Genomic DNA, 56,869 nt, shown 5'->3' with positions numbered 1-56,869 from the left:
CAGCGCCCGCCCGATGTCGCGCGTCCAGACCGAGGCGGCCAGGCCGTACGGCGTGCCGTTGGCCAGCCTGATCGCCTCATCCTCCGCGCCGAAGCGCTGGACCGTGATGACCGGGCCGAAGATCTCCCGCTGGACCAGCTCGTCGTCCTGCCGCAGCCCGGCCACGACCGTCGGCTCGAAGAAGAAGCCGGACCGCTCGGCCGCCCGGCCCCCGGTGACGACCTCCGCGTGGCCGGGCCGCCGCTCCAGGAAGCCGGCCACCCGCTCGCGCTGGCGCAGACTGTTGAGCGGGCCGAGGGTCGTCTCGGGCGCGCTCATGTCGCCCATCACCCGTTGCTTGGCCTTCTCGGCCAGGCCGGCGACGAGGTCGTCGTACAGGCGGGGGGCGGCCAGCACCCGGGTGGCCGCCGTGCAGTCCTGGCCCGCGTTGTAGAAGCCGGCGCCGGAGATGATCTCCAGTGCCGTCTCCAGGTCGGCGTCGTCGAACACCACGACCGGTGCCTTGCCGCCGAGTTCGAGATGGGTGCGCTTGAGGGTGCGGGCCGCGTGCTCGGCCACCCACCTGCCGGTCTCGACCGACCCGGTGAGGGAGACGAGTTCGACGTCGGGATGCTCGACCAGCGCCGCGCCCGGTTCGTTCCCGCCGGCGACGACGTTGAGCACGCCGGGCGGGAAGATGCCGGCGGCCAGCTCGGCGAGCCTGAGGGTGGTCAGTGGGGTCGTGGGCGCGGGCTTGAGCACGCTCGTGCAGCCGGCGGCCAGGGCGGGGCCGATCTTCCACACGGCCATCATCATCGGGTAGTTCCACGGCGTGATCTGGCCGACCACGCCCACGGGCTCGCGGCGGATCATCGAGGTGTAGCCGGCCACGTACTCGCCGGCCGCCTTGCCCTCCAGGCAGCGGGCGGCGCCGGCGAAGAAGCGCAGGTTGTCGGCCATGGCGCCGATCTCGTCGCTGGTGACCACGTGCAGGGGTTTGCCGGCGTTCGCCGACTCCAGTCCGGCCAGTTCCGCGCCGTGCTCCTCGATCGCGTCGGCCAGTTTGAGCAGCGCGAGCGCGCGTTGTCCCGGGGTGGTCTCGGCCCAGCCGGGAAAGGCCGCCTTGGCCGCGGCCACCGCCCGGTCGACGTCCTCGGGGCCGGATCGGGGGGCCTGCGCGATCGTCTCGCCCGTCGCCGGATCCAGCACGGGCATCAACCCGTCGGCGAGCGGATCGGTGAACTCGCCGTCGATGAAGTTACGCAGAATAGTCATGTCTCGCTCTCCAAACCGGCGCGCCGGCGCAGCTCCACTTTGTCGATCTTGCCGATCGGCAGCTTCGGCAGCTCGGCCTCCAGCCGGAACACCTTCGGCACCTTGTAGTTGGCCAGCCGCGCCCGCGCGTACTGCCGCAGCTCACCCGCCGTGACCGGCCCGGCCGCCACGACGAAGGCGTGCCCGACCTCTCCCCAGCGCTCGTCGGGCACGCCGACCACGGCGGCGAGCGCGACGGCCGGATGCTCCTCCAGCGCGGCCTCGATCTCGCGCGGGTAGACGTTGTAGCCGCCCGACTTGAACATCTCCTTGAGCCGTCCGACCAGCCGGATGTGGCCGCCCGGTTCCTGTACGGCCAGGTCGCCGGTGTGCAGCCAGCCCTCATCGTCGATCGCCGTCCGGGTGGCCTGCGGGGCGCGCCAGTAGCCGCGGGTGATGAAGTCGCCCCGGATGAGCAACTCGCCCGCCGAGCCGTCGCCGTCGCCGCCGGGAGGGCGCAGGGTGACCTCGTAGTGCGGATCCACCCGGCCCACGCTCCAGGCCAGCACCTCCAGCGGGTCACCCGGGTCGGTGTAGGTCACCGAACCGGTCGACTCGGTGAGGCTGTAGCTGGTGGCCAGCCGCGCGCCCGTCTTGGCCAGCGTCCGCAGCAGGCTGTGGGGTGCGGCGGCCCCGCCCCACAGGATGTACTCCAGCGAGCCGAGGTCGCGCTCAGACCACTCCGGCGTCGCCACCATGGCCAGCAGCTGGGTCGGAATGCAGTACAGGTGCGTCAGGCGCTCGCGCTCCACCAGGCGCAGGGCGCCGGCCGGATCGAAGCGCGGCATGTACACCACCGTGCCGCCGGCGGTGAGGATGGAGGTGCTGATGTCGCCGAGCCCGCCGATGTGGTTGAGCGGCAGGTCGCACAGCTTGCGGGGCGCCTGGCCGTACCACCGGCCGGCCTGCACCACGCCGCAGTGGGCCAGGCCCCGGTGCGGGACGAGCGCGCCCTTGGGCCTGCCGGTGCTGCCCGAGGTGTAGATCATCGCCGCCGGGTCCAGCGGCCGGACCTGCTCGCGTGCGCCGGCCAGGCGCTCTGCCGGCTCCGCGGCCTCGAGGAAGTCCTCGTAGGAGAGCGACAGCCCGTCCACCGCGCGGCCGCGGGTCACCACGCGCATCGGCCCCAGGGAGCGCAGGGCGTGTAGTGTCGCGGGCTGCGTGGCGTCCTCGAGCATGCCGAACAGCAGCGACGGCTCGCTGTCGGCGACCACGTGGGACAGCTCGGCGAGGGTGTACTTGGGGTTCAGCCCCACCCAGATGCCGCCGATGCTCGCCGTGGCCAGGAAGACCACGAAGCATTCCGGCTGCGGATCGCCGAGTAGCGCCACCCGGTCGCCGCGCCGCACGCCGGCGGCCAGCAGCGCGGCCGCGCAGCGGTCGACGTCGGCACGCAGCCGCTCGTAGGTCCAGCGGCCGCTCTGGCCGACGAGCGCCTCCCGGGCCGGACGGTGGGTGGCCCAATGGCCGACGTAGTCGGTGATGCGCGCCAGCCGCGGCAGGCTCATACCGGCACCGTCTCATGGGCCGGCGACAGCAGCCGCCTGGCGTTGTCGTGCAGCAGCGCGTCCAGCGTCTCGGCCCGCAGGCCGAGGCCGTGCCACTCGCGCAGCGCCCGCAGGTGCGGGAAGACCGGCCAGTCCGTGGCGAACAGCACCTGCTCGCGCAGGACCCGGTCCATGAAGCGCAGCATCGTCTCCCAGCCCGATCCCGGCACGCCGAGATACTTGGGGGCCAGGCCGCCGAAGTCGACGAGCACGTTGGGGTGACGCCGTGCCACGGCCACGATCTCCGGCACCCAGGGCCACGCGCCGTGGCAGGCGATGAGCGTCGCCTCGGGGAAGTCGCAGGCGACCTGGTCCAGGCGGATGGGGCGTTCGGCCTCGATGGGGTGGCGGCGCGAGTAGTTGACGCCCGTGTGGATGGCGATCGCCAGGCCCAGCTCGGTGGCCTTGGCGTAGAGCGGGTACAGCTGCCGGTCGTCGATCGCGTGGCCGAAGAACGACGGCTGCACGTTGATCCCGGAAAGTCCCAGGGCGGCCACCCGGTCGACCTGGCGTACGGCGCGCATGACCGACAGCGGCTCCAGCGTCACCGTCCCGAAGCCGGAGAAGCGGTCGGGCCGCAGCCGCACCTGCTCGGCCACCTCCTCGTTGAGCGCGTCGGCGTAGTCGCCGTGCTCGTACTCCGCGTGCAGCACGGCGTGCCCGACCCCGGCCTCATCCAGCTCGGTTAGCAGGTCGTCCATGCCCTTGTGCCAGCCGTCGCCGATGTCGAGGACCGCCTCGTACTGGGTGTAGACGTCGCCGCCGGCCGACAGCGGGGGGCGGGCGGCGCTGGGCACCCGTACGCGGAAGTCGATGATCGTCGAAGTCGGCGGGCCGGTCAGATCCATGAGGTGTTCCTCCTGAGGGATGCGGGGGGTGTCGTTCACCGGGACAGGCCGGCGGGTGTGCGGTGCCGCCACGGGTGGGCGCGTTCGAGCTGGCCGGCCAGGGCCAGGACGGTGCCGTCACGCCATCGGCCGCCGATGAGCTGGACGCCGAGCGGCAGGCCGTCCGGCTGCTCCACCAGCGGGATGGAGATCGCGGGCAGGCCCAGCATGTTCGCCAGGGCCGTGAGCGAGGCGGTCTCCTCCGCGCGCCGCAGCGGCAGCCACGGGTCGGCCTCCTGCCCCTGCCACAGAGCGCCCTCGCTCGGCGCCAGGACGGGGTTGGTCGGGGTCAGGACGACGTCGACGGCCTCCCATGCCCGGTACATCTCGGCCGAGCGCAGCTGCAGTTCGAGCATGGTCGTCACGTACGTCAGCGAGTCGGTCTCGCGGGCGGCCCGGCGAAGGGTCCGGTTGAGCGGCTCGACAGCGGACTCGTCCACGACCGCGCAGTCGGCCGACCCGGTGGCGTAGAGGATCTCGAAGCGGGGCTGGAACCAGCCGGGGTCGAGTCCGGGAATGGTCTGCTCGACCACCTCGTGTCCGAGGTCGGCCAGCAGGTCGGCGGCCCGGCGGGCCAGGGCGGCGGCCGCGGGGTGGACCTCGGCGGGGAAGGCGGGCTGCAGGTTGAGCCCGACGCGCAGCCGCCGCGGATCACGCCCGGCCTGGTGCCGGTAGGGCTCCTCGGCAGGGGGAGCGCTGTACCAGGTGGACTGGGGGGCCGCGGCGAAGACGTCCAGGATCGCCGCGGTGTCCAGCACGGTGCGGGTGAGCACTCCCTCGGTCGCGAAGCCCTCCATGTAGTGCGCGTCGGAGGGGACGCGGCCGCGGCTCGGCTTGAGCCCGACGAGCCCGCAGAAGCTGGCCGGCTCGCGGATGGAGCCCGCGCCGTCGGATCCGTGCGCCACCGGCAGCAGGCCGGCCGCCACGGCCGCGGCCGCGCCGCCGCTGGAACCGCCCGGGCTGCGCGTCAGATCCCAGGGGCTTCGGGTGACGCCGTGACGCGCCGACTCGGTGACCGACACGGTGCCGAACTCGGGCGAGGTCGTCGCGCCGACGAACACGAAACCCGCCTGCCGCAACGCCTTGACCGCCGGCGCGTCGGCGGCCATGACGCGGTGCTCGACGGCGTTGGAGGCGCTGCACAGCGGCCAGCCGCGGACCGGATGCAGGTCCTTGATCGCGATGGGGACGCCCAGGAACGGCGGCAGCGGCCCGCCGGCCGCCACCCGCGCGTCGGCCGCGTCGGCGGCCTGGCGAGCCCGCTCGTGGTCGAGGTGGCAGAAGGCGTTCAGCGCGGGATCGAGCGCGTCGATGCGCGCCAGGTAGCCCTCCAGCACCTGCCGCGCGCCGATCTCGCCGGCCGCGACGCGTTCGGCCAGTTCGGTGGCGCTCGGCCAGCCGTCGGGTCCGGTGCCGACCGGTTCCCCGAGCGCTGGGGTGGTTTCGGTCATCGTGTCTCCTTCGCTTGCTTGGCTTGCTGAGTGATGCGGCGGGTGGGGCGCCAGCCGGGGCCGGGGACGCTCGCGCGCAGCAGACGCGTGTACGGGTGCTCGGGCGCGTCGAGCACCTGGCCGGTCGGTCCGCGTTCGACGACCGAGCCGTGCCGCATGACGATGACATCGTCGGTGACCTGGCGGACCACGGCGAGGTCGTGGCTGATGAACAGGTAGGCCACGCCGGTGCGTTCGCGTACCTCCGACAGCACGTTGAGAACCTGGGCCTGGATGGACACATCCAGCGCGGCGACGCACTCGTCGAGGATGAGGATCCGCGGTTCGGCCGCCAGCGCCCTGGCGATGGCCACCCGCTGGCGCTGCCCGCCCGACAGCCTGGCCGGCCGCGCCGCCATCTGGCGTTCGTCGAGTCCGACGAGGTCGGCCAGCTCCGCCACCCTGGCGCGCCGCCGTCCGCGATCCAGCCGGGTGTGCAGCCGCAGGACCTCCTCCACCGCGGCGGCGGGACTCTGGCGCGGATCGAGGCTGGCGTAGGGGTCCTGGAAGACGATCTGGACCTCGCCGCCGCGTCGGCGGCGTTCGCGCGCCGAGCGGGCCGGCTGGGACCGGTCGCGGCCGCAGGCGGTGACGCGCCCGGCCGTCGGCCGATCCAGGCCCACGATCATGCGGGCCACGGTGGTCTTGCCGGATCCCGACTCGCCGACGACGGCCAGGGCGCCGGCGCGCGGCAGCGAGAAGCTCACCTCCTCGACGGCGACGGCCTGTCCGAACACCTTGCGCAGTCCTTCGACCCGCAAGATCGCCTCACTCATGCGGCACCGCCCGCTCCTGGTGGAGTTCCTCGGCCCGGACGCAGGCCACCTGCCCGCCCGCCAGAGGCCGCAGGCCGGGCCGGGTGTCGTGGCAGCGTTGACGTACGTGCGCGCACCGGGTGGCGAACGGGCAGCCGTCCGGCGCCTCGAACGCCGACAGCGGTCGGCCGGCGGTGGTCACCAGGCGCTCGGCCCGCCGATCCAGGCAGGGGCGGGCGGCGGTCAGCGCCGCGGTGTAGGGGTGCAGCGGGTGCTGGTGCAGCAGGTCCGACGCGCGTACCTCCATGACGCGGCCCGCGTACATCACCGCGGTCCGGTCGCAGACGGCCGCGGCGAGTTCGAGGTCGTGGGTGATGAACAGCATGGCCAGGCCGCGTTCGCGGCGCAGCTCGTCGAGGATGGCCATCACCTCGGCCTGCGTGGTGACGTCGAGGGCGGTGGTGGGCTCGTCGGCCAGCAGCAGGTGCGGCTCGGTCAGCAGCGCCGCGGCGATCATGACGCGCTGCAGCAGTCCGCCCGATAGTTCGTGCGGGTACTGCCGCAGCCGTCGCCGGCCGTCGGCCACGCCCACCTCCTCCAGCATGCGCACGGCGCGTTCCTGGCCCGCCCGCCGAGGGGTACGCGAATGGGCGCGCAGGGCCTCGGTGAGGAAGTCGCCGATCGTGCGCACCGGGTTGATGTGCGCGCGCGGATCCTGGAAGACCATGGGCACGCGGCGGCGCAGGTCGCGCAGCGCGGGCCCGCGCAGTGCCGCGACGTCGGCCCCGCCGAGGCGGATGCTGCCCTCGGTGTGCGCGCCCGCGGGCAGCAGCCGCACGATCGAGCGGGCCGTCATGGACTTGCCCGAGCCTGATTCGCCGACCAGGCCGACCGCCTCGCCCGCGCCGACGCGCAGCGACACGTCGCTGAGGACGGTCCTGTGCCGGCCGCCCAGCGGCAGCGCCACCGTCAGGCCGCTGATGTCGAGCAGGTCGCTCGTGCGGTTGCCGAACGGGTTGCTCATGCGGTGCCTCCTCGCCCGGGACGCCACCAGCGCGACGGGCCGGATGTCCCGCTCTGCCCGGAGTCGTCGGACAGCCGTTCGCCGAGCACGTTGAACGCCACGACCAGGACGACGATGCAGCCGCCCGCCAGCAACGACTCGGCGGGATAGCCCTGAAGGACACCCGACTGCCCGCCGGCGACCATGACGCCCCAGTCCGCGGCGGGCGGCCGCACTCCGAGGCCGAAGTAGGACACGATGGCCAGATCGACCATGGCGTACCCGAAGAAGAGCGTGGCCTGGGCGGCGATGAGCGGCATGAGGTTGGGCACGAGGTGGCGCAGGCAGATCGCCACCGACCCGGCCCCCTGCACCTCCAGCGCCTGGACGTAGGGTTTGCGCCGCTCGGCCAAGGCCGCGCTGCGCAGCAGCCGGGCGATGTAGGGGACGTAGGCCACCGAAAGGGCGAGTACCGCCGCGCTCAGGCCGGGACCGAAGACGGCCGCGACGAGCATCGCGAGCAGGACCCCCGGGAAGGCGAACACCACGTCCAGGGCCGCCGACACCACGGAGTCCAGCCACCCGCCGCGCCAGGCCGCCACGATGGCGATGACGGTGCCCGCCGTCATGCTCAGCGCCACGACCCACAGGGGGCCCAGCAGCGAGGTCCGCGCGCCGGTCAGCAGCCGCGCCAGCAGATCGCGTCCCTGGCCGTCGAAGCCGAGCGGGTGTGCGGGTCCGGGTGGCGCGTAGGCGTTGGCGAAGTCACTGGCGTCCGGGTCGGCCGGCGACAGCGCCGGGCCGAGCACGGCCAGGACGACCGCCGCGACGATCACGGCCGCGGCGGTCGTGCCGAGCGCCCCCAGGGCGCTGCGGCGGCCTCTTCCCAGCAGCGCCGCGACCGCCGTCATGCTCGCCCGCCCAGCTTGATCCGGGGGTCCAGGAGCGCCGCCCCGACGTCGACCAGGGTGTTGACCAGGACGAAGGCGGTGACGAGAACGAGGGAGATGCCCTGCACGACGGCGAAGTCCTTGGACAGGGCCGCGCTGACGAGGTAGGCGCCCAGCCCGTTGAGGCTGAAGGCGCGTTCCACCACGGCCGCCAGCGCGATCATCGAGGCGACCGTCATGCCGGCCAGCGTGCTGATCGGGACGGCGGCGTTGCGCAGGGCGTGGCGGCGCACGACCGCCGGGTAGGGCAGCCCCCGGCTGATCGCCGTCTGGACGTGTTCGCGGCCCATCTCCTGGCGCACGGTGGTGCGGGTGACCCTGGCGACGGCCGCGGTGGCGGCCGCCGCCAGGGCGAGGGCCGGAAGGGTGAGATGCCGCATCCCCTCCCACAGCCCGGTGCCGTTGCCGAGGGCCGGCAGCCACCGCAGCCGCACCGCGAAGACGCCGATGAGGACGATCGCCGCCACGAAGGGCGGGACGGCCACCACCAGCGCGGTCGACATCACCACGATCGCGTCCACGATTCCCGGCCGAAGGGCCGCCAGCAGCCCGAGCGCCACCCCGCCGACCAGCACGATCAGGGCCGCGTAAAGGATCAGGGCGATGGTCGTACCGGAACGGGAGGAGATGAGGTCCGACACGTCCTGGCGCAAGATGATCGACACGCCGAGGTCGCCGCGCACGGCGTTGCCCAGCCAGGTGACGTACTGCACAAGGAACGGCTCGTTCAGGTGGTAGCGCTGGACGAGGACGGCGACGCTCTCCGGCGGTAGCGACCGGCCGCCCGAGAGGGTGGCCAGCGGGTTGCCCGGCGCGAGCGACAGCCCGGCGAACACCACGAAGCTCGACACGAGCAGGGTCGCGGCCAGCATGAGCGCCCGTCGCATGAGGTAGGCGGCCATGTGCCTAGCCCACCGCCCCGAGCTTGCTCGCCCACGGGGCGAACAGATGCTGGGAGGAGACCGTGGCGCCGGTGAGCTTGGCGTTCAGGACGAGGACCGTGTCCGGGGCGGCGATCGGGATCCAGGGCAGGTCCTTGGTCACGATCGCCTGCGCCGCCACGGTGGCCTCGGCCCGCTGCCGCGCGCCGGCGCTGCCACGGGCCCGTTGCAGCAGGCTCGCCGCCTCGGGGTTGCGGTAGCGGCCGTAGTCCTGCGGGCCGCCCGGCACGGACAGCGTCGCGTAGAGGGCTCCTGGATCGGCCCAGTTGGGATAGTTGGTGGTGAAGAAGCCGTCGACGTCGGCGCGGGCCTTCGGATCGAGGAAGAACCCGCTGTAGGCGTCGGTGGACACCGCCTTCAGCTCGGCTTTGAGGCCGATCTTCTCGGCCGCCGACTTGACCAGGTTGGCCTCGGTGGCCAGCTTGTTGAGCTCGTTGCTCATGCCGAACCGCACGGTCTTGCCGCTCGCGCCGGCCTCCTGGACGAGCTTGCGGGCGCTGTCGAGGTCCACGCGGGGAGCGGGCAGCGCGTCCCAGGCGGCCTGGAAGACCTGGCGCTCGGCTCCCCAGGTGCCCGGGGTGCCGAGGGCGCGAGCCGGCTGGGCGCTGCCCTTGTACAGGGTGGCGATGTAGGACTCGCGGTCGATGGCCAGCGACAGGGCGCGGCGCACGCGCGGGTCGGCGAGCGGGCCGCGGCCCATGTCGGCGACGATCAGCGCGTCGATGAGGTACGACGGGCCGTGGTAGACCTTGACGGTGCCGCTGGCGCGGATCTGCTCCATCGTCGACAGCGGCAGTTCGAGGTAGGCGCCGTCCACTTCCCCGGTGAGCAGCGCCGCCGTGAGCGTGGCCTCGTCGGGGATGCCCTTGAAGTCGATGCGCCGCACCAGCGGCGACTCGGCGCGGTTCCAGTAGCCGTCGTTGCGCACCACGGACAGGACGTCGCCGGTGCGCCACTGGCCGAGCTTGAAGGAGCCGGTGCACATGGCGCCGCCCTTGACCGTGCCGTAGTCCTTGCCCTTGGCCTGGACATAGCGCTTGGACACCACCATGCCCGGCATGTACGACAGGACGTCGCGCAGCCAGTAGTCCGGCTGCTTCAGCCTCAAGGTGACCTGCCGCGGGCCGGTCGGCTCGACCGAGGTCACCCGGTCCAGGACGGGCACCCAGTAGCCGCCGCCCTTGGGGTCGCGGTTGCGCTCGATGCTGAAGGCGACGTCCTCGGCGGTCATGGGGGAGCCGTCCCAGAACTTCACGCCGTCGCGCAGGGTCAGGACGGCGGTCTTCGGGTCGGGGAAGTCCAGCCGCGTGGCCAGGCCCGGCTCCACCGAGCCGTCAGGGCTCTGGCGGAACAGCGACTCGCACATGAGGCTCGTCACGGTGATCTCGGGATAGTCGCCCGCGGTGATCGGGTCGATCGAGGTGGTGCCGCGGTACAGCGCCCAGGTGACGCTGTCGACCTCGCCGGCCCCGGCCGGGGTGAGCGTGACAAGGTCGTGCCGCGGTGCGCCGCCCGGGGCCGGCGTCGAGGCGGCACCGTTGTCGCGATAGCAGCCGGCCGCCAGCATCGCCAGCGCCACCGCAGTGGCCGCGACGGTCTTTGTCCGCACGCGTTGCATCTGAACCACCCATCGTCAAGCTAAGTAGTCGAACGATCGCTCAAATAAATGTCGACGTCAAGGGCATGACGTCCTCAAAGGGATGCTTCGACCTCGCCCAGCGCCTCGCCGAGGACGTCGAGGAACATCTCGCAGTCCGCCCCGCTCAGCACCAGGGGCGGCTTGATCTTGAGCACGTTGTCGTCCGGCCCGTCCGTCGACACCAGCACCCCGCGCGCCTTCACCGCCTCCTTGACCGCGCTCGCCTGCGCGCCGGCCGGCCGCCGCTCATCCAGGCTCAGCTCCACGCCGAGGAACAATCCCTCGCCCCGGACGTCCCCGATCAGCGGATGCCGCTCCTGGAGCCGGCGCAACCCGCGCAGCAGCTGCTCGCCGCGCCGGCGCGCGTGGGCCTGCAGACCTTCCTCACGTACGACGTCGAGCACGGCCAGCCCGATCTCGGCCGAGACCGGGTTGCCGCCGAAGGTGTTGAAGTACTCCATCCCCGTCTCGAACGAGCGCGCGATCTCCGGCGTCGTCACCACCGCGGCGAGCGGATGACCGTTGCCCAGGGGTTTGCCCAGCGTGACGATGTCGGGCACGACACCCTGTAACTCGAACCCCCAGAAGTTCCGGCCCACCCGGCCCAGCCCCACCTGCACCTCGTCGGCCACGCACACCCCGCCGGCCCGCCGCACATGCTCGAACGCGCCGCGCAGGTAGCCGTCGGGGTAGACGATCTGACCGCCGCAACTCTGCAGCGACTCGGCGAAGAACGCGGCAGGGCGGCGCCCGGCCGCCGCCGCCTCGGCGAGCCGGTCGGCGACCGAGCGGGCGTAGCGCCGGCCGAGATCGTCGTCGCGTCCGGCGCGCAGCCGCCCCCGGTAGGGATCGGGCAGCTCGCAGACGTGGGTGGTGCCCGGCCGGCCGCGCCCGCCACGCCGGTTGAACTTGTACGGGCTCAGGGCGATCTGCGAGCTGAGATGGCCGTGGTAGGCGTGGTCGAGGACCAGGACGTCCTCGGCGCCCGTATGCGCCGTGGCCAGCCGCAGCGCCAGGTCGTTGGCCTCGGAGCCGGAATTGACGAAGAAGCAGACCCGCAACGGGTCGGGCAGCAGCTCCACCAGGCGGCGGGCGTACTCCACGACGGACTCGTGCAGATACCGGGTGTTGGTGTTGAGCCGGGCCGCCTGCCGATGGCCCGCGGCCACCACCCGTGGATGGCAGTGCCCCACATGGCAGACGTTGTTGACCAGGTCCAGCCATGGCCGGCCGGAGGCGTCGAAGAGATAGGCGCCCTCACCCCGCACGATGTGCAGCGGCTCGCGATAGGCCAGGCTCATCGCCCGGCTGAGGTTCGTCCGCCGGCGGGCGGCGATGCCGGCCGTCTCCCTCCGTGGCCGCGCCGCGCCGCCCGCCCGGCCGCGCAGCAGGCCGGGGTCGATGCTGACGGCGCTCCACAGGTCCGCCTCGTCGGCGGGCGCGGTGTCCGGGATGTCGGCTCCCATGCCGAGCAGGTGGGTCAGCAACTGCACGCGCGGCGGCGCCGCCCCGCCGGCGCTCCCCAGGCGCATGCCCGGTGTCGCCTCCTCGCCGGGAGTCAGGTGCGTGATCGAGTCCGGGTCCAGGCGCCGGTAGAGGGACCAGAACGGCACCCCGTCGCCGGTGCGGTGTTCGAGCACGACGACCCCGCCGTCGCTCTTCACGCTGTGCACCAGCGAGGGGAGGGGGCACCGCACCGTGACGCCCTGGCCGGCAGGCAGGTCGCAGCCCAGATCGATCTCCGGCCGCCGTCCGGGCGGCGGCGTGAGCTCTTCGCCGTAGCAGGCCGATGCGCCGGCGTCTTCTTCGTCCAGCAGGGGTAGCGGCCGGGCGGCGCCGGACTCGAAGTGCTGACGTACGGCCCGGGCCAGCGGGTTGGGCGCGAACCCGACCGCCTCGCGCAGCCGGAAGTGGGCCAGGTCCGGACTGGTCCCAGCCAGCCGTCGCAGCACCTGCGTCACACCGCGCCGGCTGACCAGCAAGTACGCGTTGGCCGGGTCTCTGGCGTGCTGGTGGGCCGACAGGCACACGCTCATCGCCAGCCGGGTGCGCATCAGGTCGAACAGCACCTCCAGCTCGGCCGGCCGCAGCGGCGACACCTCGTCGTACCCGCTCACCAGGGGCAGCACCGCCCGCAGCGGATCGGCGTGCCCCTGCATCGCGTACGCCCCGGCTACCGCCAGCCCGCAGACCCGCGGGTTCCACGCCACGTCACCGAAGTCGATCAGAGCGGCCACCTCGCCGGCGTTGTCCACCAGGATGTTGAGCTCGTTGGCGTCGTTGTGGATCACCTGGTGGGGCAGCGCCGCGACGCGCGGCGCGACATGCGCGCGGTAGCGGTCGAACACCTCGCTCACCAGCGGCCGCAGCTCGCCGTCCAGCAGCGGCGTGAGGCCGGCGACCGCGGGGGCGCCGGTCAGGTTCCACACCAGCTCGCGCCGCATCCCGGGGTGGGTGAAGCCGGCCAGCGCCTGGTCGACGGCGGCCACGTGACGGCCCAGGTCGCGCAGCCGCCGCGCCGTCGGCTCGACCTGCGCCCAGGGGCGGCCGTCCAGCCAGGTGAGCACCCTGGCCGTACGCGGGCCGTCGGCCCACGGGGCGGCGGCCGATCGGCGTCCGTCCAGGCTCGCCACCACGCGCGGGGCCGGCGGCGCGCCCGCCTGCCCGGCCAGGTGCAGCAGCACGGCGTCCTGCAGGGCGAGCTCGGCGGGGTCGGTGTCCGGCGCGTGCAGCTTGAGGACGTAGCGCTCGCCACCGGCGGTGCTCACCCGGAAGTTGCGGTCCTTCTCCCCCGACAGGGGGGTCAGCCGGCCCTCCAGGCCGTAGAGGTCGCGGGCGAGCGCGGCGGCCTGCGTCAGCTCTTCGGCCGTACTCGGGTCCAGTTCGCCGGCCGTGTTCGGGTCCAGGTCTTCGGCCGGGCTCGGGTCCGGCGCGCCGGCCGAACTCGGGGACGACGCGGCCCGCCGCCCGTCCTGATGGTCCGTGCGCGTCACGTCGCTCTCCTCCTCAAGGCCGGTATGTTGTCGAACGATCGCTCAAATTTGTGGCGATGTCAAGACGCCGGCGGGCCCGCGTGCTCGCGGGCCCGCGGCTCATACTCCGCTCGGCTTGCGGCGCGGCTCGATCGCCAGCTCGACCCGCTCCAGCAGCAGCTCGGAGTCGGGGATGGCCAGGTCGCGCACTTCCAGCGGCCGCCCGTCGCGGCAGGCGCCCATCAGCGCGAGCCCCATGTCGGCGAACCGCTCGCACAGCTGCGCGATGCCCAGCTCCCCGCCGGGGCGGTACCAGTGCGCGATCCCGGTCGCCATCTGCAGCAACGCCAGCCGTGCGAGGTTGCCGCGGTCCTTGAAGACGCCGTCACGGACGCCGGCTTCCAAAGTGTCGGCCCACACCTTCTCGTAGGCGTCGCGCAGCCGCAGGATGTCGCGCCGGGCCTGCCCGCTCAGCGCCTGGAACTCGTGGTCGGCCACCTTGGCGGCCCGGGGGTTGCGCGCGTGGAAGGCGGCGTGCACGGCGATGAGCGCGACCAGCCGCTCGGCGGGGTCGTCGATGTCGCGGACCGTCTCCTCGCTGGCGGCCGCCAGGATCTCCATGACCCGGCGCGTGACCGCCTCCAGCAGCTCGTCCTTGGAGGAGGCGTAGTAGTACATCGCCGACACGGCGACCTCCGCGGCCACGGAGATGTCGCGGATGCCCGTGCCGTGGAAGCCTCGCTCGGAAAACAGCCAGCAGGCGGTGCGCAGCAGCCGTAGCTCCGTGCGGGCCGACTGCGCCCGCCGCGAGGACGTCGCCTTCATCCGGCCGCCCTTGGTGTGCCGGCTGCCGCCCGTCTGGTCGCCCGTCTGGTTGGTGGTGGCCATGGCGCCGACTATCCCATAGCCAGGACGGTCGCGGGGTTGGCGACGGTCACCATGATGATCTCGCTCTCGCTCATCCCCATGCGGCGCATCAGCGGGATGGCGCTGTCGAGGATGTGGGTGTAGCCGGGGCCGCCGTAGCGGCGCAGGTAGACCTTCTGGCAGATGTCCTGCGCTATCAGCAGGCGCTCGCTGTAGCCGGCCTCGATCAGCCTCTGCAGCCATTCGACCCGGGTACGGTCGTTGGGCCGGCGCGCGTCGGGGTTGAAGGCGTAGTAGCTGGACTCCTGGCCGAACAGGTCGAGCTCCAGGTAGCAGCCCGTGCCCGCGAGCTCCAGCAGGTCATCGGGCCGCCACAGCGTACGGTCGAGATGGGACATGATCACGCGGGTCGGATCGCCGCCCGCCTCGGCGACCGCGCGTATGGCCCGCTGCGGCGCCTCGGGATGGCGTCCGGGATGGATCTGCAGCGGCGCCCCGGTCGAGACCTGCGCGTGGCAGGCGGCGCGCAGCACCTTGTCCTCGGTGGGATGCACCGGCCAGCTCAGGCCGATCTCGCCGATGAGCCCGGCGCGGACCCCGGTGTCGCCCACGCCGTCGCGCACGTCCGCGACGATCTCGGCGCTGATCGCCTCCACCGAGGCGCCGGCCAGCCCCGCCGGATGGTAGTCGCGGCAGTAGTAGCCGCTGCCCATCACGATGTGCACCCCGCTGGCGCGGGACACGCGGGCCAGCCCGAGCGGGTCGCGGCCGAGCCCCACCGAGGAGGAGTCCACCACGGCGCCGCCACCGGCCGCGCGGTAGAGCATCAGCTCCTCGGTGGCGTCCTGCTCGGAGTGCAGCCGCAGGTTGTCCAGGTTGAGGACCGTACGCCGGATCCAGTCGTAGTTGTCCAGCCGGACGGGCTCGGCGACCCGGGCACGCACCGACGCCGGGAGCTCCCTGCCGATGCCGCCGGTTTCGCCACCGTCGCCGGACACCGGCCGCAGACCCCAGGGCTGGATGATGGCCGACATGTCGCTCAGGACGTGTTCGTGTGGCTGTGTGTGCCCGAGCGCCGAGGGGTCGACATCTCCGAGCACGGTACGCACACGACGAGCCGGTACTGCCGGGAACTCCGCCATGCGCGTTATTCTATCGATCGTTTGTACAAACAATCAACGCGGCGGGCTGCCGCGCTCCGGACCGGACCGCTGGTCTGAGCCTGATCGCTGGTCTGAGTCGCTGAGCCCCTGAGCCGGTCCAGCGATCAGAACCGCTGGTCTGGTCCGCTGGTCTGGTCCGCTGCGTCTGGTCCGCTGGTCCGGGTCGTGGTCCGGGTCGTGGCGAGGCGTCAGAGGAAGCTCACGTTCTGGGCGAGGGTCAGCTGGTCAGAGTAGTTGACGGTGCCGGTCGCGCGCCGCATGTAGGCGCGCCAGGAGTCCGAGCCGGACTCGCGCCCGCCGCCGGTCTCCTTCTCGCCGCCGAAGGCTCCGCCGATCTCCGCGCCGGAGGTGCCGATGTTGACGTTGACGATGCCGCAGTCGGAGCCGTCGGCGGCCAGGAACCGCTCGGCCTCCCGCAGGTCCCGGGTGAAGATGCTGGAGGACAGCCCTTGGGGCACGTCGTTGTTCAGGGCGATGGCCTGGCTCAGCGTCTGGTAGGTCTGCACGTAAAGGATCGGCGCGAAGGTCTCCTGCCGGACGATGCCCGGCTGTCCGTCGATGCCCGGCTGTCCGTCGATGCGGACGATGGCGGGCTCGGCGTAGTAGGCGTCGGGGGCGGCGTCGGCGAGCCGGCGCCCGCCGCCGACCAGGATCTCGCCGCCCTCGCAGCGCGCGGCGCTCAGCGCCTGCCGCATCGCCTCGTGCGCCTGAGCGGAGATGAGCGGCCCGACCAGGGTGGCGTCGTCGAACGGGTCGCCGATGGGCAGCTTCGTGTAGGCGGCGGTGAGCCGGTCGATCAGCGTCTCGGCGATGTCGGTGTGCGCGATGAGCCGGCGCAGGGTGGTGCAGCGCTGCCCTGCGGTGCCGGCCGCGGCGAACACGATGGCGGAGACGGCCAGGTCGAGGTCGGCCGACGAGGTGACCACGGCGGCGTTGTTGCCGCCCAGCTCCAGCAGCGAACGCCCGAAGCGGGCGGCGACCCGCGGACCGACCTGGCCTCCCATGCGGACCGAGCCGGTGGCGCTGACCAGCGCCACCCGCCGGTCGTCGGCCAGCCGCTCCCCGATGGCGCGCTCGCCGAGCAGCAGCCGGTGTACATCGCGGGGTAGGCCGCTGTCGGCCGCCGCCACGGCCAGCAGCCGGTCACAGGCCAGGGAGGTGAGCGGCGTCAGCTCCGACGGCTTCCAGACGACGGTGTCGCCGCAGACCAGCGCCACGGCGGTGTTCCACGCCCACACGGCCGCCGGGAAGTTGAACGCGGAGATCACGCCGACGACGCCCAGCGGGTGCCAGGTCTCCGACAGCCGGTGGCCCGGCCGTTCGGAGGCGATGGTGCGCCCGTAGAGCTGGCGCGACAGGCCGACCGCGAACTCGCAGATGTCGATCATCTCCTGGACCTCGCCGAGCGCCTCCGAGCGGATCTTGCCCACTTCGATGGTGACGAGGTCGGCCAGGTCGTCGCGGTGCTCGCGCAGGAGTTCGGCGAGCCTGCGTACCACCTCGCCGCGGCGGGGGGCGGGCACCGTGCGCCACGTCAGGAACGCCTCGTGCGCGGCCCCGATCGCCTCGTCGGCGTCGGCGGGCGTCGCGGCTCTGAGGCCGAGCAGGCTCTCGCCGGTGATCGGCGTACGGGCGCGCAGGTCGTCGCCCTCGTCCAGGGTGACGTCCAGGCGGGCGAGGATGTCCAGGGCGCGGCGCCGCAGGACGCCGGTGGCGGGCAGGGTGGTCGTGGTCATGAATGGCTCTCCGTCGCGGTAGTCGAGGTAGTCGCGGGACGAGGTCGGGCTCGCGGCTCAGGTGATCTCGGGCAGGCCGAGCGCGTGGGCGGTCTCCTGCAGGGATCGCCGCTGCTGGGTCTCGTACAGGGTGAACGGGTCGAGCACCTCGGCCCCGATGGCGCCGGCGAGCCAGTCGCTGTCGTAGTCGGCGGCGGCGCGGCTGTCGTCCCTGACGCCCTGCCCGGTGAGGTTGGACTGGAAGATCCCGGCCGCCGAGCGGGGCAGGAAGTCCTCGTAGACGATGGGTTCGGCGCGTACCCAGCCGTGGTCGATCAGGTCGGCGAGGCCGGTTCCGGGCCGCCGCCCGTCACGCGGGCGATCCGGCACCGGCCGATAGGTGAAGAACGCCAGCCGCTCGACCGCCAGATCCCGCTCCGTCGCGGGGAACTCCCGCTCCCACAGGGACCGCGCGCGGGCCGCCTGATCACTCTGGGAGCGCTCGGCCCCCGCACGACCCCCGGCGCCGTTGGCGCGACTGCCGACCGAGCGCTCGGCAGCGCGGTCGGCGGGGCGGGCCTCGGGGTGGGCGTCGGCTCTGGCCTGGAGGTCGTCGTAGCGTTCGCGGCCGGTGCGGGTGAGCGCGATCCCGCGCGCCTCCACCTCGCCGAAGCGCACCCGCAGCGATCCCGTGGTGAGGCCGCCGTCGGGCCGGCGCAGGGCGCGCGGCTCGGCCAGGGCGCGAAAGGAGGTCTGGCGCAGCAGCACGTCCGGACCGGACCAGCGTGGCGGCCCCTGGATCTGGTCGATCATGGTGATGCCGCGCTCGGTCATCCGCGCGTACAGGTCGTCGATGTCCAGTACGCGCGGCGTCAGGTGGTTGATGTGGGTGCTGGTCACGCCGCCGATGTCGGCCGCGACCGCCGAGACCCGTTCCAGGGTCTCGTACCAGGCCTGGTCGATCGGCTCCCGGCCCAGCGCGAACGCCTGGACGGCCAGGTGCGCGAAGCGCGCGGCCTGCTCCTGCGGCAGCTCGCCCTCGCCTCCGGCCCGGTCGGCCAGCTCCAGCAGCTCCGGCGGGAACAGCTGCCGCGCCGCCAGGAACCTCTCCAGCCGCCCGCGCAGATCCGGGTCGAAGAAGCGGGGATCGGCCGGTGTGAGCATCGAGGTGAACACCCGGAAGGGATCATCGGCCAGTTCGTCGGCCGCGACGGGACGAAAGGCGGTCGAGACCACCGGCACGGCGCTGGCGGTCGCCTCACGCAGGTCGTAGAACCCGACCGGGCGCATCCCCAGCGCCCCGAAGATCCGCGAGACCTGCCGCAGCTCGGCCGGGGTGCCGACGCGGATGGCGCCGTGCCGTTCGGCGGTGACGCGCTCGATGGAGCCCAGCCGTTCGGCGCCGGCTCCCGCCCGCCGCAGCACGCCGTCGTTGACCTTCTGGGAGACCTCCACCAGCGTCCGGTAGGCGGGCACCTCCTGCCCGTACATCTCCGACAGGCGCCGCGCGAAGGCCGCGCGCAGCCGCCCTTGAGAGACCATGACCATGCGTTATCTCCTCCAGGTCCGGATGGCTTTGTCCACGATGGAGGTGATCCCGGGTGAATCCAAGCCCCAGCAGGCCGATAGATTTCCAGCCAAAGCCCAAGCATTGCTGAGGGTGCTCTACTGGCGGCGCGGAGTCGGCATGATCAAACCCCTGCATCTGGTCACCCTGCGAGAGGTGTGCCGGACCGGATCGTTCGCGCTGGCGGCGCGCGAGCTGGGCTACACGGCCTCGGCGGTGTCGCAGCAGATCGCGGCGCTGGAGAAGGACACCGGGCTGGAGCTGTTCGAGCGCGAGGCGCGCGGCGTGCGCACCACCGCCGCGGCGCACCGGCTGGTCGAGCTGAGCCAGCGGGTGCTGGCCACGCTGGAGGACTTCGGCTACGAGGTGCGCGAACTGGCCGCCGGCACCACCGGCCGGCTGCGGCTGGGCAGCTTCCCCACGGCCAGCGTACGGCTGGTGCCGCCCACCCTGTCGGCCTTCACCCGCCGCTACCCTCGCGCGGAGATCCTCCTGGAGGAGGGTGAGCCCGAGGAGCTGATCCCGCGGGTGATCGACGGCGCCCTGGACCTGGCGCTGGTCTACGAGTACGGCCCCACCCCGCAGCAGTGGCCGGCCGGCCTGGCCGCGCACCACCTGCTGCGCGAGGACCTGCTCCTGCTGCGGCCCCGCGATCACGCCCCGGGCGCCGAGCTGTCCGAGCTGGCCGGGGAGCGCTGGATCACCAGCCGCGAAGGCACCGGCGGCGCGCTGTCCCTGGCGCGGCTGTGCGCGGCGGCCGGGTTCGTGCCCGCGGTCACCTTCCGCAGCAACAACTACGACGTGGTCCGCCACCTGGTGGCCGCCCGGCTGGGTGTGGCGGTGGTGCCCGCCCTGGGCCATGTGCCCGACGACCGCGTCGTGGCCACGCGCCTGGACCTGCCCGCCGCCCACCGCACGGTGGTCGCCCTGCACCGGGAGGCCAACGGCAACCCCCTGCTCACCGACGCCCTGGAGACCCTGCGGCAGGCGGCCGGACCGCGCTCGAACCAAGGGTGAGGCGCGCGCGGTTCAGCAGTCGCGCCTTCGAGGGTGCGGTCGCGGATGTACTCGCGCTCCATGCCGGACATCGCGGCGAGCACCGTGAACACGATCCCGGAGGGATCGTGCGAGCCCTTCAGTTCTCCGGTGAGGAACCAGACCGAGCCCGGCTTGCGTACGGCGGGGGTCGGCACGCTCAGGGCCCTGGCGAGTTGGGCTACGAGGCGGAAGCGGGCGGTGTGGTACTGGATGGCCACCTTGTTCTTGCCGGTCCGGCATGGGGGACTGTCCATATCTGCGACAGAGCACCTCCCAGGCCAACGGCGCGCAGGGCATAGATCAAGACAGCAACAGGCAGCCCAACCAGCAGTGGACCACCGTCACTTGACGGCGCCTCCGGTGATGCCGGAGATGATCCGTCTTTGGGCGACGACGAAGACGACGACCAGCGGCAGGCTCATGAGCACGACGTAGGCGAAAACGAGGTTCCAGTTGTTCTGATACAGGTTGCTGCTCGCCACCGAGTACAGGTTCAGGGGAAGTGTCGAGTATGTCCCTCCACCGAGCACGAAGAAGGCGTAGAAGACGTCATTCCAGATGTAGAGGCAGATCAGGATCGTGGCGGTCGCGATGACCGGGCGCAGCAGCGGCAGGACGACCTTGATGAAGATGCCGAGCGGCCGTGCGCCGTCCATGCGGGCCGCTTCCTCCACCTCGACCGGTATGGTCCGCACGAAACCGGTGACGAAGAAGATGACCAGGGACATGTACATGCCCATGTAGACCAGCATCATGCCGATCGGCGTGCTGGCCAGGTGGAGTTGCCGGAGCAGCAGCACGATCGTGACGACGGCCGGGGGCAGGATGATCCCGCTGATCGCAGCCGAGTAGAGCACAGCCATGACGCGCCCTGCGCGCCGAGCCAGCACCCATGAAGCCAGTGAGCCGAAGATCAGCACTCCGGCGACGGACGGCACCATGACCAGCAGGCTGCCGAACAGCGCCCACAGCATGCGGCCCTGCGTGAACGCCTGGGAGTAGTTGTCCCACAGGTGCCACACCCGTGGGAGGGACAGGTCGGGCAGGTTCGCCTCGCCTTGCGACTTGGCGGAGGTCACCAGGGCCAGCCACAGCGGGATTCCGATGACGACGGCGGTCAGGATGATGACGACGGCCGGGTGAACGAGGCGGGACCAGGTCCGGGTGGAGATCCTCACAGGACGCGCTCCCTCTTGCGTAGGTAGCCGATGACAGGGAAGGCCAGCAGCGCGACCAGGAGAAGGAGGGCGAGGCTCATGGTGGTGGCCTGGGCGAACAGGCCGTTGCCGTAGACGCGGAAGATGTAGATGTTGAGCACCTCGGTCTGCTGTGCGGGCCCTCCGCCCGTGGTCGCCAGGATCGTGTCGAACCCGTTGAAGGAGCCCAGCAGCGCGGTCGCGACGTTGAAGGTCACCGCGGGGGCGATCAGCGGGAACCGGATGGATCGGAAGGTCCTCCACCTGCTGGCGCCGTCGATCCTGGCCGCCTCGAGCACGTCGGCCGGGATCGTTTTGAGACCGGCGAGGAAGATCACCATCGCCAGCCCCATCCACTTCCAGGAGTTCACGAAGGCCACCGTCACCACCGTCCACGTGGTGCTGCCGAGCCAGGGGATCGTCACGTGCTGGCCGGTGAGAGCGCCGAGGAGCCCGTTGAGCGGACCGTCGGGCTTGAGGAGCGCCTGGAAGGTGTACCCCACCGCCAGGGCAGACATCAGCACCGGGATGAAGAAGACGACCCTGGCGAACCGGTTGATCCGGGTGTCGCGCTCCAGGAGCAGGGCGAGCCCCAGCCCGAACCCCGTTTGCATGATCGCCACCAGGACCGCGTAGACGATGGTGATCCGCAGTGACGACAGCAGGGAGCCGTTGGACAGCACCGCCTTGACGTTAGCCAGCCCCACGGGGTGGATGTCGTCATGGAAGGCCGACCAGTCCGTGAAGGCGTAGACGAAGTTGAAGACGGTCGGTAGGAAGAAGAACACGGCTAGCACGGCGAACGCCGGAACGAGGAACGAGTTCGGGTACAACACCGCTCGCCGCGGCCATCATGGCGCAGTCGCCGATGGGCGGCCAGGACCTGTATGTGGCGGTGACCAGGGCCACCCGCCGCCTGACGATCGTCTACGAGAACGACCTGCCGCCGGTCCTATCCGGCATGTCCGAAAAATCTACTTTGTAAAGGCGCTCGGGCGGGGCAAAAACCCAAACACATAATCGAATAAATACCTTCATTTAGAGGCAGGGGCTTACGGAGGGTCACGGGTAGAGCTGGTCGGCGACCTCGCGGACGCGAGTGGTCACCTGCAGCAGGCAGCGCAGGGTCTCGATGTCGAGGTGGTGCATGATGCGCCGGTAGTGGTCGAGGCCGACGTCGTTGATCTCGGCCAGGAGCTCGGCGCCCGCCTCGGTCAGCTCGACCCGGCGCACGCGGCGATCGTGGGGGTCTTCGCGCCGGCTGACCAGCCCATGGCTGACCAGCCGGTCGACGATGCCGGTCACGGTGCCCAGGCCGACGCCGAGGTTGTGGGCGAGCTCCTGGCCGGAGGCCGAGCCGGTGTGCGACAGCAACATGACGACCTTGAGTTGGCGCATGGTGAGGTTGGAGGTGAATAAGGGGGACTGGGTCTGGCTGAGGGCCCGACCGAGGCCGCGCTGGGTCTCGGTGATCCGGCGGATCAGGTCTTCGCGTTCGTCGTCCACACTCACCTCTCGCTTCCTGAGAATGTTATCAGGAAAGCCAAGGCAGCTTAAATATTCGTGCAAGGCGAAGTGTTAGTCTGGGGCGAATTCTGAAGGGACGCTCATGACCGCATTCGCCCGGTTGAGTCTTGCCAACCGCAGTCTCGTGATCTTACTGTCGATCGTGATCACCGCGTTCGGCGCGTTCACGATCCCGCAGCTCAAGCAGCAGTTGCTGCCGTCGCTGTCGTTCCCCGGCGCGTTCGTGATCGCGTCCTATCCCGGGGCTTCGCCCGAGATCGTGGAAGACCAGGTGACCAAGCCGCTGGAGGACTCCTTCCAGGGGATTCCCGGCATGGAGCAGATGACCTCCACCTCCAAAGAGGGCATGACGCAGGTTCAGGTGGCCTTCGCCTTCGGCACCGACATCGAGGCGTCGATCAGCAAGATGCAGCAGGCGGTCAGCCGGGTGCAGCCGCAGTTGCCCTCCGGTGTGGATCCGCAGGTGGTCGCGGGTAACACCGATGACATTCCAGTGCTGGTGCTGGCGGTGGGCGACGGCGGCGATGAGCGGGCGATGGCCGACAAGCTGCGCCGCATCATGGTGCCGGAGCTGCAGGCCGTGGAGGGGGTACGGGAGGCGACGGTCACCGGCACCCGCGACGAGGTCGTGACGATCAAGCCGGACCTGAAGAAGATGGCGCTGGCCGGGGTGTCGGCGGCGCAGATCCCGGACGTGCTGAAGGCCAACGGCACGCCGATCCCGGCGGGCACCCTGAACTCCGGCTCCTCGTCGCTGACGGTGCAGGTGGGCGAGCGGGTCGATTCGATCGACAAGCTGAAGGAGCTCTACCTGACTCCGGCCCAGCCGCAGGCCACCCCGGCCCAGCCGCAGGCGCAGCCGCAGCAGGGCCGGCCGGGCGGGCAGCAGCCGGGCGGACGTCCGGCGCAGACGGCAACGGTCGCCCAGCCCAAGCCGCTCAAGCCGGTGAAGCTGGGTTCGGTGGCCGACATCACCCGTGGCCTGGCCGATCCGACGACGATCACCCGTACCGACGGCCGGACCAGCCTCGGCGTGTCGGTGACGATGATGCCCGACGGCAACGCGGTGTCGATCTCCAACGCGATCCGCGAGAAGCTGCCCGATCTGGGCAGGTCGCTGGGCGATTCGTCGGAGACGGCCGTGGAGGTGGTCTTCGACCAGGCCCCGTACGTGCAGCAGTCGATCGAGAGCTTGACCACCGAGGGCCTGCTCGGCCTGGTGTTCGCGGTGCTGGTCATCTTGGTGTTCCTGCTGTCGGTGCGCTCGACGCTGGTGACGGCGGTGTCGATCCCGCTGTCGGTGGTGATCGCGCTGATCGCGTTGTGGGCGGGCGACTATTCGCTGAACATGCTGACGCTCGGCGCGCTGACGATCGCGGTCGGCCGGGTGGTGGACGACTCGATCGTGGTGCTGGAGAACATCAAGCGTCATCTCGGCTACGGCGAGGCGAAGCTGTCGGCGATCTTGTCGGCGGTTCGCGAGGTGTCGGGCGCGGTGACGGCCTCGACGCTGACGACGGTGGCGGTGTTCGCGCCGATCGCGGTGGTCGGTGGCATGGTGGGTGAGTTGTTCGGCCCGTTCGCGGTCACGGTGGCGGTGGCGTTGCTGGCCTCGCTGGTGGTGTCGCTGACGGTGGTGCCGGTGATGGCGTACTGGTTCTTGAAGGCGCCGGTGCTGACGCCGGAGGAGGCGCGGGCGCAGCGGGAGGCGGCCGAGGCCAAGGAGTTGCGCAGCCCGTTGCAGCGCGCCTATCTGCCGGTGCTGCGCTTCGCGACGCGCTTCAAGCTGGTGACGATCCTGATCGGGCTGGCGGTGTTCGTCGGCACGCTGGGGCTGGCGGGCAGGCTGCAGACCAACTTCCTGGATTCGGCCGGCCAGAACACGATCTCGGTGTCGCAGAAGATGCCGGTGGGCACGGACCTGGCCAGCACGAACGCGGCCGCCAAGAAGGTGGAGGGCCTCCTGGCCGGCCTGGACGGCGTGGAGACGTACCAGGTGAACGTGGGCGGCGGCAACGCGATGCGCGGCGGCGCCGGTGGCGGCGCGGATCGGGCGTCCTACTCGCTGACGCTGAAGGAGGGCGCCGACACGCCGGCGGTGGAGCGGGCGCTGCGCGACAAGCTGGCCGGCGTCTCCGGCATCGGTGAGGTGACGGTCGGCGGTTCGGGCGGCGGCGGCTTCTCCTCCGACTCGATCGACGTGGTCGTGCAGGCGGCCGACGCCGAGACGCTGCGGACGGCGGCTGATGCGGTCAAGACGGCGATGGGCCAGGTTGCGGGCCTGCGTGATGTGTCGTCGAACCTGGAGGCCAGCGCGCCGCGGGTCGAGGTACGGGTCGACAAGGAGAAGGCGGCCGCCAAGGGGCTGTCGGAGGCGCAGATCGGCCAGTCGGTGGCGCAGGCGTTCCGCGGCGCGCCGCTGGGCCAGCTGACGCTGGACGGGCGGGCCAGTGACCTGGTGCTGCGCGTGGGTGAGGCGCCCGAGGACGTCAAGGAGATCGAGAAGCTGAAGCTGGTGACGGCGACGGGCCTGGTGAAGCTGTCGTCGGTGGCGGATGTCAAGCGGGTGGCCGGGCCGACGCAGGTGACGCGGGTCGACGGTGAGCGCTCGGCGACGGTGTCGGCCAAGGCGACGGGTTCGGACCTGGGCAGTGTGACGCAGGCGCTGACGACGAAGCTGGACGGGGTGACGCTGGCCTCGGGCGCCTCCTACGAGATCGGTGGCGCCTCGGCGGATCAGCAGGAGGCGTTCGCGGACCTGGGGCTGGCGATGCTGGCGGCGATCGCGATCGTGTTCATGATCATGGTGGCGACGTTCCGTAGTTTCGTGCAGCCGCTGATCTTGCTGGTGTCGATTCCGTTCGCGGCGACGGGCGCGGTCGGGTTGCTGGTGGCCACCAATACGGCGATGGGTGTGCCGGCGCTGATCGGCATGCTGATGCTGATCGGGATCGTGGTGACCAACGCGATCGTGCTGATCGACCTGATCAACCAGTACCGCGCTCAGGGGCTGGGCATCGTGGAGGCGGTGATCGAGGGCGGCCGGCGCAGGCTGCGGCCGATCCTGATGACGGCGGTGGCCACGATCTGCGCGCTGACGCCGATGGCGCTGGGCGTGACGGGGCAGGGCGGGTTCATCTCGCAGCCGCTGGCGGTCGTGGTCATCGGCGGGTTGATCACCTCGACCCTGCTGACGCTCGTGCTGGTCCCGACCCTCTACACGATGGTGGAGCGGGCCAAGGAGCGGCTGCGGCGCAAGCCGGCCGAGCCGAAGCAGCAAGAGGCGAAGGTGCTGGCTCCGACCCCGTAAGCGCAGGGGTGCTCCGCCCGCACGGCCTGGTGCCGTACGGGCGGAGCTGTGTGAATAGACTTGTCCGACGTGACTTCCAAGCCGCGTACCCCTGATGCCCTGCCCCCTACGGTCCGGGTCCCTAATGTCCTGGCCGCCCGTTATGCCTCCCCGGAGCTGGCCCGGTTGTGGTCTCCCGAGTACAAGGTCGTCGCCGAGCGGCGGCTGTGGCTGGCGGTGCTGCGGGCGCAGGCGGAGCTCGGGGTCACGGTCCCGCAGGACGCGGTGGCCGACTACGAGAAAGTGGTCGAGCAGGTCGATCTGGCCTCGATCGCCGCGCGGGAGCGGGTGACGCGCCACGATGTGAAGGCGCGCATCGAGGAGTTCAACGCGCTGGCCGGGCACGAGCAGGTGCACAAGGGCATGACCTCGCGTGACCTGACCGAGAATGTCGAGCAGCTGCAGGTACGCGACAGCCTGCTGCTGGTACGCGATCGGGTGGTGGCGTTGCTGGCGCGCCTGGCGCGGCTGGCCGAGGAGCACGAGGCGACCGTGGTGGCCGGCCGTTCGCACAATGTGGCGGCGCAGGCCACGACGCTGGGCAAGCGGTTCGCGTCGGCGGCCGATGAGCTGCTGGTGGCCTTCGGCCGGCTGCAGGAGCTGATCGCCCGCTACCCGCTGCGCGGCATCAAGGGGCCGGTGGGCACGGCCCAGGACATGCTGGACCTGCTGGACGGCGACCGCGGGAAGCTGGCCGAGCTGGAGGGGCGGGTGGCCGCCCATCTGGGGTTCGAGCGGCGTTTCACCAGCGTGGGGCAGGTCTATCCGCGCTCGCTGGACTTCGAGGTCGTCTCGGCTCTGGTGCAGCTGGCGGCCTCGCCGTCGTCGCTGGCCAAGACGATCCGGCTGATGGCCGGCCATGAGCTGGTGACGGAGGGGTTCCAGGAGGGGCAGGTCGGTTCGTCGGCGATGCCGCACAAGATGAACACCCGCTCCTGTGAGCGGGTGAACGGCCTGACGGTGGTGCTGCGGGGTTACGCCTCGATGGTGGCCGAGCTGGCGGGCGATCAGTGGAACGAGGGCGATGTGTCGTGTTCGGTGGTGCGCCGGGTGGCGCTGCCGGACGCCTTTTTCGCCTTTGACGGGCTGGTGGAGACGATGCTGACGGTCCTGGACGAGTTCGGGGCCTTCCCCGCGGTGATCTCGGCGGAGCTGGACCGCTACCTGCCCTTCCTGGCGACGACGAAGATGCTCATGGCGGCGGTACGCGCCGGGGTGGGCCGCGAGCAGGCGCACGAGCTGATCAAGGAGCACGCGGTGGCGGCGGCGCTGGCGATGCGCTCGCAGGGCGCGGCCAACGAGCTGCTGGACCGGCTGGCGGCCGATGAGCGGTTCCCGCTGGACCGTGCGGGCCTGGCGGCGCTGCTGGCTGACCGGGTCTCCTTCACCGGGGCGGCGGCCGAGCAGGTGGCGGCGGTGTCGCGGTCGGTGGGCGAGGTCGTGGCGGCCTACCCGCAGGCGGCGGCCTACCGGCCGGGCTCGATTCTGTGATCGTCGAGCTGTCGCGGCTGATGGCCTTGTCCTGGCGGCGAATGACCGGCTCGGAGCGGATTCGCGGCTCATCGCAGCGTTCTTGACGGCACCCCGATCATGGGCGGGCGTGGCGAAGCAGCTCGGCGAGCAGGGGACGCAGGGCGGCGGGCACTTCGGACTCGGTCAGCTCGGCGACCTGGTCGCCGGTCGGGCGGTGGACGGTCAGCCGGTAACGGGGCTGGGAGGAGCTGGACGGCTCGGCGGAGCCGAGGTGGCGCAGCAGGTCGTCGAGGCTCTCGTCCAGGTCGGTGTCGAGGGTGGCGGTACGGCGCAGGCCGGTGAAGCCGCCGCTGGTTTCGAGCGTGACACGCATGGGCGTCCCTCCGGTTTCACCCCTACGGTACGGGGCCTGGGGTTCCGCACGGGTCCGGGGCGGCTTGGCCGCGGAACCCTCGCGGCGAAGTCGCCTCGCCGGCCCCGTGCGGAGAGCGTTACCAGAATCCCTGCTGCCTGGCGGCGCCGCGCACGGTCTGGGGGGACTGGCGGGGCACCAGGCCGGCGCGGGCCAGGATGCGGGCCTGGGCGACGGCCACGGTGGCGGCGTCGGCGAACTTGGCGTTGGGCCACAGGTTCTGCAGCGTCTGGTACATGATCACGGTGGCGGCGTCGAGGCCGAGGTCCTGGCTGATGAGGTAGAACCAGCGGTTGGTGATGCCGGACATGATGTGCGGGTCGGCAGGCTCGAAGTAGCCGGACATGTCGCGTGGCTGCGGGTCGCGGCCCATCAGGGGATTTTCGAAGGCGGTGCCGGGTTCGGCCATGTTGCGCAGCGCCTCGCCGTACAGGTCGTCGGCCATGATCTCATCGCCGATGAGCCAGTTGTGGGTGTGGGCGTCCCGGCCGTTGGCGTAGGCGTCGATGGCGGTGCCGAGCATGTCGCTGAAGGATTCGTTCAGGGCGCCGCTCTGGTCGTTGGTGTAGTTGAGGTTGGCGCTGAACTGGGTGACGCCGTGGGTGAGCTCGTGAGCGCACACGTCCACGCCGGCGGTCAGGTCCTTGAACACCTGGCCGCTGCCGTTGCCGAACACCATGCGCAGACCGGCGTCGTCCCAGAAGGCGTTGTCGAAGCCGACGCCGAAATTGACGTTGGCGACGAGGTTGAGCCCGGCGTTGTCGATGGACTCACGGCCGAGCCGGTCCTTGTAGTAGGCGCGTACGGTGCCGAGGTGGTCGTAGGCGTCGTTGGCGTTCTGGGCGCCGACGGCGGGGTCTCCCTCACCGCGGATGAAGGTGACGTCGAAGGTCCACTGGTTGAGGTCGTCGTAGACGAGGCGCCCGGCGGTGCCGGGTTTGGGGACGGTGAGCCCCGGCGGGACGCTTTCGGGCTCGGCGGTCAGCCGCTGCTGGGCCAGGGGGAGGGCGTCGGTGCTGCGCCGCCCGCGCCGGAACTGGGCCGAGACGACGGCTGAGCGCTGGGCGGGTGAAGGTTCGGCGCTCTGCTGTGCCTGGACTTTGGCGATGTGGTCGAGCACGTGGGGCGGGACGAAGGAGCAGCGATATGCCATGGCTGTGCCCTTTTGGCGGGAACGGATTCTGACGTTTCCACGTAAGCGGGGCCGGGCGTGGGGCGCATCGGTGGCGGTCTCAGGGCTATCCCTAGGCGCGATTCGGGAGGGCGTGCGGGGCGGTGTTCAGGACGGCCGGAAAATCGGATGTGGTTCGGCAGACCGTCAGGCACAGTTGCCAGTGTGATGTCCGATTTTGTTCCTGGTATCGAGTTGTCCCGAGCCTTCTATGCCGAGGTGGTGGCGCCCCTGGTGGAGCGGGTGCCGCACAGTGCCGCGTTGATCGGACCCGGGTCGGAGGTGCTGGCCTTCGACACCGGCCGCTCCGCCGACCACGACTGGGGTCCGCGGGTGCTGGTGTTCGTGGAGCCGGAGCGGGTGGAGCAGGTGGAGGCGCAGGTGCTGGCCGGGCTTCCCGACCGGTTTCGGGGGCTGGAGACGGTCTTCGACTATCACGGCGCCCGGCGGCCGGGCGTGGTCGTCGCCGATCTGCGGGCGTGGCTGGTGGAGCGGCTGGGGTTCGACCCGCGGGGCGGGGTGTCGCTGCTGGACTGGCTGTCGGTGCCGTGGCAGAGCCTGGCGGAGGTGACGCTGGGGGAGGTGTTCCACGACGGGCTGGGCGGGCTGGAGGAAGCCCGGGCGGCGCTGCGCTGGTATCCGGGCGATGTGTGGCGCTACGTACTGGCCTGTCAATGGCGGCGCATCGCGCAGGAGGAGCCCTTTCCCGGCCGGTCGGGAGAGGTGGGGGATGAGCTCGGCTCGGCCGTCGTGGGGGCACGGCTGAGCCGGGAGGTGATGCGGCTGGCGCTGCTGCTGCGCCGCCGCTACCCTCCCTACGCCAAATGGCTGGGCAGCGCCCTGGCGCGCATGCCCGGCTCGACGGAGCTGGGGGAGTCGCTGGGGCTGGCGGTGGCCGCCCGGTCATGGCGCGAGCGGGAGGACGGGCTGGCCGCCGCCTACAGGCGGCTGGCGGCGCTGCAGAACCGGGTGGCGCTGGCCGAGCCGCAGGATGAGCGGGTACGGGACTTCCACGACCGGCCCTTCCGGGTCATCGGGGGCGACCGGTTCGTCCAGGCGTTGCTGGGGTCGGTGTCGGATCCGGTGATCAAGGGGCTGCCGGTGGTGGGGTGCGTGGACCAGCTGTCGGATTCGGTGGACCTGCTGCTGGAGCCGCGCCGGGCCCGGGCGGTGACGGCCGCGGCTCTCGGCCTGGGCGCCTGAGCGCTGGTCAGGCCCGCGTACGGCTGAACAGGCGGGCGCCGCCGAACACGCACGCGGCCGCCAGGGCCACGGTGACGGCGGCGCCGGTCAGGACGGTGGCGTTGGCGTAGTGGCCCTGGAAGACCTGCCGTACCGCGTCGACGGTGTAACGCAACGGGACCACGCGGGAGGCGGCGTCGAGCCAGCCCGGCGCCAGGCTCATCGGCAGCAGCAGGCCCGACAGCAGCATGAGCGGCATGGCCGCGGTGTTGGCGATGGCCGCGAACTCCGGCGGCGTGCCGACGTTCATGGCCAGCCCGTAGGACAGCGCCGACAGGGCGGCGGCCAGGACGGCGACGAACAGCAGGCCCAGCACGATCCCGCCCAGCGGGGCGCGCAACCCGAAGGCCACGCCGAGCCCGACGAGCAGGATCGACTGGACGAGCAGCTGCACCACGTCGCGCAGCGTGCGGCCCAGCAGCAGAGCAAGGGGACTGACCGGGGTGACGCGCATGCGGTCGATGACACCGAGGTTGCGCTCCACCAGCAGGCCGAGCCCGACGAACGAGCCGCCCAGCAGGGCGAGCTGGACGAGGACGCCGGGGACCAGTGCCTGCCAGGACGATCCGCCCACGCCGAGGTCGAACCCGGTCAGCAGCGGGCCGAACAGCGCCAGGAACAGCAGCGGCTGCAGCATGCCGAACAACAGGCTGGTCCTGGAGCGCAGCGTGGCGCGCAGATAGCGGCCGAAGATGATGCCGGTGTCGGTGAGGAGGGTCATGGGGCCGCGTTCCTATGGGTCTGGGGGACAGAGGGGGTCTAGATGGACAGGGGTTCGCCGGCGGTGGCGCGGCCGGTGATGGCCAGGAAGGCGTCCTGCAGGCTGGCGGCCGGATCGCCGGTGTGGCGGGACTTGAGCTCGGCCGGGGTGCCCTCGGCGACGACCGCTCCGCCGTCCACGACCACGATGCGGTCGGCGAGCGCGTCGGCCTCATCGAGATAGTGCGTGGTCAGGAAGACCGTGGTGCCGTGGACCGCGCGGACCCGGCGGACCAGCTCCCACAGCTCGGCGCGGCTGCCGGGGTCCAGCCCGGTGCTCGGCTCGTCGAGAAAGAGCACCTCAGGCCGGTTGACCAGGCCGAGCGCGATCTCCAGCCGGCGGCGCTGGCCACCGGACAAGGCGACGGTCGGCCGCTCCATCAACTCCACCAGCGCCAGGTCGCGGGCCAGCTCCTCGGCCCGCTCACCCGCCTGCCCCCTGGTGAGGCGGTGCAGCCGGCCCTGGGTGATGAGCTCCTCACGTACGCCGCAGGCGGGGTCGAGGCCGCCGGACTGGGCGACGTAGCCGATGCGGCGGCGCACCCCGGCGGGGTCGGCGAGCAGGTCGTGCCCGGCCACCTCGGCGTGGCCGCCGCTGGGCGGCAGGAGGGTGGTGAGCATGCGCACGGTGGTGGTCTTGCCGGCGCCGTTCGGGCCGAGGAAGCCGAGGATCTCGCCGCGCCGCACGGTCAGGTCGATGCCGCGTACGGCGTGGACGGGGCCTTTGGCCAGGGTGAAGGTACGGGTCAGACCCCGGACGTGGATGGCTGGTTCAGGCATGCCGCCGATGAAACCACACTCAACTCCAAACTTGCAATCGACTTAAAGTTTGGAGTTGAGTTAAGCTATTCGGCATGACCGAGGGCTTGCGGGAACGCAAGAAGCAGCAGACCCGCCACCGCATCCGCGACGTGGCCACCACCCTGTTCGTCGAACGCGGCTTCGACCACGTCACCATCGCCGAAGTCGCGGCGGCGGCGGAGGTGTCCGTCAACACCGTCTACAACTACTTCCAGACCAAGGAGGACCTCGTCCTGCCGCCCGAGGAGGCCTCACCCCACCGGCTGGCCGACATCGTGCGCCGCCGCCCCACCGGGCAGGCCGCCGTCCCGGCGGTACTGGAGCACCTGCGCGAAGAGGTGCGCCGGCGCGAACGCAAGCTCGGCCTGACCAACGGCTTCGGCCGTGTCTTCGACATGATGCGCGCCGCCCCCACCCTCACCGCCCGCCTGGGCGACCTCGGACAGCAGATGACCGACGAACTGGCCGCCCTCCTCGCCCAGGAGAGCGGCGCCGCGCCCGGCGACCCGCTGCCCCGCATGGTGGCCTGGCACATCGGCGGCTTCCACGCGCTGGTGTACGCCGAGATCGGCAAACGGACCGCGGCAGGGGAGAGCCCCGACGCCATCGCCGGGGCCGTGCTCGAACTCATCGACCTCTACCAGGACCTGCTCGGCGACCGACTTCTCACCTACGCCACACGTAAGGACTGACCATTGTTCAGAGTGACGATCCGAGGCACGTTCGAGGGCCTGGACGAGGCCGCGCGTGAGACCGTACGAGCCGCCGCAGGCGCCGCCTTCACCGAGGCCGGGACGTTCACCCACGACCAGAGCGTCACGGCGTTCACCTTCCGCTGCCAGCTCCCCGCGGGCCCCGACGACGGCGAGCACGAGGCCACCGCCGCGGCGATGGCGGCCCTGGAGGCCCACGGGCACCCGTACCGCCTGCTGCGCGTCGCGGTGACGGACATGCGCGACATCAAGATCCGCCGCAAGGGGCGCCCGAGGACGAGCTCGGGCTGAGCCCCCGCCACCGGTTACCCCGCACCCAGGGAACGGCCCGCCGCGTTCACATGACGGCAGCAGGTATCAACCCTCACGCCCCAGCTGGACTCTCCCACAGCAGGAGGCCCCATGCTGGGGGACGTGGACGACGACCTCCTGCCGATCGGGCAGTTCGCCCGGCTCACCCGGCTGAGCGTGAAGCAGCTGCGGCACTACGACGAGATCGGGCTGCTACGGCCCGCCTGCGTGGACCCCGCCACCGGCTACCGCTACTACCGCGCCGCGCAGGCCCGCACCGCGATGTCGATCGGCCTGCTGCGCTCGCTCGACGTGCCGCTGCCCGTCGTCGGCCAAGTCCTGGCCGGCACCGAAGGCGCCCTTGAGTCCGTACACGACTCACTGGAGGCCGAACTGGCCCGGCGGCGACGCACCCTGGCCTCCCTGGAACGCGTCATGACCGACGGCCTGCCCGCCACCCAGGTCCGCATCGTCACCGAACCGGCCCACCGCGTCGCCATCGTCCGCGAACGCGCCACCGGCCCGGCCGACATCGCCCGCGCCACCACCGCCGCGATGTCACGCCTGACGGCCGGTCTGCTGTACGGGCCGGCGGCCCGATCCGACACAGGCACCGATCCGAGGGATGCCTCAGGGGGTGTCTCGGGCACTGATCCAGCACACTCCGATGCGGCGCCCTCCACGCCCTCTATGGCGCCCTCTGCGATGACCTCCGCAGCGCCCTCAGCAGGGCCCTCCGCAATGTCTGGCAGGCGCCCAGCTACCGCTGGCACGTCTCCAGCGCCCCCTGGTGGGGGAGCGGCAGCCGGCGGCCCGCGCCTGATCGGCCTGTTCCCCGTCGACCTGGCCGACGAGTTCGACGTGACCGCCGCGCTCGTCCTGGCAGACGGCTGGCAGGCCGGCGGGGGAGCGCAGGTGGACGTGCTGCCCGGCGGCATGTTCGCCGCCGCCACCCACCTCGGCCCCTACGACCAGATCTCCCTGACCGCCCACGCCGTCCTGGCCTGGTGCGCCGAACGCCGCCACCCCATGCGCGGCCCGATCCGCGAGGTGTACGTGTCCGACCCGGCCCACACCCCGCCCGACCAATTGATCACCCACCTGATGGTCCCTTTGGAGGACGAGCCATGAACGCCGAACTGATCACCCAAGGCCCCCTCACCTGCCTGAACGGGCTATCACCCGCACTTCGCGCCGACGCCCTACCCGGCGGTCATCTGCGCGTCGATCAACGACGTGATCGTGCACGGCATCCCGGACCGTTACCGGCTCAAGGACGGCGACCTGGTCAGCATCGACTGCGGCGCCTACCTCGACGGGTGGGCGGGCGACTCGGCGGTCAGCTTCGTGGTGGGGCTGCCGCGCGCGCGTGATGTGGCACTCATCGAGGCAACGCAGGAGGCTCTGCGGGCGGGCATCGCCGCGATGCGGCCGGGCAACCGGATGGGCGACATCGGGCACGCCATCGCCTCGGTCGCGGCGGCGGGCGGCTACGGCGTGCCGATCGACTTCGGCGGACACGGGATCGGGCGGCGGATGCACGAGGACCCGCATGTGGCCAACCATGGGCGTCCGGGCCGCGGGCTGGTGCTGCGGGCGGGATTGGTGCTGGCGATCGAGCCGATGTTCACCGGCGGCGGTGACGGCCGCTACGACACGGACTCCGACGGGTGGGCGTTGCGGACCGTTGACGGCTCGCGCACGTCCCATAGCGAGCACACGGTGGCCATCACCGACGACGGGCCGGTCATCCTCACCGAGGTGTAGGAGCCGTGCGGCCCCGTCGAGCGCGCCGCTCGCGCTCGTAAGGGCGAACAGGCCTCCGGAAGGACGCCTATGCGTGTCATGCTCGAGACCATCGACGGCGCGTGCAGCCCTGTCCCGCTCCGCCTCCCGCCTCCCGCCTCCCGCCCTCAGCTCACCGCGTGGCGAGGACTGCGCGTGGTCCAGCGCTCAGCTCACCGCGCGGCGTGAACCGTGCGGCGTGAACCGTGCGGCGTGAACCGCGTGCTCACCGCGCTGTTGGCGGCGTGTGGCGGGGTCGGCTGTGGGCCCGTGGTGGTGTCCTGTGCCGCGGGCCCACGACGTTCCGGGGGGTTGCTCCGGGCTCAGGGGGTCAGGGCGTTGAGGCGGTAGCGGATGATGGTGGCGGTGGCCGGTCCCGCTTCCCAGCTGCCGTCCAGCGGGGTGATGGTGACGTTGCCCGCGGCCAGCAGGGTGCGGTCGGCGTCGGTCACCGGGTCGGGGGCGGTGGCCGGCAGGGGCAGGATGCGGTAGCAGGTGGCGCACGCGGCGGAGTCGAGGGTGTAGTCGGTGGAGAACGGCAGCGAGGTCCCCAGCTTGGCGAGGGTGACCTGGCCGTTGGGGGTGACGGGGTAGTTGACGTTCAGCGCGGTGCGGGCGGGCAGGACGGCGCCGCGTGAGGTCGCCGCCAGCCGGTCGACGAGTTTGACGGCGAACGCGATCGACTGGTCGGCGCTGGGGAAGGAGGCGCCGCTCCTGGCGACGCTGACCGCCACGGCCGGGATGCCGCCGGTGATGGCGGTGATCGTCGCCGCGACGGTGCCGGAGTAGTTGGCGGTCGCGGCGACGTTCTCACCCGGATTGGGGCCCGACACCACCAGGTCCGGCGGGTTGCCGGCGAACACCACGCGCGTCCCGAACGCGACCGCGTCGCTGGGACTGCCCGCGATCGCCCAGACGCCTGGCTCCTTCTGGGTGGCCTGCAACGTGGTGCCGAACCTGGCGTTGATCGCCGTGCCGGTGATGCTGACATCGCTGTCGGGGGCGACGACCGTCACCTCGTGGCCCGCGTCGATCAGCTTCTGGCGCAGTCCTTGCAGGTACGCAGAGGTGTAGCCGTCGTCATTGGTGAGCAGGATGCGCAGGTGGCGTGGCTCGTGCGCCTGGGCTGGTGCGGGGTTCGCCACTCCCAGGAAGGTGAGTAACAGCAGGGGGATGAGGGCGATGCGCTTGAACACGGTCTGTCTCCTTGCCGGCTCTTACCTTCGCGCCCGACGCGGCCGCGGTGGCGACCGGGCTGACCTTGTTCGGCCGGTGTGTCCGCGGTGACGCTCGGGATGGGGTGACGCTTCGGAATGTAAGAGGCGGCGCGGTGGCGGGGGAAGATCGTGTGACCCCAGATGAACCCCTGATTAACGGGTGAGGCGGTTCATGCGGGGCGGACGGGCTGGCGCAGCAGTGTGCGCGGGTCGGGGTCGTCGAACGCCGTGAGGTACACCTCGTGGTGCGGCCCGTTGGGCACCAGTTCGTTCTCGTTCATGAACTCCTCCATCGCCTTCAGCGTCATGTGCTCCTCGCTGAAGGGGCCGTGGTGCAGCATCTGCACGCACTGTCCTTCGGTGAAGACGGCCACGCGTACGCGGTCGGCGGCCGCGCAGGTCGGGCGTACGGACTCGCGGGCCTGCTCCAGCCGTCCGGGCTCAGGTGCGGCGGGCAGGGGCAGTAGTAGGTGCCAGCGCCACTGCTCGCGCGGCACCTCCAGCCCTGGCCGGTCGTCCTCCACCCACCACAGGCCCTCCATCGGGCCGACGGGGGCGCCCATCGCGCCGGCGACGGCGTGGAGGGCGCCGATCGCGGACAGGTGCTCGGCTCCGCCTGGCTCGCCCAGGCCGGTGACCAGGAACGCGGGCTTGGCGCCCGCCTCGGCGATGACGGTGGCCGCCACCTCGTCCAGCTCGTCGACCCGCACCCCCACCGCCGCATGCTTGACGGCCGCCTGCAGCGCCCGCGCCACCACGCGGCCCGCCTCTCGCATCGCGTCGATCTCCGCCGACGTCTTAATCTCCACCATGTCGATAACTATACCGGTATTTTTATTGCGTTGGTATTCGTATCCCGGCTGTAGACTTGGACCATGGTCCGACCTTCGCTGACCCCCGAAGAGCGACGCCGCGGCGAGCAGCTCGGCCTGCTGCTCCGCGAGGTGCGCGGCGACCGCAGCATCGTCGAGGTCGCCGCTGCGGCCGGCATGTCCGCCGAAACCCTCCGCAAGATCGAGACCGGCCGCATCCCCACGCCCGCGTTCTTCACCATCGCCGCCCTGGCCGACGTCCTCGGCGTCTCCCTCGACCACCTCGCCCTGCGGCTCACCGCCGCCACACCCGCCTGAGCGGGACGAGACCAGGCCCGCTCAACCGCTCATCGCCGCCACACCCGCCCAAGAGCCCACCCGACGGCCCGCCCGAGCCACGCGCAACAAGCCAGGCGAAACAAGCCAGGCGAAAGCGGAAGGCCGAGCGGGCCAGGCGAAAGCGGCCCGCTCACCGATCCGGGTCGGCCCGCTTCAACAACGGATGCGCCCGCATCGCCCCTTCCAGCTCACCCGGCAACTCATCGCGGTAACGCCCCAGCGTCGACAGATCACTGTGCCCCAGCACCCGCCGCACCGCGTCCATGTCCACCGCGTCCGCCAGCAGATGCGTCGCCGTCGTGTGCCGCAACCCATGCGGCGTCACCGTCCGGCGCTGCTCGGCCGCCACCCGCCGCTGCACCCGATCGATCACCGCCTGGACATCACCACGCGCCAGCCGCCGCCCCCGCCACGACAACAACAACGCCTTGTCCGGCAGTGCCGCCCGCTCCCGCGCCAGATAAGCCTCCAACGCCAGCGCCACATCGCGGGGGAGTGGCACATCCCGGGTGCGGCCCCCCTTGCCGAAGATCCGCCAATAACGCACCCCGTCATTGGTGTAGAAATCCTCGACATTGGCCCGCACCAGCTCCGACACCCGCGGCCCCAGCGTCGACAACAGCAACACGATCAACGCATCGCGCAACTCCGTCCGCTGATCACGCCGCCCCGCCGCCGGCGTCTCACCCGCCGAGCGCGCCGCCCCGATCAACCCCTGCGCCTGCTCCCGCGTCAACGCCCGGCGCTCGGGCCGCAATCCGCCCCGCTCCCTGGCCGTCACCGTCGACAACGCCATCGGATTGATCTGCACCCAGCCCGCCAGCGACGCGTACTTGAACAACGCCGAGATCGAACGCCGAAACCGCGCCTGCGACGACGGACTCTGCCCGCCGCCACCCACCGAACGCCGGCCGTCCGGCTTACGCGCGAACGCCAGCAAGATCGCGTCGACGTCCTCGCCCGACAGGTCGTCCAGCACCGTCGACTCCCCGGCCAGCGCCACCAGCGTCGCCACATCACGCGCATACAGCTCCGCCGTCGCCTGCGACAACGCCCCCGTCAGCGTCTTGGCCCGCACCAGCTCCACATAGCGGTCGGCCGCCTCCACCACCGTCAGCCGATCGAGCTCAGCAGGCCGCACCGTCCCCCCTCACCGAAGATCCAACGAAGATCCACACAGGCAGACGGTAGCGGGCCCCACCGACAGAAAATCAGATGTCGCGGAAGGTCTCGATCCGCGCCCCCAGCGCGTTCAGCCGCTCGGCCAGATCCTCATACCCCCGGTTGATGACGTACACATTGCGCAGCACCGACGTGCCCTCACCCGCCATCATCGCCAGCAGCACCACCACCGCCGGCCGCAGCGCCGGCGGGCACATCATCTCCGCGCTGCGCCAGCGCGTCGGCCCCTCCACCAGCACCCGATGCGGATCCAGCAACTTCACCGACGCCCCCAGCCGCGTCAGCTCCGTCAGATAGATCGCCCGGTTGTCATAGACCCAGTCATGGATCAGCGTCGAACCCTGCGCCGTCGCCGCGATCGCCGCGAAGAACGGCACATTGTCGATGTTCAGCCCCGGGAACGGCATCGGATGGATCTTGTCGATGGGGGAGACCAGCTTGGACGGCCGCACCGTCAGATCCACCAGCCGCGTGCGTCCGTTGGCCGCCGCGTACTCGGCACCCCGATCGTGATCGAGGCCCATCTCCTCCAGCACCGCCAGCTCGATCTCCAGGAACTCCACCGGCACCCGGCAGATCGTCAGCTCCGACTGCGTCACCACCGCCGCCGCCAGCAGGCTCATCGCCTCCACCGGATCCTCAGAGGGGGAGTAGTCGACATCCCGATCGATCGAGGACACCCCGTGAACCGTCAACGTCGTCGTACCGACGCCCTCCACCCGCACACCCAGCTCCTCCAGGAAGAAGCACAGGTCCTGCACCATGTAATTGGAGGAGGCGTTGCGGATCACCGTCACACCGTCGTGGCGCGCCGCCGCCAGCAGCGCGTTCTCCGTCACGGTGTCACCCCGCTCGGTCAGCACGATCGCCCGCGACGGCGACACCCCCCGGTCCACCCGCGCGTGGTAGAAACCGCCCGTCGCCGTGATGTCCAGCCCGAAGTGCCGCAACGCCGACATGTGCGGCTGCACCGTGCGCGTCCCCAGGTCGCAGCCGCCCGCGTACGGAATCCTGAACTGGTCCGTACGATGCATCAACGGCCCCAGGAACATGATCACGCTCCTGGTACGCCGCGCCGCCTCGGTGTCCATCGCCTCCAGCTCCAGCCGGGCCGGAGGCACGATCTCCAGATCGCTGCCCTCGTTGATCCACCGCGCCCGCACCCCGATCGAGGCGAGCACCTCCAGGATCCGGTAGACCTCCTCGATCCGCGCCACCTTACGCAGAATCGTCCGCCCCGAGGTCAGTAGCGACGCGCACAGCAGCGCCACGCACGCGTTCTTGGAGGTCTTGACATCGATGCTGCCCGACAGGCGCCGCCCGCCCACGACCCGCAGATGCATCGGCCCGGCATAGCCCAGCGACACGATCTCACTGTCGAGCGCCTCACCGATCCGCGCGATCATCTCAAGACTGATGTTCTGGTTGCCGCGCTCGATCCGGTTCACCGCGCTCTGGCTCGTCGCCAGAGCATCCGCCAGCTGCAACTGCGTCCACCCACGGTGCTGGCGCGCGTCACGAATCAGCCGGCCGATCCGCACGAGATAATCATCAGTCATAACACGACAACATATCTCACATATGAGATGCGGCCGCACCCGCCCCCGCCGACGCGCCGGACAACTCCCGATGCACCGCCAGATGACCCGGCGTCGCCTCCACCTTACGCTTATGCACGAACGCCTGACGCGCCTGCCGGAACCCATTGCGGTCATCGAACATGTCCCGGCTCATCTCCGCCAGCTCCTCCACCCGATAAGCATCCAACGGCTTACGCCGCTCATCGGCCTCCCGCGCCTCCCGCTTGATCCCCAGCAGCCGTTCATAATCATCCCCGGCCGCCAGCCGCTCGGCGTACTCCAGCACCGACCGCTCGAACTCCAGCCGCGACCCCGCCACCAACCGATCGGCCAGACCCAACTCCACCGCCTGAGCCGCACCCACCGGCAACGCCTCACCCGTCAACCGCCCCGCCACCGACGCACCCACCCGCCGAGGCAGCACGTACGTCCAGAACTCCGACCCGAACAACCCCATCGTCCGATAATGCGGATTCAACACCACACCCTCACGCACCAGCACCCGATCCGCGCCCAGCCCCATCATCACCCCGCCGGCACCCGCGTTACCGCCCACCGACGTCACCACCAGCTGCCCCGTACACTCGATCACCTCACGACACACCTGGTTGATCGCGTTGATGTTCATCCACGCCTCCAGCTCCGGATGACGCGCCGCCTCGATCACGTTCAGATGGATGCCGTTGGAGAACACCTCACCACCCCGCACCACCAGCACCCGCGTGTCCTGCGCCGCCGCGTACCGCAACGCCGACGCCAGCCGCCGGCACTGCTCAGTCGACATCGCGCCGTTGTAGAAGTCGAAACTCACCACCCCCACCACGTCACTACGGTCATAGGTCACCTCGCTGTAACCCGGCCGCTCCTCCAGCCCCGCCACCCGATCACCCAGCACCAACGCCGCCGGCAGCTTGATCGCCCCCGGCTCCTCCTCCCGCAGATGCCCCACCCACACCGTGCCATCACCGGTGTGCACCAGCACCGCGCCCTCACGCCGCGCCACCACCGACCCCGGCGTCCCCACCACCACCGGACCCCGATACACATCGAACACCCGCATCATCCGCCCCTCCAGCAGCACCCGCCCGCCCGGCGCCCCATCCGCCGAACGCACTCGGCGCAGCACCGCGTCCGTCGGCTCCGACCAGGAGAACTCCCGGTCGCCATGCCGCATCGCCGGCCGCAACCGCCCCCGCACCAGCGGCGAACGATAATCCAGCGGCACCGGCACGAACGCCGCGTCCATCGCCTTGGCCGCCACCTCCACCACCAGCTCCACCGCCGCATCGGCCACCGGCCCGTTGTAGAGGGCCGACTTGCGCGGCGGCTCGGCCGGCATCGCGAACGTCCGGAACCCCCAGATCGGCCCCGCGTCCATCTCCTCCACCGCCTGCAGCGCCGTCACGCCCCACTCCGGCTCGGCGTCGGCGATCGCCCAGTCCAGCGAGGACGGGCCCCGGTCGCCGGGCGGCCCGGGGTGAATGATGATCGTCCGGTGGTTCTGCCACAGCAGGGCCGGGACCTTCTCCTTCAGGAACGGGCAGATGATCAGGTCGGGTTTGGCCAGCTGGGCCGCCTCCAGCATCACCTGCTCCGAGACGGCCAGCTCGACGGTGACGTCGTGACCGGCCCGGCGCAGTTCCAGCCAGGCGCGCTGGGTCAGGCCGTTGAAGGAGGAGCAGAGCAGCAGAATACGCAACGGAGAACTTCTTTCAGGCGGATCGTTCGAAGGTGACGGGGGCTCGCCCTGCGCGGGCCCGGGGGAGAGGGGCCGGCTCAGCCGGGCACACGTGGGCGCGGGTGACCCCACCGGTCCCACATGTTTACGGCAGTCCCATATAGCCCGTACATGCCATCGATGCTGACATGAACCTGCAAGTGCTGATGACACATCTCCGCAAAAATCCGCCCGGACCAGCCCCAAATGATCCGCTTTGTCGGGATCGTATGTGGGGGAGAGGCTCCGAAGCCCCCTACTACGCCCCGGAAGCCGAGCCCGCCTCGCGACCGAAACCCCGCCTGACACTTGCGGCACCTCGCGGGATTCCGGCCCTGGCGCCGCGGCTTTCTGGCCCGTCACAAAAGAGACCCAACTTCACCGGCTACCGTGACCCGGTGCCCGAGCCCTACTGGCACCACAACGTCCACTACCAGCGCCTCGTCCTGCGGGCCGTACCCGACGGCTGCGCGCACGCCCTGGACGTCGGATGCGGCGACGGCCTGCTGGCCCGCAAGCTGACCGCCCGCCTGCCGGCTGTGACGGGCGTGGGCCGCTCACCCGAGGCGATCCGCACGGCCCGCGAGCAGAGCCGCCACCTGCCCAACGTCACCTTCCGGCGAGCCGGCTACCTCGGCGACCACCTGCCCGCGCACGCGCACAGCCTGGTCAGCGCCGCCCATCGCCGTCGTCCATCACACCGACCACCGGCAGGCCTTCGGCGCGCAGGCCCGCCGGCCGGCGGGCCTCTGGCGGCGATCAGGCTGGGCAGGGACCGCTCGGCCCTGGACTGGGGCGTCAGGCTCGCCGGTCAGGCCGTCTCGCGCGTCATAAGAGCGGTGCGGGGATGCCCGCCATGGGCCCGGTGGCGCCGTGGGCCGAGATTGCGCAGGTGGCGCGGCAGGTGCTGCCCGGATCCCGGTTCCGCCGCCTGCTGCTGCGTCGCTGCGCACTGATCTGAGACAAACCCCGCTAGAGACTGCTCTGTATGCGATACCAGACAGAATCCCGCTTCTGTCTGGTATCGCATACTTTCGGGTGATTTAGAGGCGGTTGACGAAGCGGGCAGCGGCGCGCTGGCTCATGCCCGTCTCGCCGCGTACGAGGAAGACGGCCTCCTGAAGCTGGCCGAGAGCCTTCATCTCGCGCGCCTGGTCGACGAGGTCGGGGCTGGGGGTGGGGCGGTTGCGGGGGTTCCTGGTCAGCCGGACGGCCAGGATGATCAGGTAGATGGCCAGGGCGGTGACGACGGCGGTGAGCGCGACGAGACCCGCGGTGGAGATCGCCAGGCTGTGCATCTCTCGATCGTAACGCCGCTCGCGCCGGAGATCAGCGGCGAGAAGCCGCCCGGATGACGATGAAGGCGATAATCGCGATCACGACGATGATCGCGGCGAAGACGAGCAGCTCTACGGGTCCTATGTTGACCATATTTCTCAGCGTAGGTGGCGAGAAGATGACGTGCGCGGGATATGTCTGATTGCTTGATAATGAACATTATGTCAAGTAGCGCTCTTCGAGAGGGGTCCTGACTCGGGGTGGATCGGCGTATGCGCATAGTGACGTTCGTCACCCCGGCCGCCGCCCCGCCGATCGGTGGTCGGCGGGGTCTGGCCAGGGGGTGTTACAGGAGGTGACGGCCGCCTCCGGTGGGTCGGCGCGCTTCTTGATCATTACGGTGCGTGAGGCCGTAATGCTCTGACCGATGGGTTGACCTTCGGTTGATTCACTGTCCTTGCTGGCTGGATCGCCTTAGGGTGGGAAATCTGCTATCGCGCCGCGAGAGGAGCAGCACGTGGGGAACCAGTCGGTGTTATGTCCGGTGTGTCAGGGAGTTCTGCCCGCTACGGGCCGGGAGTCCTACACGACACTGCGGGGTCGTCTGATTGTGACGAACGGTTACTGCGGAGGTGGTTGCGCCGAACGGCGGGCCGAGATGGAGCGGACGCAGCAGATGACGCGTCCTTCGGCCCCGGTTGTGCCGGCCGCTCCCCCGATGGCGCCTGCGCCTTCCCTGGCTCCTGTCGCCGGTCCGGCGCGGGCGCGGGTGGCGGGCTGATCGGTTGTGTGCCGGTGCCGGGGTGGGGACCCTGGTCCGGGTTGTAGTGGTTTTGTCGCGTATGTGGGCTGACCGCTTTCTTGTGGATGGTCATACGTGGCCTTGTGTGGTGTGCCAGTAGTCGCGGGTCTGTACGGCGAGGCCGTCGGAGTCGAAGCGGGCGATGACGCAGCCCGCGAGGGTGATGGGTGTGCCGTCGTCGGTGGCGTGGACGCGGAATTCGATGACCGCCTGGTCGCCGTCCACGATGGGGGTGGCGAAGGTGACGTGCGGTGCGGTTTCGGTGCTGAAGGACCAGCGGATGTAGTCCGCTATGGCGCCTCTCCCCCGGTGTGGTGGCCGGAAGGGCATGGAGGTGTGGACCGCGTCGTGGTGGTAGAGGGTGACGATGCGGTCGGTGTCGTGGTGGGTCCAGCCCTGTTGCCAGGTGTCGGCGAAGCGCTGGGCGGCTGCTCGGGTGTTCATGGGTCTCAGTGTGGCGGCGTTTAACCGGTCGATTCTGTCGGTGGCGTTGGTTATGGTCTGAGCTCGTGTCTGGTGAGCAGCCGCTGGTCCGCGCGCGTGGGCTGGTGAAGCGTTTTGGGGATTTCGTCGCGGTCGACGGGATCGATATCGACGTGGCGCCTGGTGAGGCGTTCGGGTTCCTGGGTCCCAATGGGGCGGGTAAGTCGTCGACGATGCGGATGATCAGTTGCGTGTCGATGCCGTCGGCGGGTGAGCTGCGGATTTTCGGGCTTGATCCGGTGCGGGAGGGGCCGCGGATTCGGGGGCGGCTGGGTGTCTGCCCGCAGTTGGATAACTTGGATCCCGATCTGACGGTTCGCGAGAATTTGACGACGTATGCCCGTTATTTCGGGTTGTCGCGGGCGCAGGCGCGGGCCCGCGCCGAGGAGCTGCTGGAGTTCGCGCAGCTGAGTGATCGGGCCTTGAGCCGGGTGGAGCCGCTGTCGGGCGGGATGAAGCGGCGGCTGACGATCGCGCGGGCGATGGTGAACGAGCCGGATCTGGTGCTGCTGGACGAGCCGACGACGGGGTTGGATCCGCAGGCGCGTCATCTGCTGTGGGAGCGGTTGTTCCGGTTGAAGCAGCGGGGTGTGACGCTGGTGCTGACCACGCACTACATGGATGAGGCCGAGCAGTTGTGCGATCGGCTGGTGGTGATGGACGGCGGGCGGATCGTGGCCGAGGGGTCGCCGCGTTCGCTGATCGAGGCCCATTCCTCGCCCGAGGTGGTGGAGGTGCGCTTCGGTGGGCGGGAGCTGGCGGATTTCGTGGCGCCGCTGGCCGGGATCGGTGATCGGGTGGATGTGCTGCCGGATCGGATCTTGGTGTATGCGAAGGATGGTGACGCGGCGGTGTCGGAGGTGCATCGGCGTGGGCTGGTGCCTTCCAGTGTGCTGGTGCGTCGTTCGTCGTTGGAGGATGTGTTCCTTCATCTGACGGGCCGGACGTTGGTGGAGTGATGGCGCATCCGACGGTGGCGGTGCTGGAGCGGCATCTGACGCTGTACAAGCGGTTGTGGCGGGCGTCGTTGTTCTCGTCGTTCGTGTTGCCGGTGTTGTTCCTGGCCAGTATCGGGCTGGGGGTGGGCGGTTACGTCGGTGAGGTGGGCGGCGTGCCGTATGTGGAGTGGATCGTGCCGGGGGTGCTGGCTTCGACGGCGTTCCAGATGGCGGTCGGCGAGTGTACGTATGCGGTGTTCGGGGAGTTCCGGTGGAATCGCGGGGCGCATGCGATGTTCGCGACGCGGGTGTCGGTGTGGGACATGATCGGCGGTTGGCTGCTGTACATCGTGTTCAGGGTCGAGATCGCGGTGGTGGTGTTCCTGCTGGTGGTGGGGGCGTTCGGGGTGCTGTCCTCGCCGTGGGTGGTGCTGACGCCGTTGGTGGCGGCGTTGCTGGCGTTGGCCGTGGCGGCGCCGGTGACGGCGTTCTCGGCGACGATCGATCATGACAGTTACTTCGCGTTGCTGTTCCGGTTCGTGATGTTGCCGTCGACGTTGTTCGCGGGGGTGTTCTTCCCGGTGGAGCAGTTGCCGGCGCTGGTGCGGCCGGTGGCTTACGTGTCGCCGTTGTGGCATGGGGTGGAGCTGGCGCGGGCGGCGACGTCGGGGGCCGCTCCCCCGTGGCCGGTGTGGGCGCATGCCGGGTGTCTGGTGGCGTTCGCGGCGGGCGGGCTGTGGTGGGCGGGTTACGCGTTCCGTAAGCGACTTCAGGACTGATGATGGTGACGTTGGCGGTGGCCCGGCGGCTGGTGTCCGGCCGGGTTTCGGCGGGTCGTGTTTCGGCGGGCCGGGTGGGTGCGGTGGTGGGCCGCAATGTGGGCGCGTTGCGTTCGGGTGCTTCTTACTGGCTGGTTCTGGTGTCGGGGTTCTTCGAGCCGCTGTTGTATCTGCTGTCGATCGGCGTGGGTGTGGGTGCGCTGGTGGGCCGGATTCCGCTGGGTGATGGCCGGGTGGTGTCCTATGCGGTGTTCGTGGCGCCGGCGATGCTGGCGGTGTCGGCGATGAACGGGGCGTTGTCGGAGACGACGTTCAATTTCTTCTTCAAGATGCGTTATGCGAAGACGTTCGAGGCGGTTTTGGCGACGCCGGTGCGGCCGATCGAGGTGGCGCTGGGTGAGTTGAGCTGGGCGATGGTGCGCAGCTCTGTTTACACGGCGTTGTTTCTGGTGGTGATGGTGGTCCTGGGGCTGGCCGAGCCGGTGTGGGCGCTGGCGGCGTTTCCGGCGACGATGCTGGTGGGGTTGTCGTTCGGGGCGCTGGGGATGGCGGTGTCGACGGTGCTGCGGGGCTGGCAGGATTTCGATCTGATGACGGCGGCGCAGTTCTCGTTGTTCCTGTTTTCCGGCACCTTCTCCCCCGTGGCGGATTATCCGGGGGTGTTGGAGGTGGTGGTGCGGGTGACGCCGCTTTATCACGCGGTGGAGTTGGTGCGGGGTCTGGCCTCGGGGGTGCCGGAGTGGGGGTTGCTGGGGCATGCGGGTTATCTGGTGGTGATGGCGGTGGCGGGGTTGTGGTTCGCGGCGCGGCGGATTCAGCGGGTGTTGTGCGCGTAGGGGCGGCTTCGATGCTCCGCGAGCTCTGAGGTCGAGCTCGTCGCTTCGAGGTTGAGCCTGTCGTAGTGCCGGTGAATGCTCGTGATGCCTGGGCCACGACGGGCGTCGGCGGGGAGTGCTGATTGTCGCCTGGTGTCGGTCTCCCCCGGCGTCGGCTACACCGGCAAGTACGCCAGCTGGCTCCGTGTCGACCGGACCGAGGCAGAACACGGCTGTGCCGTGTTCTGCCTCGGTCAAGAGTGTCGTACCGGCATCTGGGCCTAGTGAACCGACCACACCAGGACGAAGGAGAAGTCCAGTGTCGTCTTGCGGTTCAGCGGGATGTCGATCTTGACTCTGCGTGCGACCTCCTTACGGCTGATGCCCAGTCCGTGGGCGATGAGCCGTTCGGGGCGGATGGGTACGGGATCGTCGAAGGTGACCGTGATCTGAAGGGGCCACGGATCCTCGGGGACGGGGGGTGCGTGGAGTTCCCAGCACCCGTCCCAGTCGAGCGCGTACCGGTTGCGCCGGGCGATCGACGGGGCGAGGAGGGTGTCTGCGACGAGGGCGGGTGAGTTGGCCGTGTAGCCGGCCAGGAGGTCCGCGGGCAGTGAGCGGACCGGGACGCGATCGTGGACGGTGAGCTTGCTGGTCCGGTCGCAGGAGAGGCAGTTGACCAGGAGCCAGACGTCGAGAAGTTTGCCGTTGGCGTTGACGCGGAACCTGCCGTTGCCGGTGGTGGCGCGGCCGGAGGGGCAGTCCACGCACTGGAGGGTGAGCAGGGGCAGGCAGGTGCGCCGTACGGCCCAGGGCAGCACGATATGAGGATGTGAAGACATGATCTCTCTGAAGACCTGACGAAGAGCATGGGAAACAGAGCCGACGGCGTCGTCGGCGACCGATGCGCGGGGAAGGTGTCAGGTCTAAAGAGCAGGCGGCGTCATGCGCGCGAGGTCCTCACGTGGGGGTCGTTTGCCGGTGCGGGCCGATGTTCAGCTCAGGCGGGTTCGCGAGAGTTCGGGGTCGGCCGGGATGTGCCATTGCGCCGCGCCGGTCCGGCCGATGTCGGCGGGGCGCTCCCCGAGCTTCAGAGGTCGTTCGAGTTCGGCGTTCTGATCGCGGTCGGTGGCGTTGCCGTTGACGTGCGGCACCTCGCGCCGGAACGCCGCCGGCCGGTGCGGATCCTGGCGGGGGGTTCTCGGTTCGGAAGTACGGCGAGCCATGATCGGGCATCTTATCGGGCGTCGATCGCGCGCAGCCAATCCTTAAACGCGCAGGTCCGCCACGTGGGGAGCGGCGGGCTGTCTTGCCGCGCGGACCTTGGTCGGCTGGCTGGGGGGCGAACAGGGTGCGGGATTTCAGATGAGCCGGCTCGTCTGTCCTGAACTCAACCGTCAGGCGGGGTTCGCTTTACTGTTTTTCCGCGCGCGTGAATGGCTGAATGTGCCACCGTGTCGGGCCGCGGTGTCATTATTATCGAGGGCTCCACACGATCGCCATAAATTCGCCATAAGCTCCCTATATAGCCCGTCTGACCTGGGAGGATACATAATTAAGCCGTATTTTAGGTATGGCCTCACTGGGGATTTAACATCGTACCGTAAAATTGTCAATCTCTTGTCAAAGCGATTTATCAGCGCTTATCCTCCAGGTGATCAGATCACTTTCTCGCTATACCTGGAGGCACCACTTGCGCCGATTAGCGCTCCCCGTCGCCGTCACGGCGATGCTTCTGCCCTTCCTCGCCCCAGAGGTCTCCGCCGCCACGGTCACCTCGGCTGCCTCCGCCGCCGTGCTCGCCGACCCGCCGCCGGCCGACGTGCAGGAGATCGGCCCCGGCCAGTACTCCGCCGACACGCAGACCTTCAAGCTGACCGAGTTGGACGTGTCGGCGGGTGCCATCAGCCGTAAGCACGGTGTGGCTCTGGCCGGTGGCGATCTGGCCCGGCCGCAGTCGGCTCCGGCCACCCGCCCCGAGTTGGGCGTCTTCGGGCCGAGTTGGCAGGCCGAGTTCGCCGGTGGTCAGATCAACCGGAAACTGGAGAAGCAGAACGGCACCATCGTCGTCACCGAACTCGACGACGGGACGTCCACCAGCTACCCCCTGAAGAGCAGCGTCTCCTTCCCCGACGGCGGCGGCATCCAGACGTACCAGGCCGACACCGGATCCAAGATCACCGAAACCACCAAGTGGGACGCGAACATCGGAGCGATGCGTACCACGACGATCGAGACGCTCGTGTCGGATCCGGGCGCCGTGGAGGCGGGCGACGACACCTTCACCAACGCCGACGGCACTCCCATCAGCGCCGGCGATCTCCAGCTCACCTACACCTGGGCCCGGCCGGGCGGGGCACCGAGCGCCGACCCCTGGCGCGTGACCGACGTGGGCAGCGCCGCCTTCGGCAAGTCCACGATCACCTACGACACCCAGGGTCGCGTCAGCACCGTGAAGGAGCCGGCCGGCGTGGCGGACCCCGCGTCCGTCACCAAGTTCACCTACGCCACGGCCACCACGGCCACCGGCACCTCCAACGGCGACTTCGCGGGCCGGCTCAAGGACATCACGGTCACCTACGGAACCGAGGCGCCGCAGACTGAGGCGAGCTACGCCTACGACCCGAACGGCCTGCTGCGCGCTGTGACCGACCCCGGCGTCGGCGCCACCCAGGCGACCTACGTCTACGACGCGGTGGGACGCCTGTCGTCGATCGATTCCGTCACCAACGGCGGCTGGCAGCTCTCCTTCCCGGCGGGCGTCGCGGCTCCCCAGGTGACCCTCACCAGCACCGACCTGCCGGCCAACGGCGGGGAAACCGTGGGCGCGGCCGGGCTCGACGACCCCAACGCCACCGAGCCGCCGGCCGGTGACTTCCTACCGGACGGCGTGGATCCCCCGCAGTCCTACCCGACGAAGTGCAGCACGGCCGCGACCTGGATGTGGTACACGAAGTCGGGCTGCTCGGCCTGGGCATGGCACGGCGGCAAATGGCGCAAGCCCGACTGGAAGCGGACCGCCAGCGGCTTCAAGGTCAGGGGTATCTACTACGACCACTGCACGAGTTCTCCGGACAAGCCGCATAATTTCGATTTCCGGCCGGCCTGTGACTCCCACGACTACGGGTACGGCCTGATAGCCAACAAGAGGAAGCATTACCGGTACTACCTCTCCAACTCCCATTCAAAGGCCGACGTGGACAACCGGTTCTACATCACCCTGCGCGACAAGGTGTGCGGCGGCTACTTCATCCTGGTCCGGCCCGACTGCAGGGTATGGGCATGGACGTATTACCAGGCCGTCAAAAGGTACGGCCACCCCTGAGAACAGCGTGAGCCCGAAATGACATCTGAGCTCTGACCTTTTCAAGGGACTTTCCCTCGGCCGGATGGCGGCATCGGCCGCCGTCCGGCCACCCCTCATGTCGGCGTCGTTTCCCTGCACCTCCGTTATGTAAGGCGCGGTACGTCATGAAATTGCCAGTCTTATCCTGCCTCCTCGTGGCGCTGACGGCCACGGCGATCGCGACCGGGCCGGCCTACGCGGCAGAGGCCCCTTCAACGGCTTCTACGGCGGCTCCCACAGCGGCCGCTGCTTCGACCGCACCGCAGGCCACTTCGACGGCTCCCTATATCGAGCCCCAGCTGAGCGCGCGGGCGGCCGCCGCAGGCAGGATCAGGGTGAACGTGGTCAGCAAGACCCGCGCCGACATGCCGGACGCGGCCGCCAGCGGCCAGGTCGTCCAGCAACTGTCCCGCTTCCCCATGATCACCCTGCACGTCGACCAGGCCGGGCTGGACCGGCTGTCCAAGCTGCCCAGCGTGGTCAGCGTGACCGAGGACAAACCGGTGCGGCCGGTTCTGGCCGAGAGCATCCCGCTGATCGGCGCGGACAAGACCAGGATCGCGGGCAAGACGGGCGCCGGCAGCGTGGTGGCCGTGCTGGACACCGGGGTCGCAGTCAACCACCCCTTCCTCAAGGACCGGGTGCTGGAGGAGGCCTGCTTCTCCCCCATCGACGCCGACTACTCCGCCACGAGCCTGTGTCCCGACGGCACCGCCGAGCAGGAAGGGCCCGGCGCCGCCGACGCCGACCAGGGCCCGTGCGCCGACGTCGCACTGGACTGCGACCATGGCACCCACGTGGCCGGCATCGCGGTCGGCAACGGCACGGGCGTGACCGGCGCCCCGCCGGCCGGTGTCGCGCCCGGCGCCGAGGTCGTCGCCATCCAGGTGTTCAGCAAGTTCACCTCCGAAGACCTGTGCGGGGCCGGCGCCGCTCCGTGCGTGCTCAGCTTCACCAGCGCCCAGCTCGCCGGCCTGGAGAAGGTGCTGGAACTGAAGGAAGAGGGCGTGCCGCTGGTGGCCGCCAACCTCAGCCTGGGCGGCGGCCAGTACACCGCGGCCTGCGACGGCGACCCGCGCAAGACGGCCATCGACAGCCTGTGGGCGGCCGGCGTGGCCACCGTGGTCGCGGCCGGCAACGACGGCTTCGGTGCCGCCGTGGCCGCCCCCGCCTGCGTCTCCTCGGCCATCACCGTCGGTGCCACCACCGACCAGGACGGCGTGGCCGCCTTCAGCAACCGCGGCACGCTGCTGGACCTGTTCGCCCCCGGCGTGTCCATCATCTCCTCCGTCCCCGGCGGCAAGTGGGCCTCCCTGAGCGGCACCTCGATGGCCGCCCCGCACGTCACCGGCGCCCTGGCCGTGCTGCGCCAGGCCATGCCCGACGCCACGGTTGCCCAGCTCCAAACCGCCTTGAAGACCACCGGCAAAGCCATCGCCTACAACGGCGTGACCACCCCCCGCATCCAGGTCGACGCCGCCGTGCTGGGCAAGTCCCCCGACCCCGGCGCCTGGCCCACCCCGTACTACGAGAACATGAAGGACACCGCGATCCCCGACCACGGCACCGTGACGTCCTCCATCGCGGTCGCCGGCCTGCTCGGCACCGCGCCCGCCACCACCGAGGTGTACGTCGACATCCACCACTCCTGGCGTGGCGAACTGAAGATCGACCTGATCGCGCCGGACGGAAAGGTCTACCCGCTGCAGGCCAACGACCCCAACGACAGCGCCGACATCATTCACGAGACGTACCAGGTCAACGCCAGCGCGTCCCCGGCCAGCGGCACCTGGAAGCTCCGCGTGCAGGACGTCGAATACCTCGACACCGGCTTCATCGACGGCTGGTCGCTCCGGCTGCCCTGCTTCGGCAACTGGGACGACACCGCCATCCCCGATCCCGGGGTCGCCGAATCCAGCATCGTCCTGGCCTGGCTCAACGGCAACGCCCCCACCCGCACCCACGTCCACGTCGAGATCGACCACACCTGGCGCGGCGACCTGAAGCTCGACCTGGTCGCGCCGGACGGCAAGGTGTACGCGCTACGCGCCGCCGATGCCAAGGACGGCACCGACAACATCAACGAGAGCTACTGGGTGAACGCCAGCGCCTCACCATCCAACGGCACCTGGAAACTCCGGGCGGAAGATCTCGCCAAGGGCGACAAGGGCTTCATCAACGGATGGACCCTGACGCTGTAGAGGCAAGTTGCGTGACGGCTGCTCGCGTTCCCTGGCGCGGGCAGCCGGTCTTTGAGCCCTTGCTCAGGTGATCGATGGCGGGTAGGTCACCTCCAGTGAGTCTCCGGGCGCCAGCCGTCGCCATGCCGCGATGGTCTGCCGGATCTTGGCCCGCACGGGAGGGAGGGTCGTGGCGGTGAGGGTGTCCGGCCGGGACAGGTTTCGACGCCGGCACTGCTGATCCACCCAGGTCAGACATTGTTGGTCGTCGGCGTCGACCCAGGTGGCGGTGCCGATGCCGGCGACGACGCACTCGGCGAGGATCAACCCGTTCGGGTCTCGGCCGGCCAGGCCTTTGGGGGGTACGCCCCGGGCGATGCGGTCGGCTTCGGCGCTGAGGAAGCCGAAGTCGACGCCGTCGGCGACCAGGTCCCAGAATCCGTTGCGCAGGGGCAGGTAGCCCTCGATGAGGAAGTGCATCAGATCATGGGGAGGCTGGTCGCCGGCCTTGGGCCATGGCCATTTCAGTTCGCCGCCATCGTCGCGGGTGACATGCACCCAGTCCTGGTGTCCCCGGGCACGGACGAACGTGATGTCCATGGCAGTCCATTCTGGCAGCTGGATTTCCGCGTTCCGAGCCGGCGCGAGCGTGGCTGGAAGTCGGGGTGATTGCCCGCCGGCGCCGGCGGCGGCCTGACCGGCGGCAGGTGGCCGGTGTTCGGCCTGATGGATCTCATCGCGGCCGATGTGCACGCCGCGGCTGCCGCGAGGTGATCGGCAGTGAGATCAGGCGTAGGGGTGTACGGCGGTGACCGAGCTGAGCGGGAGTGGGCCGTACAGGTGGGGGAAGCCGTTTTCGAGGCGGATGTCGAGTCCGGCGGGGTCGATCTGGAGGATGAGCAGCGGCTGGGTGATGTGGCTGTAGAAGGCGGTGTGCACGCCGTGGAGTTGGTCGAGGTCGCGGCTGCAGTGGATGAAGCCTTCTTGGTCGAGGGTGCGGCCGAGGGTGGAGATGCGGTACTCCCCCGCCGGCTGGGCGTCGGCCCAGTCGGCGGCCAGGGCGAGGTGGAGGATGTTTATGGTGTCCATTCGGACTCGAGCATGGCATAGATGACCTCGGAGGCCCATTGGCCTTTGACCTGCTCGTTGTCGATGAGGTGGGCTTCGCGGCGCATGCCGAGTTTTTCCAGGACGCGGCCGGAGGCGGTGTTGCGGGCGTCGAGGCGGCCGACGATGCGGTGCAGGCCGAGTCCTTCGAAGCCGAGGCGGAGCAGTTCGCGGCCGACTTCCGGGGCGTAGCCGCGGCGGTGGTGGTCGGGGTGCAGGATGTAGCCGATCTCGCCTTGGCGGTGTTGTTCGCTGGTCCAGATCAGGACGCCGTTGCCGATGAGCTCACCGGTGTCGCGCAGGGTGATGGCGACGTCGAGGGCGTCTCCTTCGCCGAGGAGGGCGACGCGGGTGATCTTCTTTTCGAGGAAGGTGCGTACGGTGTCGAGGTCGCGCGGTTCCCAGTAGAGGTAGCGGGCGACCTCGGGCCGGGACTCGTAGGCGTGCAGCGGGTGGAGGTCGTCGGGGGTGAAGGGGCGCAGCAGGAGGCGGTCGGTGAGGATCGGGTAGTGGGGTTTGAGCACGGGGGCAGTGTAGAGAACCCGTCTTGGGGGCGCGAGACGTTTTCCCCGGGCGGGCGGGCGGGGGTCAGTGGGCCCCGGCGAGGTTGAGGACGATGACGCCGCCGATGATGAGCAGGATGCCGCCGATCTTGAGCGGGGTAAGGGTCTCCCCCAGGAAGGCGGCGCCGATGAGGGCGATGGCGGCGGTGCCGGCGCCGGACCACACGGCGTAGGCGGTGCCGACTTCGAGTTGCGTTTTGAGGGCGCGGGCGAGCAGGACGAAGGAGATGAGGTAGCCGATGGCGACGATGGCGGCCCAGCCGAGGTGGGACAGGCCGTTGCTGAGTTTGAGCGCGGTGGTCGCGACGACCTCGGCGGCGATGGCGAAGGCGAGCAGCAGCCAGGCCATGGTGAGACCCTCCCCCTGAGCGGCAGTGAGACGGCCTCGGCGTGATCGTGTGTGGTGCGGGAGCCACTGCCGGTCACTGCCGGGGCCATGAAGATGAGTGTGCTGACCGAGACGGCCTGTGTCGAACCCTCGCTCTGGGTTGCGCCGGTGGGTGTGCGGCGTGGCGGAAGCGCTTGAAAAGGGAGTCGAATGCGTGTTCCACTGGGGGGCGTGGGTTGGGACGCGCTTTCGCTTGTAGAGGCCGCAGACGACCGTCCGGTGATCGAGCGGCGGGCGGTGCTGCGTGACGGCTTCTACGAGACGCAGGCCCGCACGATGATCGAGCGGGTGCCGCGCAGTGCGGGCATCGCCCAGAGCTGGGCCGTCTCCCCCTACCGCGGCTGCGCTCATGCCTGCCGTGGCTGCGGCGCTCGTGCGGGTCATCGGCGGCTGGGGCTGGACGCGGGGCGGGATTTCGACACGCGGATCGTGGTCAAGCCCAACGCGGTGACGCGGTTGCGGGCGGAGCTGGCGCGCTGGGGTGGTGAGGCGCTGGCGGTGGGGGTCAGTGGTGACTGTTACCAGCAGGCGGAGGCGACCTATCGGTTGATGCCGGGCATCGTGGAGGCGCTGGGTGAGGCGGCGGTGCCGTTCACCGTCTATACCAAGAGTCCTCTGGTGTTGCGGGACGCGGCTGTGCTGGCGCGGGCGGGGGCGCAGGTGGCGGTCTCGATCGCGTTCGTCGACGAGCGGATCCGGCGGGGGGTCGAGCCGGGCGCGGTGGGTGCGCAGGCGCGGCTGGAGCTGGTCTCGGCGCTGGTGGAGGCGGGGGTGTCGTGCCGGGTGCTGATGGCTCCGGTGCTGCCGTTGCTCAGTGACGGGGCCGATCAGCTGGCGGCGACGGTACGCCGGATCGCGGCCACGGGGGCCGGGGTGGTGGAGCCGGTGGTGTTGCGGCTGCCGCCGGGGACGCGGCAGTGGTATCTGGCGTGGCTGGGTGAGGCGCATCCGCATCTGGTGGAGCGCTATGAGGAGCTGTATGACGGGGCGGGGCTGCCGGCGGCCGATTATGAGGAGCGGATCACGGGGCAGATCGGGCAGTTGTGCCGGGTCTACGGCATGCGGTCGGGGCCGCCGGAGCCGCCGGAGCGCCAGCCGCGCTTCCCGCAGCTGGCGTTGGTCTGAGGCGGGTTTCGCGACTGGCGCCGGTTTGACTACTGTCAAGATTTAAGGCTGTCGCCTTAGAATCTTGGGTGTCCCATCAGTCAGCAGGAGGGCACCGCCATGACCACCGCCGAACCCGTCTCCCGTTACCCCTTCGACCGGACCGAGGCCCTGCAGCCGCCGCGCGAGTGGGCCCAGCTGCAGGGCGAGTGCCCCGTGGCGCACGTACAGCTGCCCAGCGGCGACACCGCCGAGCTGGTGACCCGCTACGACGATGTGCGCACGCTGCTGACCGACCCGCGCTTCAGCCGCGGCGGCGCCGAGGCAGCGCGGGTGTCCACCACCGCCGACGGCGGGATCTTCGCCCGCGGTATGGCGAGCGGGAGCATGATCGCCGGGACGGGGCACCGGCGGTGGCGGCGGCTGCTCACCCCTTCCTTCACCATCCGCAAGATCGAGGGGTGGCGCCCGCGGGTGCAGCGGATGGCCGATGAGCTGGTCGACGGCATGCTGGCCGGCGGCTCCCCGGCGAATCTGTCGCGCGAGCTGGGCCTGCCGCTGCCGGTGCGGGTCATCTGCGCCCTGGTGGGGGCGCCGAGTGAGGATCAGGACAAGTTCGCGCACTGGTCGCAGGTGATGCTGACGCTGACCCGCTACGAGCAGGCGGAGGTGGAGAAGGCGTATGAGGAGTTCGGGGCGTATGTGTCGGATCTGGTGGATGACAAGCGTGCGGCGCCGGGCGATGACATGCTCAGCGAGCTGACGCAGATCTCCGACAGCCAGGACGGGCGGCTCAGCCATGAGGAGCTGATCGCGACCGTGCAGGCGCTGCTGCTGGCCGGGCACGAGACGACGTCGAACATGATCGGGATCATGGTGGCGATGCTGCTGTCGGACCCGCGGCGTTACACGGCGGTGGTCGAGGACCCGGAGCTGATCCCGGGCACGGTCGAGGAGGTCCTGCGGCTGGACAGCACGCTCAGCGTGATCGGCATGCCGCGAGTGGCGACCGAGGAGGCCGACTTCGGCGGGGTGAGGGTCGGCGCGGGCACGACGCTGATCCCGTGCCGGCCCGCGGCCAACCGCGATCCGCGCAAGTTCGCCGATCCCGACCGCTTCGACGCGCGCCGCGACAACGCGGGCCAGCATCTGGCGTTCGGCGCGGGGCCGCACTTCTGCCTCGGCCAGCCGCTGGCCCGGATGGAGCTTCAGGTCGTGCTCGGCACGCTGGCCCGGCGGCTGCCCGGCCTGGGCCTGCGGGATGCTCCCCCAGATCTGCGGCTGCGTACGGGGCTGCTGTCCGGGGGGCTGCAGGACGTGTGGGTCACCTGGTGACGGGCGGCCCGCCTCGAGGTCTCAACCGGTGGTGAACCACAGGCGGATGAGGTGGCGCTGCGGCCCGGGGTGGTCTTCGTAGGCGGTGCGGCCGTGCAGGACGACGTGGTTGTTGAGGAACTGCATGTCGCCCTCCCGCAGGTCCATGGTGAGCACGAAGCGGGGGTCGTCGGTCAGCCGGTCGAGCAGGTCCATCGCCTCCCGCTGCGCCGGGGTGAACGGCGGCACGTGGGCGCCGCGCTGGGCCGAGCGCAGGTAGTCGGGCCCGTAGGAGATCGACACCCGGCCGTCCTGGCCTGGCACGCACAGCGGCTTGGCATAGAAGCTGTCGGGGCCCTCACCGGTGCGCCGGTCGTGC

The 56,869-nt window shown here is 70.4% G+C and carries 51 protein-coding genes and 2 pseudogenes (2 of these 53 cut by a window edge); 18 read left to right on the top strand and 35 right to left on the bottom strand.

Features of this window, described 5'->3' with window-relative positions; all coding sequences use genetic code 11:
- From LDL49_RS20875 to hglS, 14 genes are all read right to left on the bottom strand, one after another.
- Window positions 1-1,254: the 5' portion of a gamma-aminobutyraldehyde dehydrogenase gene (locus LDL49_RS20875; RefSeq protein ID WP_225292776.1), read on the bottom strand. The gene continues 171 nt to the left of window position 1, outside the view; the window shows 1,254 of its 1,425 coding nt (coding positions 1-1,254); it begins with the start codon at window positions 1,252-1,254; its stop codon lies beyond the left edge, outside the window.
- Window positions 1,251-2,801: a class I adenylate-forming enzyme family protein gene (locus LDL49_RS20870; RefSeq protein ID WP_225292775.1), complete on the bottom strand. Its 1,551-nt coding sequence runs from the start codon at window positions 2,799-2,801 to the stop codon at window positions 1,251-1,253. Before LDL49_RS20870 ends, LDL49_RS20875 begins: the two co-directional genes overlap by 4 nt.
- Window positions 2,798-3,727 (bottom strand): amidohydrolase family protein, encoded by a 930-nt coding sequence (locus tag LDL49_RS20865; RefSeq protein ID WP_225292774.1) that lies wholly within the window; start codon window positions 3,725-3,727, stop codon window positions 2,798-2,800. Before LDL49_RS20865 ends, LDL49_RS20870 begins: the two co-directional genes overlap by 4 nt.
- Window positions 3,724-5,178, bottom strand: coding sequence for an amidase (locus tag LDL49_RS20860; RefSeq protein WP_225292773.1), 1,455 nt, complete (start codon window positions 5,176-5,178; stop codon window positions 3,724-3,726). Before LDL49_RS20860 ends, LDL49_RS20865 begins: the two co-directional genes overlap by 4 nt.
- On the bottom strand, window positions 5,175-5,993 hold the full coding sequence (locus LDL49_RS20855; protein ID WP_225292772.1) for an ABC transporter ATP-binding protein: 819 nt from the start codon (window positions 5,991-5,993) through the stop codon (window positions 5,175-5,177). Before LDL49_RS20855 ends, LDL49_RS20860 begins: the two co-directional genes overlap by 4 nt.
- A complete protein-coding gene (locus LDL49_RS20850; protein ID WP_225292771.1) occupies window positions 5,986-6,996 on the bottom strand; it encodes an ABC transporter ATP-binding protein in 1,011 nt (336 codons plus the stop codon). Before LDL49_RS20850 ends, LDL49_RS20855 begins: the two co-directional genes overlap by 8 nt.
- Complete coding sequence (locus LDL49_RS20845) at window positions 6,993-7,886, bottom strand: ABC transporter permease (RefSeq protein WP_225292770.1); 894 nt, start codon at window positions 7,884-7,886, stop codon at window positions 6,993-6,995. The genes LDL49_RS20850 and LDL49_RS20845 overlap by 4 nt, the downstream gene beginning before the upstream one ends.
- Entirely contained in the window at window positions 7,883-8,827 is a 945-nt protein-coding gene (locus LDL49_RS20840; RefSeq protein WP_225292769.1) for an ABC transporter permease, read from the bottom strand. Before LDL49_RS20840 ends, LDL49_RS20845 begins: the two co-directional genes overlap by 4 nt.
- Window positions 8,828-8,831: 4 nt before the next feature.
- Complete coding sequence (locus LDL49_RS20835) at window positions 8,832-10,475, bottom strand: ABC transporter substrate-binding protein (RefSeq protein WP_225292768.1); 1,644 nt, start codon at window positions 10,473-10,475, stop codon at window positions 8,832-8,834.
- Between the two features lie 83 nt (window positions 10,476-10,558).
- Window positions 10,559-13,498, bottom strand: a complete 2,940-nt coding sequence (locus LDL49_RS20830) for an aminotransferase class III-fold pyridoxal phosphate-dependent enzyme (protein ID WP_225292767.1) — start codon at window positions 13,496-13,498, stop codon at window positions 10,559-10,561.
- Window positions 13,499-13,597: 99 nt separating this feature from the next.
- Window positions 13,598-14,365, bottom strand: coding sequence for a TetR/AcrR family transcriptional regulator (locus tag LDL49_RS20825; protein WP_225292766.1), 768 nt, complete (start codon window positions 14,363-14,365; stop codon window positions 13,598-13,600).
- Window positions 14,366-14,373: 8 nt separating this feature from the next.
- On the bottom strand, window positions 14,374-15,486 hold the full coding sequence (locus LDL49_RS20820) for a phosphotriesterase family protein (protein ID WP_225292765.1): 1,113 nt from the start codon (window positions 15,484-15,486) through the stop codon (window positions 14,374-14,376).
- A 209-nt stretch (window positions 15,487-15,695) separates the two neighbouring features.
- Window positions 15,696-17,243: an L-piperidine-6-carboxylate dehydrogenase gene (amaB, locus tag LDL49_RS20815; RefSeq protein WP_225292764.1), complete on the bottom strand. Its 1,548-nt coding sequence runs from the start codon at window positions 17,241-17,243 to the stop codon at window positions 15,696-15,698.
- Between the two features lie 57 nt (window positions 17,244-17,300).
- Complete coding sequence (hglS, locus tag LDL49_RS20810; RefSeq protein WP_225292763.1) at window positions 17,301-18,770, bottom strand: 2-oxoadipate dioxygenase/decarboxylase; 1,470 nt, start codon at window positions 18,768-18,770, stop codon at window positions 17,301-17,303.
- 139 nt (window positions 18,771-18,909) lie between these two features.
- Between hglS and LDL49_RS20805 the strand changes: the two genes are divergently transcribed.
- Window positions 18,910-19,806, top strand: coding sequence for a LysR family transcriptional regulator (locus tag LDL49_RS20805; protein WP_225292762.1), 897 nt, complete (start codon window positions 18,910-18,912; stop codon window positions 19,804-19,806).
- A 362-nt stretch (window positions 19,807-20,168) separates the two neighbouring features.
- Here the strand turns inward: LDL49_RS20805 and LDL49_RS20800 are convergent, their stop codons facing one another.
- On the bottom strand, window positions 20,169-21,005 hold the full coding sequence (locus tag LDL49_RS20800) for a carbohydrate ABC transporter permease (RefSeq protein ID WP_225292761.1): 837 nt from the start codon (window positions 21,003-21,005) through the stop codon (window positions 20,169-20,171).
- Window positions 21,002-21,859 carry a carbohydrate ABC transporter permease gene (locus LDL49_RS20795; protein WP_225292760.1) on the bottom strand — a complete coding sequence of 286 codons (858 nt, stop codon included), beginning with the start codon at window positions 21,857-21,859 and terminating at the stop codon, window positions 21,002-21,004. Before LDL49_RS20795 ends, LDL49_RS20800 begins: the two co-directional genes overlap by 4 nt.
- A gap of 17 nt (window positions 21,860-21,876) precedes the next feature.
- On the opposite strand from LDL49_RS20795, the gene LDL49_RS57025 reads away from it, so the two are divergent.
- Window positions 21,877-22,008, top strand: a complete 132-nt coding sequence (locus LDL49_RS57025; protein ID WP_263655305.1) for a hypothetical protein — start codon at window positions 21,877-21,879, stop codon at window positions 22,006-22,008.
- Between the two features lie 77 nt (window positions 22,009-22,085).
- Here the strand turns inward: LDL49_RS57025 and LDL49_RS20790 are convergent, their stop codons facing one another.
- Window positions 22,086-22,535, bottom strand: coding sequence for a MarR family winged helix-turn-helix transcriptional regulator (locus tag LDL49_RS20790; protein ID WP_225292759.1), 450 nt, complete (start codon window positions 22,533-22,535; stop codon window positions 22,086-22,088).
- A gap of 97 nt (window positions 22,536-22,632) precedes the next feature.
- Here LDL49_RS20790 and LDL49_RS20785 point away from each other — a divergent pair, with 97 nt between their 5' ends.
- Both LDL49_RS20785 and purB read left to right on the top strand, forming a co-directional pair.
- Entirely contained in the window at window positions 22,633-25,860 is a 3,228-nt protein-coding gene (locus tag LDL49_RS20785; protein ID WP_225292758.1) for an efflux RND transporter permease subunit, read from the top strand.
- A gap of 69 nt (window positions 25,861-25,929) precedes the next feature.
- On the top strand, window positions 25,930-27,390 hold the full coding sequence (purB, locus tag LDL49_RS20780) for an adenylosuccinate lyase (protein WP_443689881.1): 1,461 nt from the start codon (window positions 25,930-25,932) through the stop codon (window positions 27,388-27,390).
- A 97-nt stretch (window positions 27,391-27,487) separates the two neighbouring features.
- Here purB and LDL49_RS20775 read toward each other — a convergent pair whose 3' ends face one another.
- Entirely contained in the window at window positions 27,488-27,745 is a 258-nt protein-coding gene (locus LDL49_RS20775; protein ID WP_225292757.1) for a protealysin inhibitor emfourin, read from the bottom strand.
- Between the two features lie 118 nt (window positions 27,746-27,863).
- Complete coding sequence (locus LDL49_RS20770) at window positions 27,864-28,937, bottom strand: M4 family metallopeptidase (RefSeq protein ID WP_225292756.1); 1,074 nt, start codon at window positions 28,935-28,937, stop codon at window positions 27,864-27,866.
- A gap of 186 nt (window positions 28,938-29,123) precedes the next feature.
- On the opposite strand from LDL49_RS20770, the gene LDL49_RS20765 reads away from it, so the two are divergent.
- Window positions 29,124-30,158 carry a DUF4037 domain-containing protein gene (locus LDL49_RS20765; protein ID WP_225292755.1) on the top strand — a complete coding sequence of 345 codons (1,035 nt, stop codon included), beginning with the start codon at window positions 29,124-29,126 and terminating at the stop codon, window positions 30,156-30,158.
- Between the two features lie 7 nt (window positions 30,159-30,165).
- On the opposite strand, the gene LDL49_RS20760 is transcribed toward LDL49_RS20765, so the two are convergent.
- Both LDL49_RS20760 and LDL49_RS20755 read right to left on the bottom strand, forming a co-directional pair.
- Window positions 30,166-30,918, bottom strand: coding sequence for an ABC transporter permease (locus LDL49_RS20760; protein WP_225292754.1), 753 nt, complete (start codon window positions 30,916-30,918; stop codon window positions 30,166-30,168).
- Between the two features lie 38 nt (window positions 30,919-30,956).
- The gene (locus LDL49_RS20755) at window positions 30,957-31,736 is read right to left on the bottom strand and encodes an ABC transporter ATP-binding protein (RefSeq protein ID WP_225292753.1); all 780 of its coding nucleotides are present in this window, start codon (window positions 31,734-31,736) and stop codon (window positions 30,957-30,959) included.
- A 74-nt stretch (window positions 31,737-31,810) separates the two neighbouring features.
- On the opposite strand from LDL49_RS20755, the gene LDL49_RS20750 reads away from it, so the two are divergent.
- The 4 genes and pseudogenes from LDL49_RS20750 to map all read left to right on the top strand — a co-directional run.
- Window positions 31,811-32,449 carry a TetR/AcrR family transcriptional regulator gene (locus tag LDL49_RS20750; RefSeq protein ID WP_225292752.1) on the top strand — a complete coding sequence of 213 codons (639 nt, stop codon included), beginning with the start codon at window positions 31,811-31,813 and terminating at the stop codon, window positions 32,447-32,449.
- A 12-nt stretch (window positions 32,450-32,461) separates the two neighbouring features.
- The gene (locus LDL49_RS20745) at window positions 32,462-32,761 is read left to right on the top strand and encodes a DUF6204 family protein (RefSeq protein ID WP_225292751.1); all 300 of its coding nucleotides are present in this window, start codon (window positions 32,462-32,464) and stop codon (window positions 32,759-32,761) included.
- A gap of 111 nt (window positions 32,762-32,872) precedes the next feature.
- On the top strand, window positions 32,873-33,892 hold the full coding sequence (locus LDL49_RS20740) for a MerR family transcriptional regulator (protein WP_225292750.1): 1,020 nt from the start codon (window positions 32,873-32,875) through the stop codon (window positions 33,890-33,892).
- 78 nt (window positions 33,893-33,970) lie between these two features.
- Window positions 33,971-34,528, top strand: a pseudogene (gene map, locus LDL49_RS20735) (type I methionyl aminopeptidase); the annotation flags it as partial.
- Between the two features lie 341 nt (window positions 34,529-34,869).
- Here the strand turns inward: map and surE are convergent.
- Window positions 34,870-35,742 (bottom strand): 5'/3'-nucleotidase SurE, encoded by an 873-nt coding sequence (surE, locus tag LDL49_RS20730; protein ID WP_225292749.1) that lies wholly within the window; start codon window positions 35,740-35,742, stop codon window positions 34,870-34,872.
- Window positions 35,743-35,933: 191 nt separating this feature from the next.
- Entirely contained in the window at window positions 35,934-36,575 is a 642-nt protein-coding gene (locus tag LDL49_RS20725) for a GyrI-like domain-containing protein (protein ID WP_225292748.1), read from the bottom strand.
- 63 nt (window positions 36,576-36,638) lie between these two features.
- Between LDL49_RS20725 and LDL49_RS20720 the strand changes: the two genes are divergently transcribed.
- Complete coding sequence (locus LDL49_RS20720) at window positions 36,639-36,893, top strand: helix-turn-helix domain-containing protein (RefSeq protein WP_225292747.1); 255 nt, start codon at window positions 36,639-36,641, stop codon at window positions 36,891-36,893.
- A gap of 151 nt (window positions 36,894-37,044) precedes the next feature.
- Here LDL49_RS20720 and LDL49_RS20715 read toward each other — a convergent pair whose 3' ends face one another.
- The 3 genes from LDL49_RS20715 to LDL49_RS57020 all read right to left on the bottom strand — a co-directional run bounded on the left by LDL49_RS20715 (window position 37,045) and on the right by LDL49_RS57020 (window position 41,375).
- Window positions 37,045-38,055, bottom strand: coding sequence for a tyrosine-type recombinase/integrase (locus LDL49_RS20715; protein ID WP_225292746.1), 1,011 nt, complete (start codon window positions 38,053-38,055; stop codon window positions 37,045-37,047).
- Window positions 38,056-38,125: 70 nt separating this feature from the next.
- Window positions 38,126-39,655: a helix-turn-helix domain-containing protein gene (locus LDL49_RS20710; protein ID WP_225292745.1), complete on the bottom strand. Its 1,530-nt coding sequence runs from the start codon at window positions 39,653-39,655 to the stop codon at window positions 38,126-38,128.
- Window positions 39,656-39,671: 16 nt separating this feature from the next.
- Window positions 39,672-41,375: an enoyl-CoA hydratase-related protein gene (locus LDL49_RS57020; protein ID WP_263655303.1), complete on the bottom strand. Its 1,704-nt coding sequence runs from the start codon at window positions 41,373-41,375 to the stop codon at window positions 39,672-39,674.
- Between the two features lie 416 nt (window positions 41,376-41,791).
- Here LDL49_RS57020 and LDL49_RS20695 point away from each other — a divergent pair, with 416 nt between their 5' ends.
- Complete coding sequence (locus LDL49_RS20695; RefSeq protein WP_225292744.1) at window positions 41,792-42,349, top strand: class I SAM-dependent methyltransferase; 558 nt, start codon at window positions 41,792-41,794, stop codon at window positions 42,347-42,349.
- 87 nt (window positions 42,350-42,436) lie between these two features.
- Here LDL49_RS20695 and LDL49_RS20690 read toward each other — a convergent pair whose 3' ends face one another.
- A complete protein-coding gene (locus LDL49_RS20690) occupies window positions 42,437-42,691 on the bottom strand; it encodes a hypothetical protein (RefSeq protein WP_225292743.1) in 255 nt (84 codons plus the stop codon).
- An 851-nt stretch (window positions 42,692-43,542) separates the two neighbouring features.
- Window positions 43,543-43,917, bottom strand: coding sequence for a nuclear transport factor 2 family protein (locus LDL49_RS20685; protein WP_225292742.1), 375 nt, complete (start codon window positions 43,915-43,917; stop codon window positions 43,543-43,545).
- 65 nt (window positions 43,918-43,982) lie between these two features.
- On the opposite strand from LDL49_RS20685, the gene LDL49_RS20680 reads away from it, so the two are divergent.
- From LDL49_RS20680 to LDL49_RS20670, 3 genes are read left to right on the top strand one after another with little or no spacing between them, the layout of a single operon-like run.
- Window positions 43,983-44,915: an ABC transporter ATP-binding protein gene (locus tag LDL49_RS20680; protein WP_225292741.1), complete on the top strand. Its 933-nt coding sequence runs from the start codon at window positions 43,983-43,985 to the stop codon at window positions 44,913-44,915.
- Window positions 44,915-45,673: an ABC transporter permease gene (locus LDL49_RS20675; protein ID WP_225292740.1), complete on the top strand. Its 759-nt coding sequence runs from the start codon at window positions 44,915-44,917 to the stop codon at window positions 45,671-45,673. Before LDL49_RS20680 ends, LDL49_RS20675 begins: the two co-directional genes overlap by 1 nt.
- Window positions 45,673-46,509, top strand: coding sequence for an ABC transporter permease (locus LDL49_RS20670; protein WP_225292739.1), 837 nt, complete (start codon window positions 45,673-45,675; stop codon window positions 46,507-46,509). The genes LDL49_RS20675 and LDL49_RS20670 overlap by 1 nt, the downstream gene beginning before the upstream one ends.
- 260 nt (window positions 46,510-46,769) lie before the next feature.
- Here the strand turns inward: LDL49_RS20670 and LDL49_RS20665 are convergent, their stop codons facing one another.
- On the bottom strand, window positions 46,770-47,309 hold the full coding sequence (locus LDL49_RS20665) for a DUF1062 domain-containing protein (protein WP_225292738.1): 540 nt from the start codon (window positions 47,307-47,309) through the stop codon (window positions 46,770-46,772).
- A 174-nt stretch (window positions 47,310-47,483) separates the two neighbouring features.
- Window positions 47,484-47,636, bottom strand: a pseudogene (locus tag LDL49_RS20660) (VOC family protein); the annotation flags it as partial.
- Between the two features lie 545 nt (window positions 47,637-48,181).
- Here LDL49_RS20660 and LDL49_RS20655 point away from each other — a divergent pair.
- Window positions 48,182-49,813, top strand: coding sequence for a phospholipase A2 (locus LDL49_RS20655; protein ID WP_225292737.1), 1,632 nt, complete (start codon window positions 48,182-48,184; stop codon window positions 49,811-49,813).
- 176 nt (window positions 49,814-49,989) lie between these two features.
- On the top strand, window positions 49,990-52,035 hold the full coding sequence (locus LDL49_RS20650) for a S8 family serine peptidase (RefSeq protein WP_225292736.1): 2,046 nt from the start codon (window positions 49,990-49,992) through the stop codon (window positions 52,033-52,035).
- A 63-nt stretch (window positions 52,036-52,098) separates the two neighbouring features.
- Here the strand turns inward: LDL49_RS20650 and LDL49_RS20645 are convergent, their stop codons facing one another.
- The 4 genes from LDL49_RS20645 to LDL49_RS20630 all read right to left on the bottom strand — a co-directional run bounded on the left by LDL49_RS20645 (window position 52,099) and on the right by LDL49_RS20630 (window position 54,033).
- Window positions 52,099-52,614 carry a hypothetical protein gene (locus tag LDL49_RS20645; protein ID WP_225292735.1) on the bottom strand — a complete coding sequence of 172 codons (516 nt, stop codon included), beginning with the start codon at window positions 52,612-52,614 and terminating at the stop codon, window positions 52,099-52,101.
- Between the two features lie 186 nt (window positions 52,615-52,800).
- Window positions 52,801-53,103 (bottom strand): DUF952 domain-containing protein, encoded by a 303-nt coding sequence (locus LDL49_RS20640; protein ID WP_225292734.1) that lies wholly within the window; start codon window positions 53,101-53,103, stop codon window positions 52,801-52,803.
- The gene (locus tag LDL49_RS20635; RefSeq protein ID WP_225292733.1) at window positions 53,091-53,645 is read right to left on the bottom strand and encodes a GNAT family N-acetyltransferase; all 555 of its coding nucleotides are present in this window, start codon (window positions 53,643-53,645) and stop codon (window positions 53,091-53,093) included. The genes LDL49_RS20640 and LDL49_RS20635 overlap by 13 nt, the downstream gene beginning before the upstream one ends.
- Before the next feature lie 64 nt (window positions 53,646-53,709).
- On the bottom strand, window positions 53,710-54,033 hold the full coding sequence (locus tag LDL49_RS20630; RefSeq protein WP_225292732.1) for a DMT family transporter: 324 nt from the start codon (window positions 54,031-54,033) through the stop codon (window positions 53,710-53,712).
- Window positions 54,034-54,222: 189 nt separating this feature from the next.
- Between LDL49_RS20630 and LDL49_RS20625 the strand changes: the two genes are divergently transcribed.
- Both LDL49_RS20625 and LDL49_RS20620 read left to right on the top strand, forming a co-directional pair.
- Window positions 54,223-55,197 (top strand): radical SAM protein, encoded by a 975-nt coding sequence (locus LDL49_RS20625; RefSeq protein ID WP_225292731.1) that lies wholly within the window; start codon window positions 54,223-54,225, stop codon window positions 55,195-55,197.
- A 99-nt stretch (window positions 55,198-55,296) separates the two neighbouring features.
- A complete protein-coding gene (locus LDL49_RS20620; protein ID WP_225292730.1) occupies window positions 55,297-56,511 on the top strand; it encodes a cytochrome P450 in 1,215 nt (404 codons plus the stop codon).
- Window positions 56,512-56,532: 21 nt separating this feature from the next.
- On the opposite strand, the gene LDL49_RS20615 is transcribed toward LDL49_RS20620, so the two are convergent.
- On the bottom strand, window positions 56,533-56,869 hold the 3' portion of the coding sequence (locus LDL49_RS20615; protein ID WP_225292729.1) for a TauD/TfdA family dioxygenase. 584 nt of this gene lie beyond the right edge of the window; only the last 337 of its 921 coding nucleotides appear in the window; its start codon lies off the right edge, out of view — the gene reads right to left on this strand; its stop codon occupies window positions 56,533-56,535.

The sequence above is a fragment of the Nonomuraea aurantiaca genome, assembly GCF_020215705.1.
Lineage (GTDB): Bacteria > Actinomycetota > Actinomycetes > Streptosporangiales > Streptosporangiaceae > Nonomuraea > Nonomuraea aurantiaca.
Note: the sequence above shows the minus strand (reverse complement) of the source record. Positions and strands in the feature narration are given on the sequence as shown.

Coding starts and splice junctions, on each gene's coding strand:
- LDL49_RS20870 (WP_225292775.1), bottom strand. CDS start 2,801: ATGAGCCTGCCGCGGCTGGCGCGCATCACCGACTACGTCGGCCATTGG.
- LDL49_RS20860 (WP_225292773.1), bottom strand. CDS start 5,178: ATGACCGAAACCACCCCAGCGCTCGGGGAACCGGTCGGCACCGGACCC.
- LDL49_RS20855 (WP_225292772.1), bottom strand. CDS start 5,993: ATGAGTGAGGCGATCTTGCGGGTCGAAGGACTGCGCAAGGTGTTCGGA.
- LDL49_RS20850 (WP_225292771.1), bottom strand. CDS start 6,996: ATGAGCAACCCGTTCGGCAACCGCACGAGCGACCTGCTCGACATCAGC.
- LDL49_RS20845 (WP_225292770.1), bottom strand. CDS start 7,886: ATGACGGCGGTCGCGGCGCTGCTGGGAAGAGGCCGCCGCAGCGCCCTG.
- LDL49_RS20840 (WP_225292769.1), bottom strand. CDS start 8,827: ATGGCCGCCTACCTCATGCGACGGGCGCTCATGCTGGCCGCGACCCTG.
- LDL49_RS20825 (WP_225292766.1), bottom strand. CDS start 14,365: ATGGCCACCACCAACCAGACGGGCGACCAGACGGGCGGCAGCCGGCAC.
- LDL49_RS20820 (WP_225292765.1), bottom strand. CDS start 15,486: ATGGCGGAGTTCCCGGCAGTACCGGCTCGTCGTGTGCGTACCGTGCTC.
- amaB (WP_225292764.1), bottom strand. CDS start 17,243: ATGACCACGACCACCCTGCCCGCCACCGGCGTCCTGCGGCGCCGCGCC.
- hglS (WP_225292763.1), bottom strand. CDS start 18,770: ATGGTCATGGTCTCTCAAGGGCGGCTGCGCGCGGCCTTCGCGCGGCGC.
- LDL49_RS20805 (WP_225292762.1), top strand. CDS start 18,910: ATGATCAAACCCCTGCATCTGGTCACCCTGCGAGAGGTGTGCCGGACC.
- LDL49_RS57025 (WP_263655305.1), top strand. CDS start 21,877: ATGGCGCAGTCGCCGATGGGCGGCCAGGACCTGTATGTGGCGGTGACC.
- LDL49_RS20785 (WP_225292758.1), top strand. CDS start 22,633: ATGACCGCATTCGCCCGGTTGAGTCTTGCCAACCGCAGTCTCGTGATC.
- LDL49_RS20775 (WP_225292757.1), bottom strand. CDS start 27,745: ATGCGTGTCACGCTCGAAACCAGCGGCGGCTTCACCGGCCTGCGCCGT.
- LDL49_RS20770 (WP_225292756.1), bottom strand. CDS start 28,937: ATGGCATATCGCTGCTCCTTCGTCCCGCCCCACGTGCTCGACCACATC.
- LDL49_RS20765 (WP_225292755.1), top strand. CDS start 29,124: ATGTCCGATTTTGTTCCTGGTATCGAGTTGTCCCGAGCCTTCTATGCC.
- LDL49_RS20760 (WP_225292754.1), bottom strand. CDS start 30,918: ATGACCCTCCTCACCGACACCGGCATCATCTTCGGCCGCTATCTGCGC.
- LDL49_RS20755 (WP_225292753.1), bottom strand. CDS start 31,736: ATGCCTGAACCAGCCATCCACGTCCGGGGTCTGACCCGTACCTTCACC.
- LDL49_RS20750 (WP_225292752.1), top strand. CDS start 31,811: ATGACCGAGGGCTTGCGGGAACGCAAGAAGCAGCAGACCCGCCACCGC.
- LDL49_RS20740 (WP_225292750.1), top strand. CDS start 32,873: ATGCTGGGGGACGTGGACGACGACCTCCTGCCGATCGGGCAGTTCGCC.
- LDL49_RS20725 (WP_225292748.1), bottom strand. CDS start 36,575: ATGGTGGAGATTAAGACGTCGGCGGAGATCGACGCGATGCGAGAGGCG.
- LDL49_RS20720 (WP_225292747.1), top strand. CDS start 36,639: ATGGTCCGACCTTCGCTGACCCCCGAAGAGCGACGCCGCGGCGAGCAG.
- LDL49_RS20710 (WP_225292745.1), bottom strand. CDS start 39,655: ATGACTGATGATTATCTCGTGCGGATCGGCCGGCTGATTCGTGACGCG.
- LDL49_RS20690 (WP_225292743.1), bottom strand. CDS start 42,691: ATGCACAGCCTGGCGATCTCCACCGCGGGTCTCGTCGCGCTCACCGCC.
- LDL49_RS20685 (WP_225292742.1), bottom strand. CDS start 43,917: ATGAACACCCGAGCAGCCGCCCAGCGCTTCGCCGACACCTGGCAACAG.
- LDL49_RS20675 (WP_225292740.1), top strand. CDS start 44,915: ATGGCGCATCCGACGGTGGCGGTGCTGGAGCGGCATCTGACGCTGTAC.
- LDL49_RS20670 (WP_225292739.1), top strand. CDS start 45,673: ATGATGGTGACGTTGGCGGTGGCCCGGCGGCTGGTGTCCGGCCGGGTT.
- LDL49_RS20645 (WP_225292735.1), bottom strand. CDS start 52,614: ATGGACATCACGTTCGTCCGTGCCCGGGGACACCAGGACTGGGTGCAT.
- LDL49_RS20640 (WP_225292734.1), bottom strand. CDS start 53,103: ATGGACACCATAAACATCCTCCACCTCGCCCTGGCCGCCGACTGGGCC.
- LDL49_RS20630 (WP_225292732.1), bottom strand. CDS start 54,033: ATGGCCTGGCTGCTGCTCGCCTTCGCCATCGCCGCCGAGGTCGTCGCG.
- LDL49_RS20625 (WP_225292731.1), top strand. CDS start 54,223: ATGCGTGTTCCACTGGGGGGCGTGGGTTGGGACGCGCTTTCGCTTGTA.
- LDL49_RS20620 (WP_225292730.1), top strand. CDS start 55,297: ATGACCACCGCCGAACCCGTCTCCCGTTACCCCTTCGACCGGACCGAG.